Below are 57,671 nucleotides of genomic sequence, written 5' to 3'. Positions count from 1 at the left end.
CGCGACCCCACAGCATCGCCCCGCCCTCGTCCATGAGCCGGGTGAAGAAGGCATGAGTCTCGTCGTCGGCGATCCCCTCCTGGTGGTCGACGCAACCGTCCAGGGTGAGGTTGAGGCTGAAGATGAGCAGTCCCATGGCCGGCAAGTCTAACGACGAGCCGCTCTCGACGGGCCGCCCTTGAAGGCGTACAGAAACGCCGGCGTGCGTACCGTGCGGTCCCCAAACGGTCCCCGGGAACGAGCCTCTGTTCGGGTCGATGTGGATCACGAGACCGGCAGCCGGGAGCTGAGGAAGCGCAGGTACTCGTCGTAGTCCAGCGGATTTCCGTCGAGCCGCCGCCGTCGGACGGCGGCCCCGCGCAGCGGCCGGTCCTGACCCGGGCGGCTCCACAGGGCGCCCTCGCCACGGGTCAGGCCGGGCAGAGCGGCGGTGAGCTCGGGAACCAGCCGAACCGGCATGCGGCCCGTGACGGTACAGACCGCTCCATCCATGTCGGAGCCGGTGACGTCGGCGCCGAGTCCGGACAGCATGGCGAGAACCGCGCTGAGGGTGTCCGCCGGTGCCTCCAGATCGAACGCCGCGCAGGGTTCGCAGATCGTCGTGCCCGCCGCCCGCAGTGCGCGCATGAAGACCACGGGGGCGAGGCCGCGGAAGTCCGCCGCCGAGGAGGTCGGCGACCGGTAGCCGGTGCGGATGACCGTCACCGTGCAGTCGAGGATCTCCCAGCCGTGCAGGCCCTGCTCGGCGGTTCTGCGCACCGCCTCCTCGGTCGCCCGGTGGAACGCCGGCGGGATGGCGCCCCACTGCACGTCGCGGACGTACCGCAGGCCCGATCCGGGCGGGCCCGGCTCGACGCGCAGGCCGACGGTCGCCCAGAAGTCGTTGGGGCGGCGGGGGTCGAACGCGATCATGTGCTCGCCGGCGCCGGTCACCCGTTCGAAGTAGACGGGGCGGATCTCGCCGAAGACCGCCACCACCCCGAAGTCGCGGTCGAGGCGGTCGGCGAGCACCTCGCGCTGGACCGCCCCGTACAGCAGCACCGACGTGCCGCCGCCCGGCACCGCGCGGGTACGGATGAGCGGGTCCTCGTCCGCGAGGATGTTCAGCGCCGCGTGCAGGCGCGCCTGGTCGTCCGGCCGTGCCGCCCGGACCAGGGACTCGATGCCGGGCGGGGAGAACTGCGGGGTCATTGCCGCGGCGGTCGCGCCGAGGCGGTCGCCGACCCGGATGCCGGGCAGGCCGCGCACCCGGCCGATGCTGCCGGCCGTGAGATCCCCGCGCCCGCCGCCGACGACCTCGACGCCCGAGAGGCGGCCGGAGACCTCCTCGGTGCCGGCGCCGGCCGCGCGGCGGAAGACGACGCGCTGCCGTTCGCGCAGCATGCCGGAGAACAGGCGCAGGTAGGCGACCTTCTCGCCGCCCGCGCCGCGCTCGATCGCGAAGACCAGCCCGGTGGTGCCGCCGCCGGTGGCCTCCCGCGGGCGCAGCAGCGAGACGATGCCGCCGGTCAGGTCGCCGGTGCCCGCGCCGGTCGTCGCCGAGCCGAAGAACACCGGATGCACCAGCCCGGCGGCGGTCTGCTCCGCGAGCAGCCCTCGCACCTCGGCCGGCGGCGGCTCGGCGCCGTCGACCAGGCGGGCCAGCAGGTCGTCGTCGTGGTCGGCGAGGGTCTCCGCCGCCCGTGGCTCCCACCGCCGGGGCACGACGCGGGCCGCGGCGGTGCCCGCGTCGCGTACGGCGTTCATCGCGACGACGGCGGCGCCGAGCCGGGTCCGGACCTCGGGGAGCAGGGAGTCCGTCCGGGCACCGGCCCGGTCGATCTTGTTGATGAAGATCAGGGTGGGGATGCGCAGGCGGCGCAGCGATCGAAGGAGCACCCGGGTCTGCGCCTGGACGCCCTCGACGGCGGAGAGCACCAGCACCGCGCCGTCGAGGACGGCGAGTGCCCGCTCCACCTCGGCGATGAAGTCCGGGTGGCCGGGCGTGTCGATGAGATTGAGCCGCAGGTCACCGACGGTCAGCGACGCCACCGCGGCGCGGATGGTGATTCCCCGCTCGCGTTCCAGCGCGCCGCTGTCGGTGGCGGTGTTGCCGGCATCGACGCTGCCGAGCTCGGCAACGGCGCCGTGCGTGAAGAGCAGGCGCTCGGTGAGGCTGGTCTTACCGGCGTCGACGTGCGCCAGGATGCCGAGATTGAGAGTACGGACGGTCAAGGGAGTCCTCGGAGATCAGGGAACGGATGGTCGGCCTGAACACACCGAGGTTTCGCATGTCCGTCCTTTCCCTGGTCCGAGCAGTCACCGCCACCGTAGGACGTGGCCCTCCGGCCCGCGACCGAATTACCGCGACCGACGTCACCCGTCCGCCGACGCTAAACCGCTTCGCCGCACGTCGGCGGCCCTGAGAGAATTCCGGCGTGCAGATCCTGGACAACCCGGCGTGGGCCGCGCTCACCGGCCCGCAGGCGGCCTTCGCCGACCGGTACGGCCGCAGCGCCCGCTTTCCCGCCGACGTGAGCATGTTCGCCGCGCTGGACGATCCGGCGGACCCCGCCGCGTGGCACGACCTGGGCGCGCTGGCCGGCAGCGGCGGCGAGGTGCTGGTGGCGGCGCCGACGCAGACGCCGCCGGCCGGCTGGACCTGGACCGGCGGAGTGCCCGGCGTGCAGCTGGTCGCGGCGTCCGTCGCGGCGGCGCCGGACCCGGAGGCGGTCGTGCTGACCGGCGCCGACGTGCCGGAGATCCTCGACCTGGTCGAGCGCACCCAGCCCGGCCCGTTCCGCAAGCGGACCATCGACCTCGGCACCTACCTCGGCATCCGCCGCGACGGCGCGCTGATCGCGATGGCCGGCGAGCGGATGCGCCTGCCCGGCTACACGGAGATCTCCGCGGTCTGCACCGATCCGGCCTTCCGCGGCGCCGGCCTGGCCTCGCGGCTGATCCGGGCCGTGTCGGCCGGCATCCAGGAGAGCGGCGCGGTCCCCTTCCTGCACACGGCCGCGACCAACACCGGCGCTATCCGCCTCTACGAGCAGCTGGGCTTCGTGCTCCGCACCGACATGGAGTTCGCCGCCTACCGCGTGCCCTAGAGCTGGCCGTGGTTGGGTGGCTGGACGCCGGCCAGTTCCCAGGCCGCCAGGTGGTGGTATTTCCAGTCCGCCGGGTCGTGCACGCTGTGTGTGCGGGCGTTGCGCCAGTGCCGGTCCAGGTCGTATTTCGACGCCGTCGAGCTGGTGCCGCACATCGCGAACAGCTCCGACGCGGTCTCGACCGCGACCTCGCCGGCGAAGGCCTTGGCGCCGGCCACCGCCAGGGAGCCGCGCGCGGCGGCCGCGGCGTCGGCGGGCACCAGGCCCACCTCGTCGAGGACGCCGGCCGCCTCGCGGAGCAGCGCGGCGGCGGCGCGGACGCGGGTCGCCACCCGGCCGTAGCGGTGCAGGACGTGCGGGTCGTCGGGCGCGGCGGCCGCGCCCGCCCGGACCGCCTCCGTCGATGGTCGGGCCTTCTCGCGCAGGTAGTCGCGGGCGTCGCGCAGCGCGCCCTCGGCGATGCCGACCTCGATGGCCGCGTGCACGAGCTGGGCGCGCGCGCCGAGCTGCTGCGGCACCTCGAACGCGCCCGCGTAGTCGATGACCAGCTCGGCGGGGACGTCGGCGAAGGTGGTGGTGCCGCTGATCGTGGCGCGCTGGCCCATCACGTCCCAGTCGGTGTCGACCGTCACCCCGGGCGCGTCGCGCGGCACGAACGCCAGCACCAGCCGCCCGGCGCCGTCGAGGGCACTGGCCGCGATCCAGGCGGAGGTCAGCGCGCCGGTGCAGTAGTACTTCCGGCCGGTCAGCCGGCCGTCGTCGAGCCGGGTGGTGAGGTCCTGCGCGTGCTTGCCGCCGCGCTCGGCGAGCGCGTTGCCGATCCGGCGGCCGGCGAGGACGTCGGCGAACAGCCGGCGGCGGACCTCGGAGGCGCCGTGCAGGGTCAGCACGTCGACGAGCAGGTAGTGCGCCTGCGGCACCTGGGCGATGGCCGGGTCGACCGCGGCGATGGTCCGGGTGACCTCGGCCAGCGTCAGCGGGCCGAGGCCGGGGCCGCCGTCGGCGACGGGCACGGTGAGCGACAGCAGGCCGGAGCCGTCCAGCTCGGCGAGGGCCTCGGACGGTACGGCGGCGGCGCCGTCCCGGTCGCGCTGGACGACGCCGGGTGCGAGCGCCGCGGCGACCCGCACGGCGGCGGCGAGGGCGGCTTCATGCGAGACGATGGCGGTCACGTGCAGATATTAGGTCAGGCCGCCGACACTCATCATCAGATGTGCATATGTGCAGCTCACCATGGATGAATCACCCGTTGGCGCAGCGGCGTGACGGCGGCCATACCCGGTAGGGTTGGCCGCGCCCGCCGACCGAGACCCGGAGTGACACCCTTGACCGCAACCGACGGCTTGACCGACCTCGGCACCCGGTCGCAGGAGAGCGCCGAGCCCGCCGCGCCGCGGGGCCGCCGGTTCGGCTCCGTTGAGCTGCTCGCCGTCCTGCTGGTGCTGCTCGTCGTCTTCCGTGACCCGCTCGCCGCGCTGATCTCCGACCCGCGGCTGCAGACCTGGACGACGGTCTTCGTCTCGGTGCTGGTGCAGGCGGTGCCGTTCCTGGTCTTCGGCGTCGTGCTCTCCGCGGTCATCGCCGTCTTCGTGCCGCGCTCGTTCTGGGCCCGTGCCCTGCCGAGACACCCCGCCCTCGCGGTGCCCGCCGCGGGGCTGGCCGGGGTGGTGCTGCCCGGCTGCGAGTGCGGCAGCGTGCCCATCGCCGGGTCGCTGATCCGCCGCGGGGTCACCCCGGCGGCCGCGCTCGCGTTCCTGCTGTCGGCGCCCGCCATCAACCCGATCGTGCTGACCGCCACCGCGGTCGCCTTCCCGGGCAATCCCGAGATGGTCGTCGCCCGCGGCGTCGCCAGCCTGATCGTCGCCGTGGCCATGGGCTGGCTCTGGCTGCGGCTGGGCCGGGCCGAGTGGATCAAGCTGCCGCCCCGGCCGCACGAGGACGGCTCGCGGCTGAAGGCGTTCGTCGCCGCCTGCCGGCACGACGTGATGCACGCCGGCGGCTTCCTGGTGCTCGGCGCCGCGGCCGCCGCCACGATCAACGTCGTCGTCCCCGAGGCCTGGCTGCAACGCGTGGCCGACAACCCGGTCCTGTCGGTCATCGCGCTGGCGGTGCTCGCCGTGCTGCTGTCGATCTGCAGCGAGGCGGACGCGTTCGTCGCCGCGTCGCTGTCGCAGTTCTCGCTGACCTCGCGGCTGGTCTTCCTGGTGGTCGGGCCGATGGTCGACCTCAAGCTGATCGCCATGCAGACCGGCGTCTTCGGCCGCCGGTTCGCGGTCCGCTTCGCGCCCGCGACGTTCGTGGCGGCGATCCTGGTCGGCGCCGGCATCGGGGCGGTGCTGCTGTGAACCGGCAGGCCCAGGCCGTGATCATGCTGCTCTTCGGCGGCGCCATCCTCAAGGCGAGCCTGTCCGACCTCTACCTGCGCTACGTCAAGGAGGGCCTACGGCCCTTCCTCATCGGCGCCGGGATCCTGCTGGTCGCGGCCGCGGTCCTGACACTCTGGTACGAGCTGAGGGGCCGGACGGACCGGCACGACGACGGGCACGGGCACCACCACGAGCCCCGGGTCGGCTGGCTGTTGCTGCTGCCGGTGCTCGGCCTGCTGCTGGTGGCGCCGCCCGCGCTCGGCTCGTACGCGGCGGGGCAGTCGGGCACGGTGCTCACCGCGCCCGGCGACTCGGACTATCCCGCACTGCCGGCCGGCGACCCGGTCGACGTCGGGCTGCTCGACTACGCGTCCCGGGCGGTCTTCGACGGCGGCCGCAGCCTGACCGGCCGCACCGTGCGGCTGACCGGCTTCGTCACCCCGGGCCCGGACGGCGAGCCGATGCTGGCCCGCATGGTGGTGTCCTGCTGCGCCGCCGACGGCCGGCCGATCAAGGTGGGCCTGGACGGCGACACCCGGGTCACCGCCGCTCCGGACACCTGGGTGCAGGTCGTCGGCGTCTGGACGAACCGGGTCGCCAAGGACCCGGTCAACCAGGCCGAGGTCCCGTACCTCCAGGTCACCGGCTGGCAGGAGATCACCGCACCGAAGCAGCAGTACGAGTGAGGGCCGCCCGCGGAGTCGCCGCCACCGCGGTCGCGCTCGCCGCCGGCGCCGCGCTGCTCGCGTTCTCGCCGGACGACGACCGGCCGGCCGCGCCGCCGGGCGGTCCCGTTCCGCTCGCCACGGCCTGGCCGGGTGCGCAGCGCGCCGACATCGCCGCGAACCTGGGTGACGGGCCGCTGTTCCAACCGGGGGTGTTCCTCGACGCCCGCACCGCCGCCGGGACCGCGCCGACCCCGGACGGGACGGCGGTGCGCCTGCTGGTGCGCGGGCCGGACGGCTCCGTGCGCGAGCTGCGCCGCCGGCCGCTGGAGTCGAACCCGGAGTTCGGCAACCTCACGGCCGGCGGCGACGACCTGGTCTGGACCGAGTCCGCGGACGGCGTGCCCCTGCAGATCTGGACGGCAAGGACCGCCGGCGGCCCGGCGCGGCGCCTGACCACGGACACCGGCAACGCCCTGTTCTTCGGCTCCCAGTGGGACCTGGTGATCGATGGCGGCGAGGTGCACTGGGCCGCGGCCGCGCCCGGTGGCGAGGAAGTCACGGAGATTCGTTCCGTCGCGCTGGGCGGCGGCGCGGTCGAGCGGCGCGAGGAACCGGGCATCTGGGCGCTGTCGGCCTGGCCGTGGCTGGCCGAGAACGGCGGCGAGGACCGCTCCGGCACGACCCGGCTGCGCAACCTGGCGGCCAACCGCGAGACCCGGGTGGAGACGGGCGGTGCCGAGCTGGCGACGTGCGGCCCGGTCTGGTGCCGCGTGCTGGTGATGGCCGGCGACGGGCCGGCCCGCATCGACGTGATGCACCCGGACGGTTCGGCCCGGCGGCGCATCGCGGGCGGCGGGGCGACCGCGGCGATCGCCGACGTGGCGGTGCTGGACCGTTTCGAGATCCTCTCCGAGCCCGTCCCGGACTCGGACCTGACCGGCGACGCGGCGCTGCTGATCTACGACATCGCGGCGGGGCGCACGATCGGCGTCGGCGCGGCGGTCAACGGCGCGTTCTGCCGCAACGGCGTGCTGTGGTGGGCCACCGGCGACCAGGACGACCTGGTCTGGCACACGGTGGACCTGCGCACGGTCTAGCGGTACCTCCCGGCGCCGCGCGTTGCGGCGCCGGGAGCCCGGCTCAGCTGCCGATCGGCCCGCCGTCGAGGCGCCAGGTGACCACGACCGCCGGCTTGGCGAAATCGCCGTCCGGCCAGGTCGAGGCCGGATCGTCGAGCGTCGCCCCGGTGATCTCGCCGGGGTGCTGCACGGCGACGAAGACCGAGCGGTCGTCGCCGGTGACGAACGGCCCGCAGGTCTCCGCGCCCGGCGGCACGGTCAGGAACTGCTTGAGGTGGCCGCGTTCCGAGCCCTCGATCGCGGTGGCGAACAGGCCGTCGTTGCTGTCCAGCTGGTTGCCGTCGGTGGAGATCCACAGGTTGCCCGCGCTGTCGAACGCCACGTTGTCCGGGCACGAGATCGGCGAGACCGCCGACTTGTCGTAGCCGGCGAAGTACGTCGACGGGTCAGCCGGGTCGCCGCAGACGATCGGCAGCGACCAGGTGAACGACTCGGCGGTGTTGTCGCCGCGGTCCTCGACCAGCTCGAAGATGTGCCCGTGCTTGTTGGCGTTGCGCGGGTTGGCCTCATCCGCGGCGGCGAAGGTGCCGACGCCGCGGTTGGTGTTGTTGGTCATCGCGGCGTAGACCTTGCCGGTGAGCAGGCTGGGCTGCACGTCCTCCGGGCGGTCCATCTTGGTGGCACCGACGGCGTCGCCGGCCAGCCGCGTGAACGTCAGCACCTCCACCGCCGACATGCCGGGCACGTACGAGCGCTCCCCCGACACCAGCTTGATCCAGCGCCCGGTGCCGTCGAAGGCGCCGTCGGACGGCAGCTTGCCGGATCCGTCGATCTCGGCCGCCGGGCTGTCGCCGGTGACCTTGGCGACGTACAGGGTGCCGGACTCCAGCAGCGTCAGGTTGTGGCGGCGGGCCGCGGCCGAGTCGCCGGGCCGGAACTCCCGGTCCGAGACGAACTTGTAGAGGTAGTCGAAGCGCTCGTCGTCGCCCATGTACGCGACCACCCGGCCGTTACGCGCCACGATGACGTTGGCGCCCTCATGCTTGAAGCGGCCCATCGCCGTGTGCTTGCGCGGCCGCGACCCGGGCTCGTACGGGTCGACCTCGACGATCCAGCCGAAGCGGTGCGCCTCGTTCGGGTGCAGGGCCAGGTCGAAGCGCTCCTGCGCCCGTTCCCAGCGCCGCGAACCGGCCGGCACCCGGACGGTGGTGGAGATCCCGTACCGGGCCAGCCTGGGCTTGAGCTCGGCCGGCGCCGCGTCGCCGCCGACGAAGTACTGATTGAAGTTCTCCTCGCCGGACAGCACCGTGCCCCAGGGCGTGACCCCGCCCGAGCAGTTGTTCAGCGTACCGATGGGAGTGGTGCCCTTCGGGTCCGCCGCGGTCCGCAGCCAGGCCGAGCCGGCCGCCGGCCCGGTGAACCGGAACGGCGTCTCCAGCATGGTGATCCGCCGGTTGTACGGCCGGAGCCGCCCGCCGACCGGCCGCCACTGCCCGGTGCCGCCGACCCGCTCCAGCTCCACCACCGACATGCCGTGCGCGGCCATCGCGACCTTGACCTGCTCGACGGTGAGCGCCTCCTGGCTGGTGAAGCCCGGGAACATCAGCTCCTCGTTGGTGTACTCGTGGTTCGCCACCAGCAGCGCCCGTCGCCCGTCGCGGCCCAGCGGCAGCACGCCGAGGAAGTCGTTGTTGTAGCCGAACTGCGCCGACTGGCGCTGCGCCGTCTGGTGGCGCACGTCGAGGCCGGGCACGCCGGGCAGGATCGGGTCGCCCCAGCGGATCACCACGGCCGAGTCGTAGCCGTTGGGCACGATCAGGCTGTCGAGCTCGTTCGGCGGAATCGGCTTGAACGTCAGCGCGCCCGCGCGGTCGGCGGCGGGTTCGCGCAGCACGGCCTGCGCGGTGGACCCGGCCGCGGGTTCGGCGGCCGCCGGAGCGGACGCGGTAGCGGTAGCGGTAGCGCCGAAGCCGAGCACGAGCGCGCCGACGGCCCCGGCGCGGACCACGCCGCGCCGCGTCAGCGCGGTGTTGATCACATCGCCGAGGTACGGGTTGGCGGACTCGTTGGGCGCGGGATGGTCGCAGGCGTTGCCGCAGCGGTACAGGCAGGTCTTCGCGTCGCGGCCACGGTGTCCCAGGATGGCGAGCAGGCGGGGTTCTTCGGTCACCGGACTGATCTCCTCACACGGCGTCGTTGCTACGTGATGGATCGATGACCCTGACGTTAACGGACGGTCAACGACTCGTCACACACAAGCGACGCGACTTCGTCGGCGGTGCCCCAGCAGAGCGTCATTCCGGCGCCGCCGTGCCCGTACGCGTGCACGACCGTCCCGGCGGGCCACTTCTCGGCCTCGACGCGCGGCCCGCCGCGGCGTGCCGGGCGCAGCCCGGCCTCCTCACCCACGATCGGCGCACCGGCCAGCTCCGGCACCAGCGCGACGCACCGCTCCAGGATCGCGTCACGGGTCGCGGGGTCCGGCGCGGTGTTCCAGTTGTTCGCCTGCCAGGTGCCGCCGAGGACGACGTCCCGGCTGCGCGGGTGCACGTAGGTGCCCGGGTCGCCCTGGTCGCGCACCGAGACGATGATGCCGGGGTTGGCGACGCGCACGATCTGCCCGCGTACCGGAAAGACGTCGGGGTCGCCGCAGAGGGTGCCGGCGGCGAGGCCGGTGGCGTTGACCACCACCGGGGCCTCGACCAGGGCCTCCTCCAGCCGGTCGACGCGGCGGCGCACCACCCGGGCGCCGGCGGCGACCAGCCGCTCCCGCAGCCACGGCAGGTAGGTACCCATCTCGACCAGCGGCGCCTGGAAGCGGATCTCGCGGGTCCACGGCGGGTCGATCGGCAGGTACCGCACGCCGCGGGCGGCGGGCGCCCACCAGGGCTCGCCGGCGGCGCCGTCGCGTTCGAGGTTGCGGGTCTCGCGGACCAGCACACCGGGCACCCGGGCGAACGCGTGCCGGCGGAACTGGTCGTAGGTCGCCGCGGCCCAGGCCAGGACGCGGGGCTCGAAGAGTGTCCGGGTCGGGTACCAGACCGCCGCGGCGACCGCCGAGACGGTCTGCTCCGGCCCGGACGGCGCCCAGACGGTCACCTCCGCGCCGCGCTCGCGCAGCCGCATCGCCGCCGTCAGCCCGATGATCCCGCCGCCCACCACGATCACGTCCACCATGTCGTAATCCTGACGTATCCCGCACCGCGGTACCCGGACTCAGTCGGACGTACGACCGGCCGGGCCGGCCACCGGCCGGCCGGTGCGAAACGCCGGCCTCGTATCCTTACTTGTCGTTGATGCCGGACACCACCGTGACCGGCGCACCAAGGATCCGGAGCGGTGAAAATGAGCGAGCACCTGTTCGCGGACGCGACAGGCTTCGCCGGTCTGGCGCTCCGCCCCGAGTTGCTGAAGGCCCTGACCAGCCTGGGCTACGAGGAGCCGACGCCGATCCAGCGTGAGGCGATCCCGCCGCTGCTGGCCGGCAACGACCTGCTCGGGCAGGCCGCGACCGGCACCGGCAAGACCGCGGCGTTCGCGCTGCCCCTGCTGCACCGGCTCGAGCCGGACGCCAAGGGCGGCCCGGCCGCCCTGGTGCTGGTGCCGACCCGCGAGCTCGCCGAGCAGGTGTCGCAGGCGGTGCACCGTTACGGCCGTGACCTGGGCGTACGCGTCCTGCCGGTCTACGGCGGCCAGCCGATCGGGCGGCAGTTGCAGGCGCTGCAACGCGGCGTCGACGTCGTCGTCGGCACGCCGGGCCGGGTGCTGGACCACATCAGCCGCGAGACGCTGGACCTGAGCGACGTGCGCACTGTCGTGCTCGACGAGGCCGACGAGATGCTCGACATGGGCTTCGCGGAGGACATCGAGGCGATCCTGGCCGAGACGCCGCAGAACCGGCAGACCGTGCTCTTCTCGGCGACGATGCCGCCGCGCATCGACGGCATCGCCCGCCGGCACCTGAAGGACCCGGTCCGGATCCAGATGGGCCGCGAGGAGTCGGCGCCGGGTGAGATCCCCCTGGTACGGCAGAGCGCGTACGTCGTGGCCCGCGCGCACAAGTCGGCCGCGCTCGGCCGGGTGCTCGACGTCGAGGCGCCCACCGCGGCGATCGTCTTCTGCCGCACCCGCGAGGAGGTCGACCAGGTCACCGAGACCCTCAACGGGCGCGGCTACCGGGCCGAGGCGCTGCACGGCGGCATGAGCCAGGACCAGCGGGACCGGGTCATGGGCCGGCTGCGGGCCGGCAGCACCGAGCTGCTGGTGGCGACCGACGTCGCCGCCCGCGGCCTGGACGTCGAGCAGCTGACGCACGTCGTCAACTACAACGTCCCGTCCGCGCCGGAGGCCTACGTGCACCGCATCGGCCGGGTCGGCCGGGCGGGCCGGGAGGGCGCCGCGATCACCCTGGTCGAGCCGCGCGAGCAGCGCATGCTCAAGGCGATCGAGCGGCTGACCCGCCAGCGGATCACGGTGGAGAAGGTGCCGACGGTCACCGACCTGCGGGCCCGCCGCCTCGAGCTGACCCGCTCGGCGCTGGAGAGCAGCCTCCAGGCAGACGACCTGGACCGCTTCCGGGTCGTGATCGAGTCGCTGACCAGCGAGTTCGACATCGAGACCGTGGCGCTGGCCGCGGTGAAGCTGGCGCACGAGGCGGCCGGCGGCGACGTCGACGAGGAGGAGATCCCGTCGGTGGCGCGGCCGCCGCGCGAGCCGGACCGCGAGGGCAGGCGCGGCCCCGAGCGCCGCGGCGGCGCCCCTTCCGGCGCCCCCGTGGCACGGCTGTTCTTCGGCATCGGCCGGCGGGCCGGGCTGCGCCCGCAGGACCTGGTCGGCGCGATCGCCGGCGAGTCGGGGCTCAGCGCCCGCGACATCGGCGCGATCCAGATCACCGACCGCTTCTCGCTTGTCGAGGTGCCGGAGGCGGCCGCCGACATGGTGATCGCCGCCCTCCAGCGCAGCACGATCCGCGGCCGCAAGCCGGGCGTACGCCGGGAGCGTTACCAGCGCTGAGGCCCGCTCAGTAGCGGCAGCGCAGCATGAGCATCGTGTGCGGGGGGACGTCCAGCCTGCCGCCGGCCTTGGTGACCCGCTTGCGGGCCAGCAGCAGCGGGTCGCCGGTGTGCAGGACCGTCTCCCAGGTGCGCCCGTACGCGCGCGGCGGCACGGTGAAGGTCACCGGCTCCGCGAGGGGGTTGAACAGCACCAGGAAGCAGTCGTCGGAGATCGGCTCGCCCAGCTCGTCGCGTTCCGGTATGCCGTGGCCGTTGAGGAACACGGTCATCGTCATGCCGGACCGGGCGGTCCAGTCCTCGCCGGTCATCGGCTCGCCGTCGCGGCGCAGCCAGGCGATGTCCGGGACCTTCGCGTCGCCGACCGGATCGCCGGTGAAGAAGCGCCGGCGGCGGAAGATCGGGTGTTCGGCGCGCAGCCGGGTCAGCCGGGCGGTGAACAGGGTCAGCACGTCGTGGTGGCGGGCGTCCGCCCAGTCGATCCAGCTCAGCTCGCTGTCGTGGGCGTACACGTTGTTGTTGCCCCGCTGGGTGCGGCTCAGCTCGTCGCCGTGCGAGATCATCGGCACGCCCTGCGACAGCAGGAGCGTGGCGAGGAAGTTGCGCTTCTGCCGCTCGCGCAGCGCGGTCACCTCCGAGTCCTCGGTGGGTCCCTCCACGCCGCCGTTCCAGGACCGGTTGTGGCTCTCGCCGTCCCGGTTCTCCTCGCCGTTGGCCTCGTTGTGCTTCTCGTTGTACGAGACCAGGTCGTTGAGCGTGAACCCGTCGTGCGCGGTCACGAAGTTGATCGAGGCGATCGGGCGGCGGCCGTCGATCTCGTACAGGTCGGATGAGCCGGTGAAGCGGGAGGCGAACTCGCCGAGGCTGGCCGGCTCGCCGCGCCAGAAGTCGCGCACGGTGTCGCGGTACTTGCCGTTCCACTCCGTCCACAGCGGCGGGAAGCCGCCGACCTGGTAGCCGCCGTCGCCGACGTCCCACGGCTCGGCGATCAGCTTGACCTGCGACACGATCGGATCCTGGTTGACCAGGTCGAAGAACGCGGCCAGCCGGTTCACCTCGTGGAACTCCCGCGCCAGCGCGGAGGCGAGGTCGAAGCGGAAGCCGTCGACGTGCATGTCGGTGACCCAGTACCGCAGCGAGTCCATGATCAGCCGCAGCGACTCGTGGTGGCGCACGTTGAGGCTGTTACCGGTGCCGGTGGTGTCGTAGTAGTACTGCTTGTCGCCGTCGACGAGCCGGTAGTAGGCGGGATTGTCGATGCCGCGGAACGACAGGGTCGGGCCCAGGTGGTTGCCCTCGGCGGTGTGGTTGTAGACGACGTCGAGGATGACCTCGATGCCGGCCGCGTGCAGCGCCTTCACCATCGACCGGAACTCCTGCACCTGGCCGCCGCGGCCGCCGAACGACGCGTAGTCGTTGTGCGGCGCGAAGAAGCCGATGGTGTTGTAGCCCCAGTAGTTCGACAGCCCGCGCTCGATCAGGCCGCTGTCGTGCACGAACTGGTGCACCGGCATCAGCTCGACCGCGGTCACCCCGAGGCCCTGGAGATACTTGATCATCACCGGGTGCGCCAGGCCGGAGTAGGTGCCGCGCACGTCCTCGGGAATGCCGGGGTGCCGTGCGGTCATGCCCTTCACGTGCGCCTCGTAGATCACCGTCTGGTGGAACGGTATGCGCAACGGCCGATCGTTGGCCCAGTCGAAGAACGGGTTGATCACCACCGAGCGCATCGCGTACGGCGCCGAGTCGGCGGTGTTCAGGCTGCCCGGATCGCCGAAGTTGTACGAGTAGAGGGCGTTGTTCCACTCGTTGTGGCCCTCGATCGCCTTCGCGTACGGGTCGAGCAGCAGCTTGGCCGGGTTGCACCGCAGCCCCGCCGCGGGGTCGTACGGGCCGTGCACGCGGTAGCCGTACCGCTGGCCGGGCACGACGCGCGGCAGGTAGCCGTGCCAGACCAGGGCCTCGCGCTCCGGCAGGTCGATCCGGGTCTCGACGCCGTCGTCGTCGAACAGGCACAGCTCGACGCGCTCGGCGACCTCGGAGAACAGCGCGAAGTTGGTCCCGCCGCCGTCGTAGGTGGCGCCGAGCGGATACGGATTCCCCGGCCAGATATTCATGTCGACCATCGAACCAGGGGGTTGACATTCCCGCACCAGGGCGTAGTGTCCAACCCATCGGTTGGTAAACCAATCGGTTTATAATCCAGGTGGTTGAGCATGACGACGACGGACCAGATCAGCGGCGTCTTCGCCGCCCTCGCCGACCCGACCCGCAGGGCGATCCTCGCCCGGCTGGCGCGGGGCGAGGCAACGGTCAACGAACTCGCGGCGCCGTTCCCGATCAGCGCGCAGGCGGTCTCGAAGCACCTCAACGTGCTGGAGAAGGCGGGCCTGATCGTCCGCACCCGCGAGGCGCAGTGGCGGCGCTGCCGGATCGAGCCGGCGCCGCTGCGCGACGTCGCGAGCTGGGTCGCGCAGTACCGGCTCCTCTGGGAGGAGCGCTACGACACGCTCGGCACCTACCTGGACGACCTGCAGAAGGAGCAGCCGTGAACACCATCGCCATCAGCACCCCCAGCCCGACCGAGCTCGTCATGAGCCGCACGTTCGACGCGCCGAAGGCCCTGGTCTGGGCCGCGCACACCCAGGCCGAGCACCTGCGCCACTGGTGGGGCCGGGGAAACCCGCTCGACGTGACGATCGACTTCCGGGTCGGCGGCACCTGGCGCTTCGTCGAGACCGCGGACGGGCAGGAGCATCCGTTCCGGGGCGAGTTCCTCGAGATCTCGGCGCCGGACACGTTCACCTGGACGTTCGAGTACGAGCCGATGGCCGGCCACGTCGCGGTGGACACCTACGTCTTCACCGAGGAGGCGGGCCGGACCACGGTGACCAGCACGACGCGCTTCGACACGCAGGCGGATCGCGACGGCATGATGCAGTCGGGCATGGAGCAGGGCGCCAACCAGAGCTACGCGGCCCTGGACGCCTACCTCATCAAGATCGGTTGAGCTCAGGCGAGCAGCGTCGGGATCTTCTCGAACAGCTGCGTCGTGTACGTCATCATCTCGTGCAACATCCAGTTGCCGGAGAACAGGATCGCCGCCCCGACACCCACCGCCTTCGGCACGAACGACAGCGTCGCCTCCTGGATCTGCGTGACCGACTGGAACAACGAGATCGCGAAACCGATGAGCAACGCGGTCACCAGCACCGGCGCACACATCTTCGCCGCGATGGTCATCGCCTGGAGGCCCAGCTCAACGATCTGCGTGTCGGTCATGCAATCCCCATCGGCGCCCCGCCGACACCCGGGGAGTTCAAAACGGGCGCACGACGGTTGCCAACCGGTTCGCACCGCCGAAAGGCTCAAGTCAGCGAGCCGGCGATCCGCCGGGCCTCCTCCGGCGTCCGCACCCCCTCGAGGCGATAGGTGACGCCGGCGTCGGCCCAGATCAGGGTCGGCGCCGCCAGCCGGGCCGTCTCGACGCGCTCGGCGCCGTCGCGGCCGACGTAGGTGACCGGGTGCGGCCCCGGCAGCCAGATGCCGCCCGTGCCCACCTCCACCCACTCGGCGTCGGCGGCGATCTTGAAGAAGCCCGGCGACAGGGCACCGTCGAACTGGTCGAACCGGACGGCGCCGCCGCGGAAGGACATCGAGACCACCCGCGGCGCGCCGCCGGAGTCGGGGTCGGCGAGCGTGACCCGCTCGGGCGCACCCAGCTCGGCCGGCACCCGCACCGGGAACAGCGCGACCCGCCGGGCCTCGGCCAGGTCCGCGTCGCGCAGCGACGGCAGCGGGACGGGCGTGGCCGGCAGGCCGCCGGTGCGGGGCTCGCCGCGTACCTCGATCCCGGCGATGCGCAGCAGCCCGCCGACCGCGTCGACCACCGCCGCGCGCGCCGGCGCGACCACCGCGACCGCGCCGACCAGCGCCGCGGCGCCGGCCAGCAGCCACCGCCGCAGGCGGCGCCGGGCCGGCGCGGGCCGGGTGAGGCGGGCCCGGACCGCGGCCCGCTGGTCCGCCGCCCGCCCCACGTCCAGTGCGTCGCCGAGCGCGCGGAGCTCCGCGACCAGGGCGTCCTCCTGCTCAGGCACCGCGCACCTCCCCCACGACCAGCCGGCCGCGCAGCCTGGCCAGCGCCCGCGAGGTCCGCGACTTCACGGTCCCCTTCGGCAGTCCCAGCGTCTCCGCGGTCTCCGCCTCCGACAGGTCCAGCAGGAACCGCAGCACCAGCACCTCCCGATCCCGGTGATCGAGGAGCCGGATCTGCTCGACCAGGCGGTTCCGGCGCTCGTCCGCCAGCACGGTCTCGGCCGGATCGGGCACGAGCCGCTCCGGCTGCTCGTGCGCGGCGGCGCGCAGCACCAGGCCGTCGCGGCGGCGCCGGGAACGGTGCAGGTTGCGGGTCTCGTTGGCGACGATCGCGAGCAGCCAGGGCCGGAATCCCGACTCGCCGCGATACCGCGAGAGCTGCCGGTACGCCTTCACGAACGCCTCCTGCACCACGTCGTCGGCGTCCGCGCCGGCACCGAGCAGCACCGCGGCCCGGTGCGCGGGCACGGTGTACCGGGCGACCAGGACGTCGTACGCGGAAAGGTCGCCGGCGCGGGCACGGGTCACGGCCGCCGCGTCGTCCAGTTCGGTGACCATGTGCGGCCTCGACACCTCCACGCGGTTGAATCTGACGCCGACACCCCCATGACACCGCGTACCGCGATGAGGTTCCCGGGGAACCGCCGCCGGGCGCGCGGTGTCGACAGGGCATGACGACCAGGCGGAATCTTTTCATCATCGCGGGCGGCGCCGCCCTGACGGCCGCGTGCCGCGAGCCGGCGCGCGCGACCGTGTCCGTGCCGGACCTCGTGGTGGCCGAGGGCCGGCGCGGCCTGGTCGTGCTCGGCGGCGCGCGGCCCCGCGACCTCGGCGACCAGGCCGTGCTGAGCCCGGACGGCGCGCTGGCCTGCGCGGTGTCCCGCGACGACGCCGGTGCCCCGCTCCTGCTCCGGCTCGACCCGGCGAAGGGCGAGCCGGACGGGCGTACCCCGATCGCCGCCGGCTGGGTGCCCCGGGTGATCTCCGCCGACGGCGCCAACAGCGCGCTGACCCGTATGCCCGCGCCGGACCGGCCGGCGGCAAGGCCGCGGACCGCCCTGCTTGTCGTTGCCGGCGGCCGGCAGCGCGAGTACGACCTGGGCGGCGTCGTCGAGCCCGACGCGTTCACCACCGACGGTACCGGCCTGTTCGTGCTGGAGTGGCTGCCGCGCGAGGCGCCGGAGCGGTACCGGGTGCGGCTGCTCGACCTGGGCTCGGGCGTGCTGAATCCGCTTTACACCCGCGACAAGGTGCCGGTGCCGCCCGGCGCCGAGGAGGAGATGCGCGGCGACGGGCGCCAGGCGGTCCTCTCACCCGGCCGCGACGTGCTCTACACGCTCTACACCCATCAGCCCGGTCACCGGCACACCCGCGACCTGATCGCGGGCCGCCCGGGCGGCGCGCACGCGTTCGTGCACGTGCTGCACCTGGCGCAGGGCTGGGCGTACTGCCTGGACCTGCCGCACCCGTTCGGCGAGGGCCCGGCCGCCGGGCACGCCCTCGCGGTGAGCGCGGACGGACGGCGGCTCGCCGTCGCCGACGTGACGTCGGGCTCGCTGGCCTACGCGGACACCGAGACCTTGAAGATCGAGCGGGTGGTCGCCGCCGCGAAGGGCGGCGACGCGGCGAGCCTCGCGTTCACCCCGGACGGCGGCCGGGTGCTGCTCGGCGCGGGCCCGGCCGTGACCGCGTACGACCCGGGCACCGGCGCGGTGGCCGCCCGCTGGTCCGTGCCGACGGCGGTACGCGGGCTGGGGCTCAACCGCGACGGCAGCCGGGTCTACGCGGGCGGCGCCGACGAGATCGTCTGGCTCGACGCCGCCACCGGCGCCCTGCGCGGCCGGGCCCCGGTCGAGGGCCTGACCGCGCTGCGGCACGTCAGGTGAGCGCGCAGGTGATCACGGGCGTCGCCGCCGGGCCCGAGCCGACGAAGCCGAAGCTGGTGCTCGCCCCCGCGGCCAGGGTGCCGTTGTGCGCGGCGTTGCGCACGGTCACGGCCGTGCCGGCCGTGCTCAGCACGCCGTTCCACAGCGACGCCACCGTCGTACCGGACGGATAGGTCCAGGTCGCGGTCCAGGCGCGGCCCGCGGTCGTGCCCGTGTTCCGGATCGTGACCTCGCCCTGGAAGCCGCCGGACCACGCGCTGGTCTGCGTGTACGTGGCGCCGCAGGCACCGGCGGGCGGGTTGGGCGTCGACGACGACGACGGCACCGGGGTGGACGGCTCGACGCCGCCGCCGTAGCGGGCCGCCAGGCTGATCCCGGTCGAGCTGCCCGCGCCGCCCAGCGGCACCTGGTGGTCGAGGCTGACGAACTTGCCGCCGTACTGCCACAGGGCGGGCTTGAGCATGGCGTACTTCTGCTCGTCCCAGGTCTTCCAGTCGTCGAGCAGCAGGCCGCCGGTGTCGCCCGAGTTCGGGTTGAGCACCCAGAACGTCTGGTGCAGCCGCTTCTCCACGATCAGGTCCCGCAGCGCGGTCATCCAGCGGTCCTGCCGGGCGTCCTGGCCGAGCCGGCCGCCCCACTCGCCGACCAGCAGCGGCGCGATGTTCGAGTCGTGCACGTAGAGCCAGTTGGGCGTCCACACGTCGGCGGTCAGCGAGGCCTTGTCGAACGGCTTGGCGAACCACGGCTGCTCGTACACCAGCGGCCCGTAGTCGTGCGGCGAGTAGACGAGCTGGTCCTGGTTGGCACCCAGGTCGACCGGGTGGTCCCGGACGCCGCGCAGGTTGGCGCCCCACCAGACGTTGTCGTAGGTCTTGCCGTCGGTGGACGACCAGCTCACGCCGTCCTTCGGGTACACCTCGATCCCCTCGCAGAGGATCAGCACGTCCGGGTTGATCGCCAGGATCCGCCGGCCGGCGGTCTGGCAGGTGTTCTTGAAGTTGTCCACGTCGGACGACGAGTCCCACTTGGCCCGCGGGCTCTCGTTGGGCCGGCCGTGCGGCTCGTTCTTGACGTCCATCGCGACGAGCGTGTCGTTGGTCCGGTAGCGCTGCGCGACCCACTCCCAGGCCTGGTAGAACAGCTCCGGCGTGACGGCGCCCTTGTACCAGACCGGGTAGACGTGCCCGGAGTTGTCGGCCTCCGCGCTGTGCACGTCGAGCAGGACCTTCATGCCGTACCGCTCGCACAGGGCCAGGAACGCGTCGAAGACCTCCAGTGTGGTCTTCCCGGCGAGCTCCGGGTTCGCGTACGTGTTGACCCCGGACGACACGGCGGCCTGCCCGGCCTTCCACTCCAGCAGGAGCTGGGTCGAGATGGGCACCCGGACCAGGTTGATGCCGCGGTCGGCCATCGACTTGGTCACCTCGGTGAGGTTCGCCGACCAGAGGCCGTGGAAGACCCGCTCGCCGGCGTTGAACCCGAACCAGTTGGCGCCGGTCAGCCAGACCGGGTTGCCGGCCTGGTCGAGGATCTGGTTGCCCTGCACGTGCAGCCAGTCCTTGGCCGGCACGGCGGCCGCCGCCTGCGAGGAGCCGGACGTGGCGAACCACAGCAGCGGCGCGGCGAGGACCGCCGCTGCCGCCGCGGCGAGCCGCCGCTTGCTTCGAGTCGAGAACATGCGCGAATTCCTCCGATGGGGTGTGGGAGCGCTCCCACACCACAGCATGTGACATCGACGAAACCAAATCCAGTGTTTCGAAAAACCTTGCTAGTAGAGCGCGAGGGTGTGCTCCACCTGGGAGTGCAGCGGCGCCGGCAACGCGTCGCGGTCGAACCAGCCCAGCTCGTCGAACTTGTCCGGCTCCCCGATCCTCACCGCGGCCGGATCCACCCGTACGGCGAAGACGAGCGCGACCCAGTGCGACGGCGGCTCGGCCCGCACCACGTTGCGCACGCCGAGCAGCGTGATCTCCCGAGGGACGGCCCCGTACTCCTCGGCGACCTCCCGCGCGACGGCGGCGTCGAACGTCTCACCGAACTCCAGCGCCCCGGCGCCGGTGTCCCAGGTCCCGGGCTCGTCCCGCGCACCGGCGGAGCGGCGGGCCAGCAGGATCTTGTCGCCACCGTCGTGGCAGATGAAGACGCAGGAGACGCGCGGTTCCGAGGTCACCCGGCGAATTCTGCCGGACGGATCCACGGGTCGAGGATCAGGTGGTCGAGGCCGATCGCGGCGAACCTGTCGTACAGCGGCTGCGTCAGCTGGACCATCATCACCCGTATCCTGCCGTCCTCCGAGGTGGCCTCGTAGATGCCCGACGCGGGGTCGTTCATCAGCGCCCCGACCGCCTCGCCGATGGTGGCTTGCAGCCTGGTCTCGGCGGCGATGCTGTGCCCGCCGGGCGCGGCGACCACGCAGAGGTTGTCGGTGTAGATCGCGGTCAGCGCCGCCCTGGCCTGGTCCACGTCGCCGCTCACCACCTCGACCACCAGGATGCGGGCGTTCCCGACGTGCGTCGCGAACGGCTCCGCGAACCGGTCGGCATGTGCCCGCAGATACTCGTGGACCTGGTCGTCGACCCAGTCCTCGCCGTCTCGCCAGCCACCGGCCGGCGCCGGGCACGGCGGGGTGTCCGGCAGATCGGCATCCCCGAGCGCGCCGGCCGACGTGGGCGCGTACGGCAGCCACCGGATGTCGGACAGCCGGCCCGAATGCCACCGCCCGCGCAGCGTCGCTCCGGCCGTCGGCCTGACGCCCGGCACCCGGATGCCATGCGGGCAGGTATCGCCGACGACCGGAAGCGGGACCGGGGCCGGCGAGCACAGCTCCGCATCCTCGACCGGACCGCTCGCCTCGACGAGATCCCCGTCCCGGACGATCAGCTCGGCCCGCCCCGCGGGAACGATCACCGGCACCGGCACCGACGCGGGCACCGGTGGTGGCGATACCCGCTGAGGTGCGGACCCCAGCCCTCCCACGGCCAGGATCGTGGCCGCCGCCACAGCGACCGGCACCCGCCGATCCCGCCGCTTCGGGGTCACCGACCGGCTCGTCCCGCCGCCATCTCCCAAGTCGCGCACCGTCCAGACGGTAGGCGCTGATCATTCCCTTGGCGTCCGCCGAGCCAGCCAACCGCACCACCGAACGGAGGAGGGCCGTCCGCCAGGCCGCGCGGTGAGGCCGGTGGACGCACTCACAGGCCGCGATCCGCCCTCCCGCTGCCGCAGATGTTGTCAGATCATGGTCGTTGGGGTCGACCAGATCGGTGTCGGTCGTATCGTGCTCGCCGGTTGTGAAGGGCTTCCGGCCGCTGGGCGAGGGTGACTTGGTGCCGGAGATCGCGGAAGCGGGCAGGGACGGTGCCGGGTTGACAGATGGCCCAGGCTCGGCCGCCGACAGTGGGCGGGCCGGGAGTCGGGAACCGTCGGTTCGCGGCAGCTCGGCAGTCACGGTCGTCCAATGGGTGGAGGTGCACCGGCTGGCGGTCGCCGGCCGGGAGCCCGCGATCGCCCAGGATGTCGGGGACCGGGTGGCAAGGGTGTGGTTGCCCAGGTCCCGGTTCGCGGACGTGGCGGCCCTGGCGGCCGCGACCCTGACGCTCGGCCCGGACGCCGGCTCCTTCTACGACCTGGGCTGGGCCCAGTCCTCCACCGGGCACCCCCGACAGGCGTTGGCCAACTACGAGCAGGCCCTGCACCGGTATCGCGAAGCCGGCGACCGCGGGAACGAGGCCGCCACCCTCTCCAACATCGGCCACGTGCACAACGGGCTCGGGGAGCAGCAACAGGCCTTGGACTACTACCGGCAGGCCCTGCCCACCCTGCGGGAGGTCGGCGCCCGCGCCGGCGAAGCCACCATTCTCAACAACATCGGCTCCGTGCACGACAGGCTCGGGGACCGGCTTCAGGCCCTGGACTACTACCAGCAGGCCCTGCCCATCATGCGGGAGGTCGGCGCCCGCGGCGGCGAAGCCGCCACCCTCAACAACATCGGCCACGTGTACGACGGGCTCGGGGACTTTGAGCAGGCCCTGACCTACTACCGGCAGGCCCTGCCCATCCGGCGGGAGAACGGCGACCGCGGCGGCGAAGCCACGACCCTCAACAACATCGGCGCCGCGCACAACGGGCTCGGGGACCGGCAACAGGCCCTGGCCTACTACCGGCAGGCCCTGCCCATCCTGCGGGAGGTCGGCGACCGCGCCGGCGAAGCCACCACCCTCACCAACGTCGGCCATGTGTACGACGGGCTCGGGGACCGGCAACAGGCCCTGGACTACTACCGGCAGGCCCTGCCCATCCGGCAGGGGGTCGGTGACCGCGCCGGCGAAGCCGTCACGCGATTCAACATCGCGATGGTCCACTGGGCGGAGCGGAATCTCGACCTGGCAATCGGCGAGCTTGAAATCGTCGTCGACCTCGATCGCCAAATCGGCTACCCGGACCTCGAATCCGACATCTTCGCGCTCGAACGGGTACGCCAAGAACGAGCAAGAAGCCGACAGGCGACCTGATCACTCAATCAATCGGCGTGTCTGAGCACGCTGCCGCCTACACTGCCCACCGTGATCGATCTTGATGCCGTCGAGGAACAGCAGCCGCCGCGGCGCTCCCGGGTCCGGGTATACATCGCCGCGGCCGTGGCCGTCCTGCTCGTGGCCGGTGGTGCCACCGCGTTCCTGATCCACCGGTACAGCGGGACGCAGGTCAGGTTCGAGGTGGAGACGACGAGCGGCACCGCCATCATGGTGCAGTGGAACGTCGGCATCAGCGCCATCGGCAGTGAGCACGCCAGGAGGCCCGACAAGTACATCGTGACCCCGTGGTCGACCACCGTGACGGTGGACGACTACCAGGATGCCGCGACCCTCCTGGTCATGTCCTCGGACACCGACGAGGTGACCTGCCGGATCATCGTCGAGGGCGAGACCGTCTCCGAGCTCACCCACACGCGCGGCGCGGCCTGCCTCCTGGGCCTCGATCGGCTCAAGGAGCTCGCGGGCCTGGATCCCTCCGAGGAGAGCGTCCCCTAGCCTCACGCGCGCCGTCCGATGTCGGTGGGTACCGGTAACCTCCGGCGATGATCACGAATGATGTGGAACGGGTGCCGACCTCGGCCGAGGCGGCCCGCCTCTGGGCGCTGGTGGAGTCGGCGTGGGCCGCGTGCGGTCCGGAGGCGGCCACCGTCCGCCGGGCGCTCGTCGACCGCGATCCGGCGACCGATGACGACAACGACGACATCTACCTGCTCGATGCCTGGTTGGAACGGTTCCTGACGCAGCTGCAGCGACTGAGCGCCGACCTGTCGAGGGCGGAACTGACGGACCTGGACCGGGTGGTCGAGCGCAAGCTCTACGACATCGATCGGCGGGAGATCCAGGAGCAGACCGACGGCTCGGACGACGGCTTCCTGTACGCCCGCGGCTTCATCGTCGCGGCGGGCCAGGAGTTCTACGACGCGGTGAACGCCGACCCCGCGATGGCGGTGATGGAGGCGGAGTGCGAGACGATGTGCTACCTCTTCGCTCACCTGCACGAGGAGCGTTTCGGCGGCTTCCCGGACACCGGCTCGGGCATCTCCCGCGAGTCGTGCCGCAACCCCGGCGGCTGGTGACCGGGCCGCCCGCTACCGCGGATCGACGGGAGGGCCGGCGGCGACCCAGGCGCCCGCCCCCGGGTCGTAGCGCAGCGTGACCGCCTCGGCGGCCATCAGCGCGCCCAACTGCTCGTAGGCGGCCGGCGGCAGGTCGGCGGTGAGCTCGACGTCCATGCCGTGCACGCCGTCCCGGAGCACGATGCTGCGTCCGGCGCCGCCTCCGCGCACCCGGGCGAACGCGGCGTTGAAGAGCTTCGCGATCCCGGCTCCGGTTGTCTCGCCCAGCATCTCGCCGAGCTTCTTCAGGAAGCCGTGCACGGGCAGCGCGAGGAGAACCAGCAGCGCCAGGTCGGCGGCGACGGCCCGGGTGCGCTGGGCCTCGACGACCGGCGCCGAGGCGCCCGGCCCGCCGAGTCCGGCGGCGAGGACCTCGGCGGCCTCGGGCTCGCCGAAGTGGACGACGGAGACGGTGTCAGCCATGGCGCTCCTCTGCGGTACCGAACAGGCTCGAGCGGGTGGAGCGCATGAAGAGCGTCGGGGTGCTCCACTCGAGGGAGCCCCGCCCGTCGCGTTTGACCGCCAGGCGGGCGAGCATTGCCGCGACGTCCATCGGGGCGGAGACGGCGACGGCCTCGTAGAAGACGGTCGCGAACGTGCGGGCGGCCGGGTCGGAGACGACGTCGCGCATCGACAGCACCGTCCCGACGCCCCGGCGGACCAGCGCCTCGGCGGTGCTGGAATAGCCGCGCCGGCCGTCGCCGCGTGCCGACTCGCAGGTGTTGAGGACCGCGAGCCGTAGCTGGCGCTGGCCGGCGAGGATCGCGCCGAGGTCACCGGCGGACACCGGGTCGGCCCAGCCCCGGTCGTCGGCGAAGGCCAGGAAGCCCTCGCCGAGTTCCGGATGGTAGCCGCCGTGCCCGACGATGTGCAGCATGTGGTACTGCCGCTTGTAGAGCTTGCGCTGGAGGTCCTTCCACGTCTGCCCGTTGACCCAGGTCAGCCGGACCAGTCCGTCGCGGGTGAGTTGGCCGAGCGCCGACTCGACCGCGTGCCGTTCCTCGTCGACCCCCAGCGGCGGCATGTCGCGGGGCGACACGGCCATACCCAGCACGTGCAGCGGCGGCCGGTCCACCGGAGGGGCCGTCGGCACCGGCAGCTCGACGTAGCGCACCAGCGGATGTTCGAGGGCCAGGTGCGCACCGGTGAGTTCGTCGAACATCAGCTCCCACGGCAGCGCGGCGTGCTCCGGCGCCCGGGGGCGCAGCACCAGCCGGAGCAGGCGGCCGTGCGGCGCGCGGGCGTCGCCGGCCCCCGCCGCGGCCTTGCAGCCGCGGTACAGAGCCCCGGCCTCGCCGTGCAACACCGCCGAGAACAGCATGCCGCCGAGGTCGCGGACCGCGGCCAGGTCGGCCGGCGAGGTCAGCGCCGGGCTCAGCCGCGCGGTGTCGACCGCGGCCGCCGCCCGCGCCACGGCCCGGTCGAGCCCGGCGGGCAGCCGCAGCGGTACCTCCACCTCCCCGGCCGAGCCACGAAGCTGCACGGTATGGCCGTCGTCGGCGCCGCCGGGCCGGCGCGAGACGGCGATCTCGAGGTCGGCGACCGCGGGCGGCCGCCAGCCGTGCACCACATCCTCGACGGCGGTGTGGCTCTGGCCGAGCCGTTCGAGGCGTTCGGCGACCCGCGCCCGCCACACCGTTACCGTGCTCGTCTCACCCAGGTGCGAGGCGAACGTCCAGTAGGAACCGGGCGGCCCCGCGCCCCGCGTCCACTGCTGCGGCAGGACGGGTGCCGCCGCGACCGACCCGTCCGCCGGCACGCGCAGCAGGTCGGCCCGGAACGCCTCGGCGCTCTGGTACCGGTCGAGTGGGCTCTTGTTCATCGCCGTCAGCACGACCGCGTCGACGTCGCCACGGACATCCGGGTTGAACCGGCTGGGTGGCACCGGATCCTCGCGGACGTGCTTGTAGGCGATCGAGATGGGGTCGTCGCCGAGAAACGGCGGTCGACCGGACAGCAGCGTGTACAGCAGACATCCGGCGGCGTAGACGTCCGTACGGGCGTCGACGGGGGCGCCCCGGGCCTGTTCCGGGGACAGATACAGGATGGTGCCGATGACCGCGTGAGACAACCGCACGGGCGAACTCCCCGAGGAGGAGGCCCGGGCGATGCCGAAGTCCATGACCTTGACCTGGCCGGCGTAGGTGAGCATCACGTTGCCCGGTTTGATGTCGCGGTGCACGAGGCCGTGGCGATGGCTGAACTCCAGCGCCGCGCAGACCTCCGCCGTGATCCACAGTGCCTGCCGCGGCTCCGGCCGGCCGGCCCGCAGGAAGTCGCGCAGCGAGCGGCCGTCGACGAGCTCCATGATCAGGTATGGCACGCTGTCGCCGTTCGGCATCGGCTCATCGCCGGCGTCGTAGACGGCCACGATCCCGGGGTGGCTCAGAGCGGCGGTGTTCTGCACCTCCCGGCGGAAACGACCCGTCTCGATCTCGTCCCCGCCCAGGCGCGGGTGCGGCATCTTGACGGCGACGTCCCGGCCGAGCCGCAGGTCGTGTCCCCTGTACACGACGCCCATCCCGCCGGCGCCGAGCAGCTCACCGACCTCGTACCGGCCACCGAGCCTGATCGACACCACCGCTCCATCCCGCCGATCACGGATCGTCCAGGGTAGGACACTAACGGCAACCGGCGGCGGCATTCAACGGTGTCGCTCGCACGTGCCGGCGTCCAGTCGGTCTCCAATCGAATTCCAGTCGGTGCTTGCAGCATCACCGTAAGACTGATCGCAATTCGAAGGAGCCCGATGAAACCGCGATCCCTACTGTCGCTTCGTCGTATCGCCGTCCTGCTCGCCGCCGCGCTGGCGGGCCTCACCCTCGTCGCGACGCCGGCCGGCGCGCAGGAGCGCGGCCCCCGCGCCGCATTCAGCGGTCCCTCCGCCAAGGGGACCACCGTCACCACGCAGGTGGCCGGCGCACCGATCCTCTGCGAGGTCAACTACGGCAACGACGTGACCCTGTCCGGAGGACTCCTCAACGTGACCTGGGCCGTCCTGTGCCGGTACACCGACGACGGTCAGTTCGCGAAGGAGGTCAAAGACATCACCATGTTGGTCACCATTTTCCAGAACAACCGGATTGTCGGTGAGAGCGGGTTCTGCCCGGCGTCTCCCGAGGCGTTCAAGGCCTGCATTCACAGGGTGCCCTTCCCCGGAGGCACCGGCCGCATCCACAGCGAGATGTACGCGAAGGTGACGTGGAACGACGGCTATCCGCCGATCGCGGGCGTATTCGCCTCCCCCGGCTTCACCATCACCTGAGCCACCGCTTCGCCGCCGAGCCCTCCCGCCGCCGGCGGGAGGGCTCCGGGCCTCACGTGCGCCGCAGCGAGCGGGACAGGCCGGCGGCGATCGTGGTGGCCAGGACCAGGCCGGCGGCGATGAAGACGTACGAGATCCATTGGTAGGCACCGCGGGGCACGAACGCGTTCTGCTGTCCGAAGTCGACGATCGGCAGCAGCAGGTCGAGCGTGTACACGAGCGCGTTGAACGGTGGCGCCTTGGGCGGCTCGGCCGCGGCGGGCGGGTGCAGCCCGAAGACGACCGTGCCGACCACCAGCAGGGCGGCGAAGAGCGCGGCGGCGCGCTGCGGGCGGTAGCCGTACCCGACGGTGGCGTCCTGAAGCAGGCCCCAGGCGCGGGTGAAGCCGGAGCCGCGGGCGGTGTCGCGGCGCTGGCGTGCCAGCAGCAGCAGCCGCGCCTGGTCGCCCCGGCCCTGCCCGCGCAGGACCGCGGCCAGCTGCTCGTACGGCTGGCGGTGATGGGAGTCCGGGTCCCGGGCCAGCCAGTCGACCCGCCGGGCGGCGCCGAGCTGCGGCTCGAGGATCTCGTAGGTGAGCCCGTTCAGGTCCAACCGCTCCGGCCAGGTGTCCGGGTCGTCGCGCAGCTCGCCGACCCGCGCGTGCCGCAGGTCCACCCGGCCGTCGGGCGGGCGCGCCCAGCGCAGCGTCAGCTCGGCCGCCTGCGCCCGCCAGCAGGTCAGCGCGGTGCCGCCGGCGGCGCTGAGCGCGGCGTCGTCGAAGCAGAGCTTGCTGGCGACGACGGCGTTGTCGAGCCGGACCGTGCCGCCGGCGTAGAAGCCGTCGCAGCAGTGGAACGTCGAGTCGGCGCGCACCCCGATGGCGTTGAGCGCGACGCCGTCCGGGTTGTACAGGTCGGCGCCGCGCAGCCGGATCGGGCCGTGCACGGTGGCGTCCTCCATCCGCAGCTCGCCGAGGACGCGCAGGCCCTCGCCGCCGTCGAGCACGCCGTCGACGACCACCGCGTCCAGGCGCAGCGCGACGGCGCCGGGCGCCTCGAACCCGGCGTCGGTCAGGCTCAGCGTCCGTCCGATCCGGGCGCTCACCGCGCGGACCTCGCCGTGCACGGACAGGCCGCGGCCCAGGAACAGGCCGCCGTCGATCGTGGCCCGGTCGAGCCGGACCGCCACGGCACCGGGATTGCGCAGCGTCGAACCGGTGAGCACCAGCGCGTTGCTGATCCGGGCGTGCCGCAGCCGGATCTCGCCCTCGACGTGGCAGCGGCGGGCGAAGAAGGCGCTGTCGACGAGCACGTTGTCCGCCGCGAGGGCGATCCGGCCGGGCGCGGTGATCCGGGCGTCGTCGAACTCGACGCCGCCGGCGCAGCGGGCGTGGTAGAGGTGCACGGGACCGTCGAATTCGCCGTCGTTGCCGGAGAAGTCACCGCCGACGGTGCTGTGATCGGCCATGACGGCGGGCCCGGCGGGGTTGTTGACCCGGATGCCCGCCATCCGGAGGCTGCCGGCGATCTTCGCCCCGTACAGCTTGATCTCGCCGTCGACCGCGCAGCCGCGCAGCGACAGGTCGCCGCCGACGACCGCGGCGGAGGCGTGCAGGCCGGGCAGGCGCGATCCGGTGAAGCTGACGAAGCGCAGGTTCGACCAGGACAGCTGGGGTGGCTGCTCGAAGTCGCAGCTCTCGAGCCGGATCGCGTGCGCGACCTCGGCGAACTCCAGGCCGAGCGTCCCGGTGACGGTGGCGCCGGTGACCCACAGGCCGCGGCTGCCGCCCGGCGCCTCGAGGAGCAGGGCGGCCAGCACCGAGCCACGTACCGGTTCCGCGGCCGTGAAGACCGTGTGCTCGCCGGACCCGAACGCCTCTCGGACCCGGCTCTCATGCTCCGTCAGGCTCAGGTCGTCGCCTCCGCCGGCGCTCCGGCGACGACCTGAGCTTTCAAACTGAGCTGATGATTCGCTCGCGGGCTCGCTCATGCGTCCATTGTGATCGGTCGAAAAGCGCCCCCGTCAGCCGCAGTCCCCGCCGAACACCGGACGGCGGCCGACCGTGTACTTGCAGCCGAAGTCCGGCGCGGCGACGGCACGCCGGTCGAGGATCGCGTCGCCGCCCGGCCGGTGCCCCGTGCGTACCCATCGGATCAGGTCGTCGAAGGCCTGGCGCAGCTCAGGCTGGGTGAAGTCGCAGTGGCCGACGCCGCGGATCGCCCGCGACACGAACAGCTTGGACCGCCCGTGCAGCGCGGCGCGCCGCGCGTAGACCTGCTCCATCGAGAACGGTACGAACAGGTCGCCGATGTCGTGCAGCGACAGCACCGGCACGGGCGGCCGGCCGTCGACCCGTGGAATCCCGTCCAGGCCGTTGCTGGCCCGGTCGGTCGGTGTCACCCGCAGCACCTGGGCGTTGAGCCGCCATTCGGCCGCCGTCGGCCACCGGTCGGTGCTCCGGTAGAACTCGTGGCGGTTGCCGGTGACGTTGCCCTCGGCGATGCCGATCGTGCCGCCGTTCAGCCCCGGGTAGACGCCGAACAGGAACGGCATCCGCAGCGCGGGGTCCGACGCCGTCGCGGTGTTCCAGTAGGCGAACGCGCCGGCGAAGCCGGGCCGCACCCCGCCGCTGCGCCGCTCGAGCACGGCCGACCAGGTGCGGCCGGCGTCGGTGAGCGTCGGCGGCCGGCCGACGGCCAGGCCGAGCGCGGGCAGGATCCGGTCGACCTGCGACTGCCACGGGCCGGGCTCGACCGGGAACGCGGTCTCGACGCCGGACAGCGCGGCCGCGGTGACCCCGGCGTCGAGGAAGTAGTCGAAGAGCTCGGTGTCGCCCAGCACGCCGCAGTAGGGCATCGCCGCGGAGAACGCCTTCGGGTACTCCTCGACGGCGACCGCGGTGATGTGACCGCCCATCGACTTGCCGGTCATCAGGACCGAGCGGGCACGCTTCGAGGTGACCTCCCGGAACAGCCCGATCAGCGCGTGCGAGTCGCGGACGCCCTGGCCGACGTCGTAGCCGTTGGTCTGGTAGCTGGAGGCCGCCCAGGCGAACCCGCCGGCGATGTAGTGTGCCCGCAGGTCCGGGCTGTCGACGTAGACGACCCGGCCGGTGCCGCGGTAGCCGTGCGCGAAGACGACGAGCTGACCGTTCCAGGACCGGGGCACCTCGATCCGGTACGCCGCGCCGTCGCGGATGCCGGCGTACACATCGGAGTCCGGCGTGCCGGCGAACGGCGTGCCGTCCGGGTCGCAGGCCGGGTCGGCGACGAGATAGCCGGGCTGGGTCGTGCTGGCGACGGGCGCGGCGCAGGCGGCGGGCGCCGCCGAGGCCGGCGACGCGAGCACGCCGAGGAGCAGGATCGGCGCGAGCATCTGTACGAAATGTTTCCGGTTGAGGTCCACGGCATTACCTCCCGGTAACACTCAATGGCCCGGACCCTTCCCTGTCAAGGCCGGTGGTTTCGCCGATGTGTCCGGACGACCTCCCGCCAAAGACTGACGTTCGTCGATCCCGCCCCACCTGAGGAGAGTCCGACGTGCAGTCACCGTCCATCCCCGCCCGCCACCGGGCCCGCCGGTTGTTCGTCACCGCGGCCGTCACCCTCACCCTGGTCGCCGGTTCCCTCACCGGCGCGAGCGCCGCACAGGCCGCCAACCCGTACGAGCGCGGGCCGGCGCCCACCGTCGCCGCCCTCGAGGCGAGCCGCGGCCCGTTCGCCACCGCGCAGCAGTCCGTCTCCTCGACCGTCTCCGGCTTCGGCGGCGGCATCATCTACTACCCGACCAGCACCAGCGAGGGCACGTTCGGCGCCGTCGCGATCTCGCCCGGCTACACCGCCTCTTGGTCGAGCATCAGCTGGCTCGGCCCCCGGATCGCGTCGCACGGCTTCGTGGTCATCGGCATCGAGACGAACTCGGTGCTGGACCAGCCCGGCTCCCGCGGCGACCAGTTGCTCGCGGCGCTGGACTACCTGACCAGAACCAGCTCGGTGCGTACCCGGATCGACGCCTCGCGGCTCGCGGTGGCCGGCCACTCGATGGGCGGCGGCGGCAGCCTCGAGGCCGCCCGGTCCCGGCCGTCCCTGCAGGCGGCGGTGCCGCTGGCGCCGTGGAACACGACCAAGTCCTGGTCGACGCTGCGGGTGCCGACGCTGATCATCGGCGGGGAGAGCGACAGCGTGGCGGCCGTCTCGTCGCACTCGATCCCGTTCTACAACAGCATCCCGGCGTCGGCGGAGAAGTCCTACCTGGAGCTCAACAACGCCAGCCACTTCTTCCCGCAGACCACCAACACGCCGACCGCCCGGCAGGCGGTCGCCTGGCTGAAGCGCTTCGTCGACGACGACACCCGCTACGACCAGTTCATCTGCCCGGGGCCGAGCGGCTCGGCCATCTCCGACTACCGCAGCACCTGTCCGCTGTCCTGAGCGCGTACACATATCGGGGTCGGCGGGATCGAATCCGCCGGCCCCGGCCGCGCGCGGGGGTAAGAATCCAGGGGAGGACGAACCCCGACGGAAGGCACCCGCGATGCCGGACTACCCCGGACTGATCACGCCGGTCGACCACATGGAGCCGGTGCCGCGCCGGGTCCGCGCCACGCTCGGCGGCCGCGTCGTGCTGGACACCACCCGCGCGGTGTACCTGTGGGAGATCGCGCCGTACCCGCAGTTCTACATTCCCGCGGCGGACATCGACCCGGACGTGCTCGTCGACGAGGACCACGTGGAGAAGCTGCGCCGCGGCACCGCCCGCCGGTTCGGGCTGCGGGCCGGCGAGATCAGCCGGGCCGCCGCCGGCCGGGTGTACACGCAGGACAGCCTGCCCGGCCTCGCCGGGCTCGCGCGGCTGGACTGGGCGGCGCTGGACTCCTGGTTCGAGGAGGACGAGGAGATCTTCGTGCATCCGCGCAACCCGTACGCGCGGGTCGACGCGCTGCGCTCCACCCGGCGGGTACGGGTCGAGCTGGAGGGCCTGCTGCTGGCCGAGTCGGCGTCGCCGGTGATGGTCTTCGAGACCGGGCTGCCGACCCGCTACTACCTGAACCGCGGGGAGGTCGACTTCACGCACCTGCGGCCGAGCGCGACGATCACCGCGTGCCCGTACAAGGGGCGGACCACCGGGTACTGGTCGGTCGAGGCCGGCGGCACCACCCACGCCGACCTGGCCTGGTCGTACGACTTCCCGACGCGCGACCTGTACCCGATCGCCGGGCTGATCAGCTTCTACAACGAGAAGGTCGACATCCGGCTCGACGGCGTACCGCTGGAGCGCCCCTCCACACCCTTCAGCTAACGCGGGCGCAGATAGCGGCGCAGGTCCCGGGTGTCGCCGGTGACCGGGCGGACCGCCAGGATGCAGGTGTCGTCGTCCGGGTTGGCCTGCCGCAGCCGGCTCAGCAGCTCTGCGAGGGGCTGGCGCGGCGCCACCGCGACCGACTCGTCGACGGTACGGATCACCGCCGCCAGTCCGTCGTCGAGGCCGCGGTGGCGGTGCTCGACCAGGCCGTCGGTGTAGAGCAGCAGCAGGTCGCCGAGCTCCAGCCGCAGGGTCGCGCACTCGTACCGGGCGTCCTCGACGACGCCGAGCATCGGGCCCGCGGGCCGGCGCAGCGGCGCCGTGCGGCCGCCCCGGCTCAGCAGCGGCGGCGGGTGCCCGGCCTGCGCCCAGGTCAGCCGGCGCTGCTCCGGGTCGTAGCGGGCCACGATCGCGGTCGCGGCGGTCTCCGGGCGCTCGCGGTCCAGCTCGCAGGTGAGCCGGTTCAGGTGGCCGAGCAGGAACGCGGGATCGGTGGTGGTCACCGCGAGCGCGCGCAGCGAGTAGCGCAGCTGCGCCATCGTCGTCGCCGCCTGGGTGCCGTGGCCGGCCACGTCGCCGACGGCCAGCAGCACCGAGCCGTCGCGCAGCGCCGCCGCGTGGAACCAGTCGCCGCCGACCAGGCACTCCTGGCCCGCCGGCAGGTAGCGGACCGCGACCTTGACGCCGGGAAGCTCGATCGGGCAGTCCGGGATCGGCAGGATGATCTCCTGTAGCCGGGCCGCCAGCTCGTGCTCGGCGTGCAGGCTGCGCCGCTGCTCGTCGAGCTGCTCCTCGACGTCGGCCAGCCGCCGCAGGCTCGTCTCCCGGACGGTGACGTCCTGCACGATGCCGAAGATCCGCAATGGCCGCCCGGCGCCGTCGCAGACCGCGTCGGCCACCGTACGCAGGTATTTGATCCGTCCGTTGATCCTGATCCGGTACGTGACGTCGACCCGCTCGGAGCGCCCGAACGCCGCCATCGCGGCGAGCCGCAGCGGCCGGTCCTCCGCGACCTCGAGCGCCTCGGACTCCGCGCGGGTCAGCGGGCCGAGCGCCGGGTCGCGCTCGTAGATCCGGTACAGCTGCGCCGACCAGCGCACCTCGTCGCTGACCAGGTCCCACTCGGCCCACCCGAGGTTGCCCAGCCGCTCGGTGACGGCGACCCGGTCGCCGCCGGCCGGCCCGCCGGGCGCGTCGGCAGGCTCCGCGACGTCCAGCATGCTCACCACGCCCGTGGCAACGTCGACGACGTCGCGGTTCTGCTCCGTGGCCATCCGCAGCAGGTGCCGGTGCGCCTCGGAGAGCCGGCAGCGGGTCCGGCCGGCGAGCAGCCCGACGGCCCGGTCCACGATGGCGCGGCCGTTCTCGGCGGAGGCCGGGCGCGTCGCGGTCCGCACGCTCCCCCTCGCCTCGAGGTAGGCCTGCTGCCCGCCGCCCATGCCGCTCCCGCCTGCTGAAATCCGCCGATCCGTATCCCTGCATACGCCAGTGCGACACGCGGCGTCATCCCCCGTTCACCTCCCCCTACATCCCACCTGCGGCGCACCGGGTACAGGTCACCCGGAAGGGCGACCGGGCCCGCCTGGCCGTCCGGCGGCGGCACCCGGCCGCCCGGCGCGCCGGGCTCGCCGAACGTACGAACGGGCCGCGCGGCGGCCGCGGTCACACGCCGGAAACAGCCGTGCCCGATCATGGACGGATGGACCTCGACGGCGCGCGGCGGATCGGCTACCGCGTCGAGCAGACCTTCCGGTACGCCTACGACGCACCGGTGACCGCCCTCGCCCAGCGCCTCGTCGTGGTGCCCCGGCGCCGCCACGGCGATCAGTACCGGCGCGCACACCGCCTGACGGTGACCGGCGCGGCGCACGCGCGACGGGACCGGCTGGACTCGGCGGGCAACACGGTGGTGCGGGTGGTCGCCGCCCGGGTCGAACGGGCCGTCGAGTTCCGGCTCACCGCGGACCTGGAGCGGGTGGCCGGCGACGGCCCGCCGACGCTGCCGCTCGCGGCGCTGCACGACCCCCGGCTGCTGCGCCCCACCCGGCTGACCGCGCCGGACGAGGCCGTGCGGGAACTCGCGGCCCGCTGCCGGGCCGCGGACGCCGAGGAGCGGGCCGGCCGGGCGTGCGAGGTCGCGCACGCGGCACTGGCCTACGGGTACGGCGCGACGACGGTCAGCACGACCGCCGCACAGGCGCTGGCCGGCGGCACCGGCGTCTGCCAGGACTCGGCGCACGTGATGCTCTCGATGTGCCGCGTGCTGGGCCTGCCCGCCCGGTACGTCTCGGGCCACCTGATCGGCCAGGGCGGCACGCACGCGTGGGTGGAGGTCCTGGTGCCGTGCGGCGACCGGGCGGTAGCGCTCGCCTTCGACCCGTGCCACGGCCGCCCGGCCGGCAACGGCTACGTGACGGTGGCGGTCGGCCGCGACTACGCGGACGTGGCACCGACCTCAGGCACCTACGTCGGCGCACCCGGCGGCACCCTCACCGGCACCCGCACCGTCACCGTGACCAGCGTCGACCGGGAGCCGGTGCGGGCGTCCTAAAGCTCGAAGAGTTCGCGCATCGCCTCGGCGAGGCGGGCCATGCTGGCGCCGGTGACCATGCCGATGCGCTCCGCGCCGACCGAGGCCGGTAGGCGGCGCATGCGGTTGACCACCACGACGCCGGTGATCGGGTCCTGTTCGGTGAGGGCGACCGCGTACGGCGGCAGCTCGGTCGCGCCGCGCTGCCGCACGATCGGGGCGCAGAACGGCGACGGGTTGGTGCGCTCGTTGTAGCTGTCGCTGGAAAGCACGAGGACCCGGTAGCGCAGGTCGGTGCGGCTGCCGATAGTCCAGATCTCGCCGCGTTTCACGCGCCGAGCGTACCGTCGGACCGATCTTCGGTGCCCGGCGCGTCGGGCGCGGCGTGTGCGTGTCGTCCGGCCGGCCGCGGCGTGCCGGATTTCGCCGGGGATCGAGACGTCCGGCGCACCCCTGAACCCCCGGCGTGGTGGACACGTAACAATGGGCGCGACGGCTTGCGACGCCGTGGGGTGCCCGACCCGGCGCACGCATGGAGGAAGGACGTTCATGACGGAAAAGGCCCAAATCGGGGTAACCGGCCTGGCGGTGATGGGCCGGAACCTGGCCCGCAACTTCGCCCGCCACGGCCACACGGTGGCCCTGCACAACCGCAGCTATTCCCGGACCAAGGAACTGGTCGAGGAGTACGGCCACGAGGGCGCGTTCATCCCCTCGGAGAGCGCACAGGACTTCGTCGCGAGCCTGGAGCGCCCGCGGCGCGTGGTGATCATGGTCAAGGCCGGCACGGCGACCGACGCGGTCATCGACGAGTTCGCGCCGCTGCTCGAGCCCGGTGACATGCTCATCGACGCCGGCAACGCGCACTTCGCGGACACCCGGCGGCGCGAGGCGGCGCTGCGGGAGATGGGGCTGCACTTCGTCGGCACCGGCGTGTCCGGCGGCGAGGAGGGTGCCCTGCACGGCCCGAGCATCATGCCCGGCGGCTCCAAGGAGTCCTACGAGTCGCTCGGCCCGCTGCTCGAGGACATCTCGGCGAAGGTCGACGGCGAGCCGTGCTGCGTGCACGTCGGCCCCGACGGCGCCGGCCACTTCGTCAAGATGGTGCACAACGGCATCGAGTACGCCGACATGCAGCTCATCGCGGAGGCGTACGACCTGCTCCGCGCCATCGGCGGGCACTCGCCGGCCGAGATCGCGGAGATCTTCAAGGGCTGGAACGAGGGCCGGCTTGGCTCGTACCTGATCGAGATCACCGCCGAGGTGCTCAAGCAGGTCGACGCCGAGACCGGTAAGCCGTTCGTCGACATCGTGGTCGACCGGGCCGAGCAGAAGGGCACCGGCCGCTGGACCGTGCAGGCCGCCCTCGACCTGGGCGTGCCGGTCTCCGGCATCGCCGAGTCGGTGTTCGCCCGTGCGCTCTCGGGCGACCCCGAGGTCCGCGCCGCGGCGGCCGGGCTGCCCGGCCCGTCGGCCGTGGCCGGCGCCGGCGGCGCCGACCTGCGCGCGGACGTCGAGCAGGCGCTGTTCGCGTCGAAGATCGTCGCGTACGCGCAGGGCTTCCAGCAGATCCAGGCGGCCAGCAAGGAGTACGGCTGGGACATCGACCCGGGCGCCATGGCCAAGATCTGGCGGGACGGCTGCATCATCCGGGCCAAGTTCCTCGACTTCATCAAGCAGGCCTACGACAAGAACCCGTCGCTGGCCACGCTGCTCGTCGACGACTACTTCCTGGACGCCGTCAGCGGCGCGCAGCAGGCGTGGCGGCGGGTCGTCGCGACGGCCGCGCAGCAGGGCATCCCCGCGCCGGGCTTCGCGTCGGCGCTGGCGTACTACGACGGCCTGCGTGCCGAGCGCCTGCCGGCCGCCCTGATCCAGGGGCAGCGCGACTTCTTCGGCGCGCACACGTACCACCGGATCGACAAGGAGGGCGCCTTCCACACCATGTGGGGCGCCGACCGCAACGAAGTACCCGCGTAGCGCCGCGGACCCGGCCCGGCCTCGCGCCGGGCCGGGCCGTCACGCGGCGGCGACCGCCCGGGCGGCCGCGGCCATCATGGCGGCCATCTCGTCCGGGAGCAGCGGCTCGGCCATGTGGTAACCCTGGCCCAGCCGGTAGCCCATCGTGCGCAGCTTCTCCATCTGCGCGGCCGTCTCGATGCCCTCGGCGACGGCGTACAGGTCCAGGTACTCGGCGAGCTGGGCTACGGCAGCGGCCACCGCGAGCCGGCCGCGGTCCTCGCCGTCGCAGATGCCGTCGACGAACGACTTGTCCAGCTTCAGCACGTCCACCGGGAAGGCCCGCAGCAGGCTCAGGCTGGACTGGCCGGTGCCGAAGTCGTCGAGCGCCAGGCGTACGCCCATCTCGTGCAGCGCCTGCAGGGTCTCGCGGACCTGCCGGCCGTCGAGCACCGAGGACTCGGTGACCTCGAGGACCAGGTTCGCCGGCATCAGCCGGGCGTCGCTGAGCACCGCCGCGACCTCGTCCACGAAGCCGGCCTCGCGCAGCTGGCGTGCGGCGACGTTCACGTTGATGGACTGGATCGAGGCGGAGCCGTACTCGGCCTGCCACGCGTTGAGCTGCTCACACGCCTCGCGCAGGACCCAGGAGCCGAGCGGAACGATAAGGCCGGAGCGCTCGGCGACGCCGATGAAGTCGCCCGGCGGCACGTTGCCGCGGACCGGGTGCCGCCAGCGGACCAGCGCCTCCGCGCCGGCGATCCGGCCGGTGACGATGTCGAAGACCGGCTGGTACCGCAGGTACAGCTCGTGCCGGATGATCGCGTTGTGCAGCTCGCTGCCGAGGCGGGCGTGGCTGACGACCTCGTTGCGCATCCGCGGCTCGAAGCGGGCCCAGGTCGCCTTGCCACCGGCCTTTGCCTCGTTCATCGCGATGTCGGCGTTGCGCAGCACCTCGTCGGCGCTGTCGCCCGGGCCGGCCAGGGCGACGCCCATGCTGGCGTGCGCGAGGAGCTGGTGCTCGCCGACCCGGAACGGCACGGCCAGCGCGGCCAGGACGCGGGCGGCGGCCTCCTCGGCCGCACCGGCCTCGTCGACGTCGAGCAGCACGGCGAACTCGTCGCCGCCGAGCCGCGACGGCAGGTGGCTGACCGCGCTGTGGTTGCGCAGCCGCTGGGCGATCTCGAAGAGCAGCTGGTCGCCGACGGCGTGGCCGATCGTGTCGTTGACCAGCTTGAAGTCGTCGATGTCGAGCACCAGCACGCTCGCGGGCAGGTGCGCGTCGAGGCGCTCGGCCAGCACCGTGTTGAACTGGGCCCGGTTGGCCAGGCCGGTGAGCCGGTCGTGCATCGCCTGGTGCTCCAGCTCGGCCTGCTGGCGGCGGATGCCGACCAGCAGCTGGTCGTGGTCGCGCAGGCCGAGCAGCTGGCGGGCGGCCACGAACGCCGCGATCAGCACGGCGCCGATGATGACGACCCGGTGATGCGGGTCGACCTGACGGGCCGCGACGGTGATCACCAGGGCCGCGGTGCCGACGACCGCGGCCAGCGGCAGCACGTCGTATACGCTGCGCGTCGTCCGCTCGGCGGCGGGGCGGTCCAGCGCGCGCTGCTGCCGGTACGCGGCAAGCGTCATCGCCGCGCCGACGACGGGTATGCCGAGCACTGAAATGATCACTCGCCCGGTGTGCCCGCCGGCGATCAGGAGTACCGAGGCGGCCACCGCGACGAGCGACGGCGCGGCCAGGATCCGGAGCGACAGCGAGTCGACGACGCTGGCCGGGCTCATCGCCGCCCGCCTGATCACGACAAGGGCGACCAGGGAACCGACGCCGAAGACGGTGGCACAGCTGCGGGCGGCCGCGGTGACCGACGGGTCGGCGAGGTCGAGAATGACGTACCAGTAGATCAGGCCGCCGCCCGCCGCGACGGTGGCGCCGTCGAGGACGAGCTGCGTCCAGCGCGACCAGGATCGCCGCTCGAGCGGCAGCCGCAGGAACGCGAGCACGAACATGGCGACACCGAGCAGGAGCGGCGCGGCCGCGTACAGCGACAGGCCGGGATCGCTCTCGACGAACGCGCCGACCGAGCCGATCCCGATGCAGATCGCCGCCCGGGACAGCAGCCGCCAGAAGGCGCGGATCGGGCGCGGCACGACGATCAGCGAGCCGATCCGCCGGCAGGCCACGTACGCCGCCAGCATGGCCACCGGCCCGCCGGCGTACCCGGGCAGCACGGAACCGCCGTCCCGCACCGCCAGCCAGCCGATCACCCCGGCCACCGCCGCCAGCGCCGCCGCGACGGGTAGCAGGCCCGGGCGGGCACGCCGAGGCGCACGCCTGCGTCCTACCCGTCTCTCGGCCGCCCTCATGGCTACGTTCGACTCCCCGTACTGTCGCTGGTCATGTCGGCTGGTACTGGCGCAATACCCAGTCGGCGAACCTGAGGAGAAGCTGAGTCTTCCGGCGCCCGGCGCGACGCGCTTCCCCCTTTGGATATAGGTGCGCGTCGGTCCGCGGGCCGACGCGGTGCCTGGCCACGGCCGTCTAGGGTCGATGTGTCATGAAGCGCTTCCGGGTCTGGCTCCTGCCGCTCGCCCTCGCCGCCGCGCAGCTCGCGATCTGGCCCGGCGCCGCCGATCCGCCCTCCGCCGCCGCCACGGTGACGGGCGCCGCGGTCACGCTCGTCGTCGCGGTCGCGCTGCTGTGGCGGCGCTCGGCGCCCCTGGCGGTGCTGGGGGTCGTGACGGTCGCCCTGACCGTCGGCGCGCTCGGCGTGCCAGCCGACGTGCTGGTGCTGATCGGCACCGCGGACGTGATCGTGCTCTACAACGTCGCGGTGCTGCGCCCGTGGCGGCTCACGCTGGCCGCCGCGGCCGGCACGATGGCGTGGCAGTGCGCCATGATCGCTATCGGCCCGCCGGACCCCGACCTCGGCTATCCGGTCGAGGTCGTGCTCACGCTCGCCGCGTACTCGATCGTGGTGGCCTTCGGCCGGGCCCGCCACCACTGGCACGCCGAGCGCGCGGGCGCGGCGGCCCGGCTGGCCGAGGCCGAACAGCGGCGGGCCCGGGCCGCCGACACCGAGCGGCACCGGCTGGCCCGCGAACTGCACGACGTCACCGCACACCACCTGACCTCGATCGTCGTCATCGCGTCGGCGGCGCAGCGCCTCGGCGGCACCCGGCCCGAGCTGGTCGCCGAGGCCCGCGACTTCGCGGCCCGGACCGGCCGCGACACCCTGGCGGCGCTGCACCGGCTGGTCGCCCTGCTGCGGCTGCCCGACGAGCGCCCCGGCCCGGCGGCGCGGCGCCTGGCCGAGCTGGCGGAGGGCTTCCGGCTGCTCGGCCAGCCGGTGACGGTGGAGGCCGGTCCCGGCGACCCACCCGGACCGGCGGCGGACGCGGCCGTCGGCATAGCCCGGGAGGCGTTGACAAACGCCCTGCGGTACGCGCCCGGCGGCGCCGTCCGGATCCGGCTCGCGACCGCGGACGGCCGCACCGAGCTGACCGTCGACGACGACGGCGCCCGGGGGCCGGGCGTGACCGGCGTGGGCTCCGGGCGCGGCATCGCAGGCATGCGGGAGCGGGCCGCGGCGCTCGGCGGCACCCTGACAGCCGGGCACCGCCCGGAGGGCGGGTGGCGGGTCCGGCTGGTCCTGCCGCCGGCGAGCGCCGCACCGCCGGCCCGGGCGCCCCGGTGGCGCCTCGGCGCCGAGCAGGTCATCGACGTGATGCTGCTCCTGCTGGCGATGATCCTGCCGTTGAGCGTGCTGCTCGCCGCGGACGACGATCCCGCGGTGACCCGGGCGCCGGTCGCGCTGCTGCTGATCGTCGTGCTCGCCAGTTCGGTCCCGATCGCCTTGCGCCGGAGCCGGCCCTGGGCCGTGCTGGCCGTCGTCACCGCGGCGTCGTGGGCCTGGCCGCTGCTGATCGTCGCCGGCCTGGTGCCGTATTCGCTCGGCTGGCTGATCGCCACCTGCCTGGTCGCCGAGGTCATCGCCGTGTACGCCGTGGCCCGCTACGCCCGCGGTCCCGGCCTGAGCGCGCTCTCGATACCGGCCGCGCTCACCGCGGCGGTGCTTGCCGCCGCCGCCGTGCTGGTCATGGAGCCGTCGATGGGCGACGGTGAGATACCGCCGGTGGTCGCGTTGCTGATCATGTCCGTGTTCCTGTGCGTCCCGATCGGCGCCGCGGCCGGCGGTGCCTGGCTGGCCGGGTTCCTGGTCCGCCGCCGGCACGGCCGGATCCTCGCCGGTGAGCACGACGCGGTGGCCGCCGCGACCGCGCAGGCGATCGCCGCGGCCGCCGCCGAACGGGCCCGGGTGGCCGCCGGGCTGCGCGCCGCCGTCCTGCGCGACACCGCCCGGGTGGCGACCGCCGCCGACGAGGGCGACCTGGATCAGGTGCTGGACTCGGCCCGGGCCGCGCTGGACGCGATGCGCGGGCTGCTCGACGGCCTGCGCGCCGACCCGGGCCGCGACCCGGTCGAACGCGACCCGCAGCCGACCGTCGCGGCCCTGCCCGGCCTGGTCGAGCGGTGGCGCGCGGGCGGCCGGGAGGTGGGGCTGGAGCTGCGCGAGCCGGGCCGCCCGCTGCCCGCGGACGTGGACCTGTCCGCGTTCCGGGTGGTGGAGCTGCTGCTCGCCGGCGACACCGGCCCGGTGAGCGTGCGGGCCGACCTCGCCGGTGATCCGCTGCGCATCGCCGTACGGCCGATGCCCGCGGATCCCGGCGGCGAGGTCGCCGCGGGGCTGCGCGCCCGGCTGGCCGCCGTCGGTGGAACGATGATCACCGGCGCGGACGGCGGGCCGGAGTTCCTGCTGCCGGCGCCGCCGAATCCGGGCGGGAACCGCCCGGATGAGCAACGGAGTGCGGAGGTGGCGTCATCGCCGTCCGGGTGATGGTCGTGGACGACCAGCTGATGATCCGCGCCGGGATCTCCGCGATCGTCGGCGCGGAGGACGACCTCGAGGTCGTCGGCGAGGCCGGCGACGGGCAGGCCGCGCTCGATCTCGCGGCCCGGTTACGACCCGACGTGGTGCTGATGGACGTCCGCATGCCCGGCATGGACGGCCTCACCGCCACCGCGCTGCTGACGGCCGCCGATCCCCGCACGAAGGTCCTGGTCCTGACGACGTTCCACCAGGACCGGTACGTCTACGAGGCGCTGAAGGCCGGCGCCGCCGGCTTCGTGCTCAAGGACGTGCTCCCCGCCGACCTGCTCGCCGCCATCCGGGTCGTCGCCGACGGCGAGGCCATGCTCAGCCCCGCGGTGACCCGCCGGCTCATCGACGCGTTCGCCGACGGCGGGCTGACCGGGCCGGTCGAGCCCGGCCCGCGCCTGGCCGGGCTGACCCCGCGCGAGCGCGAGGTGCTGCTCGGCATCGCCTCCGGGCAGTCCAACGCCGAGATCGGCGCCGCGCTCGGCATCACCACCGGCACGGTGAAGGTGCACGTCAACGCACTGCTCGCCAAGCTCGGCGTCCGCGACCGGGTGCAGGCGACGATCGCCGCCTACGACCTCGGCCTGGTCCGCCCTCGGACCTAGCCGGTGAGCGCCGCCGAGACGACCGCCCGGGCCTCCTCCTGGATCCGGGCCAGGTGCTCCGGGCCCTTGAACGACTCCGCGTAGATCTTGTAGACGTCCTCGGTGCCGGACGGGCGGGCCGCGAACCAGCCCGACTCGGTCGTCACCTTGAGGCCGCCGATCGGCGCGTCGTTGCCCGGCGCGCTGGTCAGCACGGCGGTGATCGGCTCGCCGTCCAGCTCCTTCGCGGTCACCTGCGACGGCGAGAGCCGGGCCAGGATCGCCTTCTCCTCGCGCGTCGCCGGCGCGTCGATGCGGGCGTACGCGGGATCGCCGAACTTCTCCGTCAGGTCCCGGTAGTGCTCGCTCGGGGTGTGCCCGGTGGTGGCCAGGATCTCCGAGGCGAGCAGGTCCAGCAGGATGCCGTCCTTGTCGGTGCTCCACACGCTGCCGTCGCGGCGCAGGAACGACGCGCCCGCGCTCTCCTCGCCGCCGAAGCCGATCGAGCCGTCGAGCAGCCCCGGCACGAACCACTTGAAGCCGACCGGCACCTCGTCGAGCGCGCGGCCCAGGTCGGCGGCGACCCGGTCGATCATCGAGGAGGAGACCAGCGTCTTGCCGATGGCCGCGCGCGCCGGCCAGTCGGTGCGCACCTGGAAGAGGTAGGAGATCGCCACCGCCAGGTAGTGGTTCGGGTTCATCAGGCCGCCGTCGGGGGTGACGATGCCGTGCCGGTCGGCGTCGGCGTCGTTGCCGGTGGCGAGCTGGAACTGGTCCCTGCGCGAGATCAACGACGCCATCGCGTACGGCGACGAGCAGTCCATCCGGATCTTGCCGTCCCAGTCCAGCGTCATGAAGCCGAACGTCGGGTCAACGTCCGGGTTGACCACCGTCAGGTCCAGGCCGTACCGGGAGCCGATCTCGCCCCAGTAGGCGACGCTGGCGCCGCCGAGGGGGTCGGCGCCGATCCGGATCCCGGCGTCGCGGATGGCCTGCATGTCGATGACCGAGCCCAGGTCACCCACGTAGGCGTCGAGGTAGTCGTAGCCGTCGACGAGCGCCGAGGCGCGGGCCCGCGCGATCGGCACCCGGCGCACGTCCTTGAGGCCGCTCGCGATCAGCACGTTCGCCCGGTCCTGGATCCACTTGGTGGCGTCGGTGTCGGCGGGGCCGCCGTGCGGCGGGTTGTACTTGAAGCCGCCGTCGTCCGGCGGGTTGTGCGACGGGGTGACCACGACGCCGTCCGCGACGCCGCTGGTCCGGCCCCGGTTGTGGCTCAGGATCGCGTGCGACAGCGCCGGCGTCGGTGTGTAGCCGTCGCGGCTGTCGATCAGCACCGTCACGTCGTTCGCGGCGAAGACCTCGAGGGCGGAGATCATCGCGGGCTCGCTCAGCGCGTGGGTGTCGCGGCCGAGGAAGAGCGGGCCGTCGGTGCCCTGATCCCGGCGGTACTCGACGATGGCCTGGCTGGTGGCGACGATGTGGTCCTCGTTGAACGCCGTGCGCAGGCTGGAGCCGCGGTGCCCGGAGGTGCCGAAGGCCACCCGCTGCTCGGCGACCGCGGGGTCCGGGTGCCCGGTGTAGTAGCTGAGGACCACCCGCGGGACGTCGATGGTGTCGCGCGAATCGGCGGGCGTGCCGGCGCGGGGATGCACGGACATCGAGGGCCTCCTTGAGGGGCGGGATCCTGCCCCGGGATCGTATCGTCGTGGCGTACCCGGTGCCGGGGACCCGTAAGCCGCCACGCGCGGATTGAACTTTTCCGGGCGGAGATCCGAACTAATGACCGTGACAGGGGCGGTGGCGGCCGGGGGGCCGCGGATGGTGCGCGTACTGATCATGCTCGTGATCGGTCTCGGCGTGCTGCTCGTCCCCGCCTCGCCCGCCGCCGCGCACGCGGCGATGCTGACCGCCACGCCCGAGCCCGGCAGCGTCGTGGCCACCGCGCCGAGCGAGATCACCATCACCTTCACCGAGGGCATCACCCCGGTCACCAGCCGCACCCAGGTGCTGGCGCCGGACGGCAAGCGGATCACCGGCGAGGTCACCGCGGACGGGCCGACGCTGCGGATCAAGATCCGCCGCGCGGACCGGCCGCTCGGCACCTACCTGGTCAGCTACCGGATCGTCTCGGCCGACAGCCACCCGATCGGCGGCGCGCTGACCTTCTCCGTCGGCGCGCCCTCGGCGCGACCGCCGGAGAGCGACCCGGACCGGGTGCACGGCACGGTCACGGCCGCGGTTCCCACCCTCAAATTCCTCGGGTACGCCGGACTGACACTGATCATCGGCCCCGCCCTGCTGCTGGCGCTGCTCTGGCCACGGCGGGTGTCCCGGCGCGGGCCGATCCTGCTGGTCCGCGCCGGCCTGGCCGCCACCACGGCGGCGACGCTCGGCGCGCTCTGGACGCAGGCGCCGTACGCCAGCGGCGCGCCGCTGTGGGACGTCTCCGTCACCGAACTCGCCGACGTGCTGGCGAGCCCGTTCGGCCTCACGCTGCTCGGCCGCCTCGCGGCGCTGGCCGTGGTCGCCGCCCTGCTGCCGCCGGTGCTGCGCGGCAGCGGCGCCCGGTGGCGCCGCCTGGCCCTGCTCGGCGCCGGCGTGGCCGGGCTCGTCACGTGGCCGCTGACCGGGCACGCCGCCGAGGCGCCGCTGACCGGCGCGATCGTCGCCGCCGACGTGGTGCACCTGGCCGCGATGGCGACCTGGCTCGGCGGGCTGGTCACGCTCAGCGTGTTCCTGCTGCGCCGGGCACACCCGCGGGTGCTCGGGGTGATCCTGCCGGCCTGGTCGCGCTGGGCGGCGATCGCCGTGGTGTGGCTGGTCGGCGCGGGCGTGGTGCAGGCGGTGGTCCAGGTCGGCTCGGCGAGCGCCCTGCTGGGCACGGCGTACGGGCGCCTGGTGCTCGCCAAGATCGCGATCCTGGCCGCGGCGCTGACCGCGGCCGCGTTCGCCCGGCGGCTGGTGCGCAGCGTGCAGGCCGGACCGGCCCGGCTGCGCCGCACGGTCGGGATCGAGGTCGCCGCGACCGTTGTCGTGCTCGGGCTCAGCGCGGTGCTGGTGCAGGTCACGCCGGGCCGCGGCGCCGCGACCGAGCGGGGCGCGAGCACCGAGAAGGGCGTCTCGCAGACGCTGACCTCGGACCTGTTCACGCTGCAGTTCTACGTGTACCCGGTCGAGCTCGGCGAGAACAACACGGTGCACGGCTTCACCTACACGCCGGAGGGCAAGCCGCTGCCGGCCGCGGAGTGGACCGTCACGAACCGGCTGACCGGCAACGACCTCGAGCCGGTCTCGGCGCCGATGCTGCCGCTGACGCCCCGCAACGACGCCGTCGGCGCGCTCACCTTCCCGCTGCCGGGCACCTACGAGCTGAGCTTCACCGTACGGGTGAGCGAGATCGACCAGGCGACCGTCCGGACGACGATCACGGTGCCGCAGGTTCGGACGGTGCCCTGACGGGGCAGAGAGAGTGCTTGTCGCGCGTCACAGGAGGCCGCCATGCACGTGTCCGTGATCGGCAATCCCGGCGACGCCGTGGTGGTGACCGTCCGCGGCGACCTCGACCTGGACTCCGCCACCGTCCTGGGCACCACGCTCGACCGCGTGCTCGACCAGCCGGCGCCGCGGGTCGTCGTCGACGTGTCCGGCATCGCCTTCTGCGACTCCACCGGGCTGGGCTCGTTCGTGCTCGGACACCACCGTGCGCGGGCCGCCGGCGGGTGGCTGCGGGTGGCCGCGCCCAGCGCCTGGCTGCTCGCCCTGCTGGAGACGGTCGGCCTCACGCCACAGGTCGAGATCTATCCCACCGTGGCCGACGCGCTCGCCACCGACCGGGACTTGTAACCTCGCGGCGTGCTCATCCTGCTGCCGCCGTCCGAGGGAAAGACCGCGCCCGCCGCCGGGGAACCGGCCGACCCCGCCGGCCTCTGGCTGCCCGGGCTCGCGGGCGCCCGGCGCCGGATCCTCGGCCGGCTCGTCACGGTCACCCGGCGCACCAGCGCGCGCGGCGTCGCCGACTCGCTCGCGATCCTCGGGCTCAGCGCCGGGCAGCACGGCGAGATCGCCCGCAACGCCGCGCTGGTCACCGCGCCCGCGGCGCCGGCGGCCGAGGTGTACACCGGCGTGCTCTACGAGGCGCTCGGGACCACCGGCCTCTCACCCGGCGCGCGCGCCTGGGTCGATGAGCGGGCCGTCGTGTTCTCCGGGCTGTGGGGTGTGCTGCGGCTGTCCGACCGGATACCCGCGTACCGCTGCTCCGTCGGGGTCACGCTGCCGGTGGTCGGCGGGCTCACCGCGTACTGGAAGAAGGCTCTGAGCCCGGCGCTGGACCGCGCGGCCGGGGACGGTCCGGTCCTCGACCTGCGCTCGGGCGCATATGCGGCGATGTGGGCGCCCTCGGGCGAGCTCGCCGGGCGCACGATGGCCCTGCGGGTGCTGCACGAGCGGGTCGTGGACGGCGAGCCGCGGCGCTCGGTGGTCAGCCACTTCAACAAGGCGACGAAGGGCCGGCTGGTGCGTGCCCTCGCCGAGGCGGGCGCGGCGCCCGCCTCGGTCGAGGAGCTGCTGAGCGTGCTGCGCGACCTGAAGTACACCGTCGAGGAGCGGCCCGTCGCGGCGGGCCGTCCCCGGCAGGTGGATGTGATCGTGCGCGAGCTCTGAGCGGCGCCTACTGCGCCGCGAGGATGTCGATGACGAAGCGGAGGTCGCCGCTCGGCCGGCCGCCCTCGGCCTTCTCGCCGTAGGCCAGGTCGGCCGGGATGTCGAGCTGGACCCGGCTGCCGACGGGTACCCCGACGAGGCCCTGGTCCCAGCCCTTGATGAGCTGGCCGACGCCGACCGGGAACTGGACCGGCTGGCCGTTCTGCCAGGACGAGTCGAACTCCTTGCCGTCGACGTAGGTGACGCCCGTGTAGTTGACCGTGACGGTCTGGCCGGCGACCAGCTTCGGGCCCTTGCCCTCGATCAGCGTGGTGACCTTGAGCTCCTTCACGTCGCCCTTGCCGGCCTCGACCACCGGCGGCTTCTGCAGCGCCGGGTCCAGCGCCGCCGGCGCGGCCTGGCTCGGCGGGGCCTCGGCGGGCGCCTGCGCCGCCGGCTGGGTGGCCGCGGGGGTGGGTGCCGCGGCCGGCTTGTCGTCGTCCGCCGCCTGGATGACGATATAGACGACGACCAGTATGACAATCACTGCCACGCCCGCGAGGGCGCCAATGATGGCCTGACCGCGGCGGCTGATGCCGGTCTTGTCCTGGACGCTCATCTGATCTCGACTCTCCTGTCGAACGGGGCTGTTGGGGAAGACTTCGGACACCGTACTCGCCGTTGACCTCCCGGCCGGGGCGAACCTCGGCCGAACCGCCGAGCCAGGTGATCAACCGGTCGGCCGGTAACTGATTTCGCTCTTCTCCGTCACTCAGGGAAAGTGAGACGGTATAGCTCCCCACAGGCACCAGGGCGGATGCTCGCCGCCGACACGACTCACACCAGCACAGCACTCGGGACACCCGCCCGGCCGCCACCGGCGGTTCGGCGCGCGCCCCGCGAACGACCGGGGAGGGTCGGTTGCCGGACGACGGCCGTACGACAGGTCGCCAGCCAGGGTCCGAGGGTCGCCCGCTGGGAGCGGGCCAGCAACGGCCCCACCCGGCGACCCCACGCTCCGGATACGGTTACCGCACCACGGGCCGCCGTGGCGCGTTCGTGCCACCGCAGCTGCTGGACGACCGGCAGCGCCGGCTCAGCGAGTTCCTCATGCCCGCCTCGGTGATCCTCGCCGGGGTGCTCATCGTGGTCGCCTTCGGCTTCGTCATCAGCGGAGCGGTCCGCAAGAACGAGCCCTCGGCGATTCCGCCGGTGCAGCCGCCGGCCCTGGGCGACGTGCCGCTCAACCCGGACAACCAGTTCCCGATCCCGCTGCCCAGCGCCTCCGACCTGCCCAGCCCGACGGACACGCCAACGACGACGCCGCCGACCACGCCGCCGACGACGCGCTCCAAGGTCCCCCCGCCGGACCAGGGCACGGTCAAGGTGGCCCGCCAGGACGTGCCGTCCCGGGTCGACCTCTCCGCCGAGGGCACCCGCGACTGGGTGCACTGGGGCGAGCAGAGCACGTTCTCGCTCGAGCGCCGCTCCGACGGCGACTTCGCCATCCTCGAGGGCCCGCCGACCGCGCCGCGCTTCCGGCACGGCTTCAGCCGGCAGCTGTTCAGCTGGCGCGGCGGCTCGCCGGTCGACAGCTCGGACGGCACCCCGACCGGCGTCCGCACCTGCGGCAAGGGCAACGGCTACACCATCTCGGCGCCGGCCACGACGTCGAACCGCACCCTGAAGCTCTACGTCGGCGCGCTGGCCGGCCGCGGCAAGCTGACCGCGCGCCTGTCGACCGGGAACGCCTCGGCGACCGGCACGTTCGAGGCGCGCGGCAACGGGCTGGACACCGCGGTCTTCGTGATCACGTACCGGGCGCCGAAGAACGGCAAGCTCAACCTGACCTGGACCACCGAGGCGGCCTTCAACGACGACTGCGGCGGCGTGTCCCTCGAAGCGGCCACCCTGCGCTGAGCGGCCCGGTGGCCGTTATGGCCTTCTTGCGGCTATCGTGGCCAACCGGGCAGCACGGATCCGTCGTGCGCCCAGCGCAGTCAGTACAGTGCCCCCGGGAAGAGTTGGGGTTCTACCGGGACGGGATGAGCATGACCGCGACAATTGACGAGTGCGCCGCGCCCGACGGCCACGCCGAGGCCGCGCCGCCGGACGTGAACCACGCCACGAGCATCGATCCCGAGCGCCTCGCCCTGTGCCTCGCCATCATCGCCGAGGCCGAGGAGCTCGACCCCGAACATCCGGACGCGGTCGCACTGCGGCGGGCGACAGCCGGCCTCTTCAAGTCGGTGAAGCTGCGCCGCCGCAAGGACCGTCGCGACGCGATCCTCGCCAACGACCGCGCGGTGACCGCCGCGACCGCGACCGGCGCGCCCAGCCGGATCGACGACGAGACCGCGGGCGTCCCGCTCTCCACCGCGACGACGGCACCGACCGCCGGCATCCTCAAGCAGCCGCGCGGCTGCTACATCTGTAAGCAGCGCTACGTGCAGGTCGACGCGTTCTACCACCAGCTCTGCCCCTCCTGCGCGGCGAAGAACCACAGCCACCGCGACGCCAGGACGGACCTGACCGGCCGGCACGCGCTGCTCACCGGCGGCCGCGCGAAGATCGGCATGTACATCGCGCTGCGCCTGCTGCGCGACGGCGCGCACACCACCATCACCACGCGGTTCCCGAACGACGCCGTGCGACGCTTCGCCGCGATGCCCGACAGCGCGGACTGGCTGCACCGGCTGCGGGTCGTCGGCATCGACCTGCGCGACCCCGCCCAGGTGGTCGCCCTGGCCGACTCGGTCGCGGCCCGCGGCCCGCTGGACATCCTGATCAACAACGCGGCCCAGACGGTACGGCGCTCGCCCGGCTCCTACTCGGCGCTGGTGTCGGCGGAGTCGGCGCCGCTGCCGGACGGCCCGCTTCCGGAGCTGGAGTACCTCGGCGGCCACGCCTCCCCCGCACACCCGGCGGCCCTGACCGACGGCTCGAGCTTCAGCCCGCACGCGCTGACGGCGCTGGCGCTGACCGGCGGCTCGGCCACCCCGGAACGGATCGCCGCCCTGACGGCGATCGACGCGGGCGGTCTGGTCCCGGACCTGGCACCGACGAACAGCTGGAGCGACCGCGTCCACGAGGTCGACGCCCTGGAACTGCTCGAGGTGCAACTCTGCAACGTGACGGCCCCGTTCGTCCTGGTCAGCCGCCTCCGCGCGGCGATGACGGCGTCGCCGCACCCGCGCCGCTACGTGGTGAACGTGTCCGCCATGGAGGGCGTGTTCGCCCGCGGCTACAAGGGCGCCGGCCACCCGCACACCAACATGGCGAAGGCCGCCCTGAACATGCTGACCCGCACCAGCGCCGACGACATGTTCGCCGACGGCATCCTGATGACCAGCGTGGACACCGGCTGGATCACCGACGAACGCCCCCACCCGACAAAGATGCGCCTGGCCGAAGAGGGCTTCCACGCCCCGCTGGACCTGGTCGACGGCGCGGCCCGCGTCTACGACCCGATCGTCCGCGGCGAACAGGGCGAGGACCTGTACGGCATCTTCCTGAAGGACTACGCCCCGATCGCCTGGTGAACCCCCGCCCGCCCCACCCCACTCATGGCCGAGGGCGGGATGCGGCCGATTGCCGTGATGAAGGTGAATCCGGCCAGGAACGGGCCGGCGGTCAGCCCGGACAGCCAGGCTCGGGCCCTGTCCTCGTCGAGGTGACCGGCCCGCCAGGCCCGCTCGGCGACCGCAGACATGCGCAGAATGGCCTCGGCGCTGCGATAGTCGCGGAACAGGGCGACGGTGGCGTCGACGGACTCCACGATGAACCCGGCGTCGTGCAGCAGCCGGCCCAAGCTGCGGCCGATGCCGGCGTTGCGAACCACGTGGCCGGTGACGAAGCGGGTGAAGGCCCGGCTGGTCGCGACGTCGGTGGCGTCGATGGCCAGGGTGTCCCAGTCCGGCTCGGCCAGCGCGACGCGACCTCCGCGTCGAAGCACCCGCCGCAGCTCGGCCACGGCCGCCGCCGGATCGTCCACGTGTTGCAACACCCGGTCGACGCGGGCCCGGTCGACGCTCGCCGGCCCGAGCGGCAGTGCGTGCGCGTCACCGGCCAGAATCTCGACGCCCGGCTCCGCGCGGGTTCGCCGCCGGGCCACTTCACGCATCCCGGCGTCCCGGTCCACGCCGATCACTCTGCCGTCCGGCCCGGCCGCCGCGACCATGGCGGAAAGGTCGGTGCCGGGCCCGCAGCCCACATCGAGCACGACGTGCCCCGACCCGATCCGCAACTCCCCCAGCAGCCGCCCCTTGTACCGCCGCCCGACATCACTCGCGGCGGCCTCGTCAAGGTAGGAGATCTGGCGCGCCACAGCTCTCGACCGACTCATCGCCGCAGCCAACCACAGCCGGTCGCGGCGATGGTGTGGCTCCTGTGCAGGTTCGGTGAAGATCGATCCCAACCCCACTCATGAGGAAGCGGACCGTCGTGCGGCACGTCCGTGGTCGTCCACCACTCGTTCCTGCCGCGGCCGGAGATCCGCCAGCGCCTCGACATCGACCACCAGCCGGCCGGCGAAGTCCCGCGACGAGGACAAGCCTGCGGGCGCCCCGCGGTGACAGCCGGGCGAGCACGCGCGCGAAGTCAGGGCCATGAGCTGGCTGCTTTTATGCTCGCTTAGTTGCGGACCGATTTAGATAGGCAAGCATTTCCGTCGTCAGCGTCAGGCCTCGATAAATTGGCATGATCTACATTGGTCGGGGAGGGAAAACTGTCAGCCGGCCCGAGATAATGAATACATGCAGCGGCAGCTTCAATTCTTCAGTCGCGGCGAATTGGCCGCCATGCGCGACCGCACCGCATCCCGCAACTACTCCCCCGAACGCGACCAGTTCCGCCGCGACCACGAACGACACCGCACCTGGGGCCTGACACAACGCCACGCCCGCCGCCTACGCCAACTACGCCACCGACCCGGCGAACACCCCACGCCAAACCCTGCCACGCCACGCACCACAACCCCGCCGTCGGCCCGGCCCCTCCACACCGAACAGACACCACACCCGACGCCGAACCACACCATCTCGACCCACCACGATCCGCCGCCGCTGCGACGCCGCCAGCAGCGCACCACACCCACAGACCAGGCCGAACCCGCCACGGCACACCACCCAGACACCGTCACCGACCAGACCGAACCGGCCGAGACCCACCGGCCGGACGAAGCCACCGAGCACACGGAACAAGCCGAGACACACCCGCCAGGCACGGCCGCTGGCCAGATGAAACCTGCCAAGACACACCAGCCAGAGAAGTCCGCTGACCAGCCGAAACCCGCCACAGCACAACAACCAAACAAGACCCCTGACCAGCCGAACCCGGCCGAGACACACCCGCCAGAGAAGTCCACTGACCAGCCGAAACCCGCCACAACACAACAACCAAACAAGACCCCTGACCAGCCGAACCCGGCCGAGACACACCCGCCAGAGAAGTCCACTGACCAGCCGAAACCCGCCACAACACACCAGCCAGACAAGACCCCTGACCCGATGAAGCCCGCCACAGCACATCGGCAATGCGAGACGGACGGCCAGGAGGAGCCCGCCCAGACGCCGTCGCCAGACGAAACCACAAGCCAGGCCGGACCCGCCGACAGACCCCGGCCACGGCTCCTGCACCTACCTGAGCCACGCCCGACCGGCACCCGCAGCCCTACCCGCGAGCGGTGTGCCCCTGCGAAGCGCGCCAGCCGACAACCTCGTACCACCGAAGGGGCCTGTCGGAACCGCACCGGCAACCGGGCGCGGGCGGATCGACCCGCGCCGTGTCGGGATCCGTCCCTCGCCGGCGTCGGCCGTGCCGGCCCTGCGGCTGCGCCGGCCCTGCTGCCGTGCCGGCCCTACTGCCGTGCCGGCCCTACTGCCGTGCCGGCCCTACTGCCGTGCCGGCCCTACTGCCCTGCTGGCCCTTCCGCCGCGCGACCTGGATAACGAGGCCGGCGAGCACGTGGTCGCGGCGGGAACCTGGTCGGCGACGCGCCGGCATCGAGGATGGGTGGGCACGCGCGCGGTTCGGCGTGTGGTGCGGAACCGATGGCAGCATGTTCCGATGGATGCTCCGCTCGTCGCCGCCCTTTCCTCCGTCGGTGTCGCCGCGCTTACCGTCGGAGTAAACGCATTGACCACCATTACCTCACTTAAGACACAACGCGAAAACACGAGGGCGACCTTGGATTCGCAGCTTGCGCTCGTCCATCAACAGGAACAGGCTTTACGAGAACGGTCTCACGGGCAGGAATTGCGCGAGCGACGCGCGCCGATTTATGGCGCCATCGTCGAATGGACCTATGCGTTGCTCGCTGCTCTCGCCGACATGACGCCGGAGCGCCCGCAGCTCGAACGGGACAGGTGGCACATCGAGCGTGCCGTGGAGGAGGAGATCGACCTGTACGTGTCGGATCTGGTGCACATCCGGTTCACCGCGCTACGCGCGCTCCTGATCGGAGTCACGCAAGGATCGACCTCCGCGGACTCGCCGCTGCTGAGCTGGACCGAGCGCGACGGCACGATCATCGACACCCGCGAGGGGCGCACAGAGCGACTCGACGACTGGCCGGCGCGGGACCGTCTCCGACAACTCGCCACGAGCCGGGCGATCGGCCTGGTCGCCGCCATCCGCGCCGAAATGCAAGGTGTCGGGTCCAGCGGCTACTTCTACACCTACCGCCTGGACCGGGAGTAGGACCGCACTGCGCGGCGGCCGTCACCGACAAGATCAGCCGGACAGCCCGCGTGGCGGTTGGGCAGGAGGTGGATGGCCTAGTGGTCGTTCACGATGCGATTTCCACCCGGCCTCGGACCACGGGCATCCGGGCCGTTGATCCCCCGCCGTCCACACCGTCGGAGTGCGACACCGCTGCTCTGGCATTGCCGCGAGGATCGAGAGACCCCCGGACCTGCCGGGAGGATCGAGAGACCCGCCCAGCCCCGCCGGAACGATCGACAGAACCACCCAGCCCCGCCGAGACGATCGACAGAACCACCCAGCCCCGCCGAGACGATCGACAGAACCGCTCGGACCTGCCGGGATGATCGAGAACCGCGACTCATGGCCAGACTTTGCCTAGGTATCTCCGCTCTGACACGCCCGGTCGACGCCGCCTCAATTTGCCAAGGTCCTGGTCCGAGACGGCGGCGGCCCTCGGGAGAGTCCCGCGCCGCGAACGCGTGGGGCATCCCATCGGCGACAGGGAGTCGCACCACACGAGCTCAGACGTGCGGAAGAGGAGCGCGATGGACGGGCGGAGAGGTTCGATCAGCGGAACCCCGCCCACTCGCAGCAGCAGCAGCAGCAGCAGCAGCAGCAGCAGATCGAACTGATCAAGCAGAAAGTCTGGGCCCAGCGTCGACCGACGGCGCGACTACTTCCACCCATCCAAGGCTCCCGCGGCCCCACCGCGTGGGGCAATCCCGTAGATGACAGGGGCGCGTCCCCCGGGCTCAGACCTGCGGAGGAAGAGCGCGATAGGCCGGGCGCAGGGCCTCGATCAGCGGAACCCCGCCCGCTCGCAGCGGCGGCGGATCGAACTGATCAAGCAGAAGATCCGCACGCCCGACGTCGGGCGGCGGTGTGGCTACCTCCACCCATCCGAGGGTTCCCACGGCCCTCGGGCCCGCCTCGGCAGCGGAACGGGCGACAGCACCCCCGACGCCCGGCCCACCAACAGCTCCCACGCTCGCCGCCTCGGCGACAGAGCCAGCGGCAGCTCCTGCGGTCGCCGGGATCGGGGCGGTGGCTGGGTGGGTGGTGGGTGGGTTGCCCCAGAAGGTGGTGAGGTCGCCGAGGTCGTCGTCCGGGGGTTGTCGCGAGGGTGGTGGTGGGGCGTGTGCTGTGGCGCCGCGGAGTTGGCTGAGGCGGGTCAGTAGTTCGTCGCGGGAGCGGCCGCGCCAGGCGAAGGCGCCGAACGGGTCTGTCTCGAAGGAGGTGGCCAGGGCGTAGCAGGTTGCGGCGAGGTGGGCGCAGGGCATCGGCCAGCGTTCGCAGGTGCAGTCCAGTGCCACCTCGTCCAGTGACAGCGGCAGCAGTGTCAACCCGGCCCGGGCGAACACCTGCTCGATGTCCGCCGGCATGCGGCCCGCCAGCAGGTCGGCCGCGTAGCGGGCCTGGGCCGCCAGGTCGTCCTCGACGCGGGACCATTCGGCGGCGCCGAACGCGCGGACCGCGATGCGGGAGCGGAACGCCGTCGGGTCGTCCGGGCCCCTGACCTGGGCCGTCACCAGGCTGCCGGAGATGGTCAGGTGGCGCACGTGGCCGGCCCGGGCGTCGCGGCGGCCGCGGGCGAAGGTCGGTGCCATGCGCAGGGATTCGAACATGGCGATGAACGGGGCCGAGAGTCTGTCAGTCAACTACGGCCTCCGGTTCCAGGGCCAGCAGGGCGCGCAGGTCGTCGGTGCTCAGGGCGGTCAGCCAGCCCTCGCCGTTGCCGACGACGCGTTCCGCCAGTACGCCCTTGTCCGTGATCAGGCGGTCGATGCGTTCCTCGAGGGTGCCGAGGCAGACGAGGGTGTGCACCTGGACGTCGCGGTCCTGGCCGATGCGGAACGCCCGGTCGGTCGCCTGGGTCTCGGTCGCCGGGTTCCACCAGCGGTCGACGTGCACGACGTGGTTGGCGGCGGTCAGGTTGAGGCCGGTGCCGCCGGCCTTGAGCGACAGCACGAAGATGCCCGGCCGGCGGTCGGCCTGGAACGCGGCGACCATCTCGTCGCGCGCCCGGCGCGGGGTGCCGCCGTGCAGGTAGCGGACCTCGACGCCGAAGCGGGCCGCGAGGTGCGGCACCAGCATGGCGCCGAAGCGGGCGAACTGGGTGAAGCACAGCACGCTCTCGCCGTCGGCGAGCGCGGCGTCGAGGATCTGCTCCAGGCGTTCGAGCTTGCCGGAGCGGCCGGGCAGCGGCGAGCCGTCGCCGAGCAGCTGGGCCGGGTGGTTGCAGACCTGTTTGAGCTTGGTCATCGCGGACAGCACGATGCCTTTGCGGCGGATCTCGGTCTCGTCGGTGAGCCGGTCGGTCATCTCGTTGAGCACGGCCTGGTAGAGGGTGGCCTGCTCGACGGTGAGGCCGCACAGGTGCCGGGTGTGCCGCTTGTCGGGCAGGTCGTCGATCACCGCGGGGTCGGCCTTGACCCGGCGCAGCATGAACGGGCGGGTGGCGCGGCGCAGGCGGGCGGCGGCGTCCTCGTCCGCGTAGCGCTCGATGGGCACCGCGTAGCGGGCGCGGAACGAGTGGGCGCTGCCGAGCAGGCCGGGGTTGAGGAAGTCCAGGATGGACCAGAGCTCGGCCAGGCGGTTCTCGACCGGGGTGCCGGTGAGGGCGACGCGGTGCCGGGCGTCGAGGCGACGCACGGCCCGGGCGGCGGCGCTCGCGCCGTTCTTGATGTGCTGCGCCTCGTCGAGGACGACCCGGTCCCAGGGCACGGCGGCCAGCGCGTCGACGTCGCGGGTGGCCGTCGCATAGGTGGTCAGCAGCACGTCGGCGCCGTCGAGCAGGTGGGTGGGGTCGGGGCGGTCGCTGCCGTGCAGGACGCGCACCCGCAGGTCGGGCGCGAACCGGGCCGCCTCGCGCACCCAGTTGCCCAGCACCGACAGCGGGCAGATCAGCAGGGTGGGCCCGCTGTTGCGGTGCAGGAGCAGCGCGAGCAGCTGGACGGTCTTGCCCAGGCCCATGTCGTCGGCCAGGCAGGCGCCGACGCCGAGGTCGTCGAGGAAGGCCAGCCAGGAGAAACCCCTTCGCTGGTACGGCCGCAGCTCCCCGACCAGGCCACCGGGCGCGTCGAGCAGCTCGAGCCGCTCGCCGAGGCGCCCGGCGAGCAGGTCGGCGAGCCAGCCCTTGCCGTCGACGGCCGTCACCGGCAGCGGCAGCTCCTCGGGCGGCAGCAGCCGGATCATCCGCAGCGCGTCCCCGGCGGTCATGGTGCCGCCGCCGCGCCGCAGGAACTCGAGCCCGGCGCGCAGGCGGCCCGCGTCGAGGTAGACCCACCGGCCGCGGAGCCGCACCAGCGGCACCTTCGCCCGCGCCAGCTCGGCCAGCTCGGCCTCGGTCAGGGCGCGGCCGCCCAGCGCGAGGCCCCAGTTGTAGCCGACGATGCTCGCCAGGTCGGCCGCCTCGTCGCGCAGCACCGGCGCGACCTCCTCGCGGCCGCGGACCTCCAGGGACAGGCCGAGGCGCTGCGGCTCGCGCCACCAGGCCGGCAGCAGGACGCCGTAGCCGGCCTGCTCGAGCAGGGTCGCGTGGCTCAGGAAGCGGTAGGCGCCCTCGGTGTCCAGGACCAGCTCGGCGGGGCGGGCGGTGCGCAGGGCCGCGTCGAGGTCGCCGAAGAGCCGGGCCGCCCGGCCGAGCCCGGCGATGAGCCGCTCCTGCGGATGGTGGGTCCAGCGCCGCAGCGGTGCGCTGCGGTCGCGCCACACGTCGGCGGCAGTGACCAGCAGGCTGGGCTCGTCGACCGGTTGCAGCAGGAACTCGAGCAGCCACGCGTCGCCGTCGGCGGCCGGCTCGGGCACGCCGGTGGCGTCGGGCTCGTCGGGCTCGAGCTCGGGCAGGAAGGTGAGCCGGAAGCAGACGCGCACGGCGGCGCCGCGGGTGGCCTCGGCGTGCCAGGCGTCCAGGGCGTC

48 protein-coding genes (2 of these 48 cut by a window edge) are annotated in these 57,671 nt (G+C 73.0%); 24 read left to right on the top strand and 24 right to left on the bottom strand.

Going from position 1 to position 57,671, the window contains the following annotated elements; all coding sequences use genetic code 11:
• Positions 1-136: the 5' portion of a dihydrofolate reductase family protein gene (locus BJ971_RS15760; protein WP_184993816.1), read on the bottom strand. 422 nt of this gene lie to the left of the window's left edge; the window shows 136 of its 558 coding nt (coding positions 1-136); its start codon is at positions 134-136; its stop codon lies beyond the left edge, outside the window.
• A 128-nt stretch (positions 137-264) separates the two neighbouring features.
• Positions 265-2,214 (bottom strand): elongation factor G, encoded by a 1,950-nt coding sequence (locus BJ971_RS15755; protein ID WP_184993814.1) that lies wholly within the window; start codon positions 2,212-2,214, stop codon positions 265-267.
• Between the two features lie 203 nt (positions 2,215-2,417).
• Here BJ971_RS15755 and BJ971_RS15750 point away from each other — a divergent pair, with 203 nt between their 5' ends.
• Complete coding sequence (locus BJ971_RS15750) at positions 2,418-3,089, top strand: GNAT family N-acetyltransferase (protein ID WP_184993812.1); 672 nt, start codon at positions 2,418-2,420, stop codon at positions 3,087-3,089.
• Here BJ971_RS15750 and BJ971_RS15745 read toward each other — a convergent pair.
• Positions 3,086-4,261, bottom strand: a complete 1,176-nt coding sequence (locus BJ971_RS15745; RefSeq protein WP_239087217.1) for an acyl-CoA dehydrogenase family protein — start codon at positions 4,259-4,261, stop codon at positions 3,086-3,088. The genes BJ971_RS15750 and BJ971_RS15745 overlap by 4 nt on opposite strands.
• Before the next feature lie 171 nt (positions 4,262-4,432).
• Here BJ971_RS15745 and BJ971_RS15740 point away from each other — a divergent pair, with 171 nt between their 5' ends.
• The 3 genes from BJ971_RS15740 to BJ971_RS15730 are packed head-to-tail and all read left to right on the top strand — an operon-like array spanning position 4,433 to position 7,220.
• Positions 4,433-5,434, top strand: coding sequence for a permease (locus BJ971_RS15740; protein WP_184998887.1), 1,002 nt, complete (start codon positions 4,433-4,435; stop codon positions 5,432-5,434).
• On the top strand, positions 5,431-6,141 hold the full coding sequence (locus BJ971_RS15735) for a TIGR03943 family putative permease subunit (RefSeq protein ID WP_184993810.1): 711 nt from the start codon (positions 5,431-5,433) through the stop codon (positions 6,139-6,141). The genes BJ971_RS15740 and BJ971_RS15735 overlap by 4 nt, the downstream gene beginning before the upstream one ends.
• Entirely contained in the window at positions 6,138-7,220 is a 1,083-nt protein-coding gene (locus tag BJ971_RS15730; RefSeq protein ID WP_184993808.1) for a hypothetical protein, read from the top strand. Before BJ971_RS15735 ends, BJ971_RS15730 begins: the two co-directional genes overlap by 4 nt.
• 43 nt (positions 7,221-7,263) lie before the next feature.
• Here BJ971_RS15730 and BJ971_RS15725 read toward each other — a convergent pair whose 3' ends face one another.
• Entirely contained in the window at positions 7,264-9,372 is a 2,109-nt protein-coding gene (locus BJ971_RS15725) for a PhoX family protein (RefSeq protein WP_184993806.1), read from the bottom strand.
• Positions 9,373-9,428: 56 nt separating this feature from the next.
• The gene (locus tag BJ971_RS15720; RefSeq protein ID WP_184993804.1) at positions 9,429-10,379 is read right to left on the bottom strand and encodes an FAD-dependent oxidoreductase; all 951 of its coding nucleotides are present in this window, start codon (positions 10,377-10,379) and stop codon (positions 9,429-9,431) included.
• Between the two features lie 168 nt (positions 10,380-10,547).
• Between BJ971_RS15720 and BJ971_RS15715 the strand changes: the two genes are divergently transcribed.
• Entirely contained in the window at positions 10,548-12,215 is a 1,668-nt protein-coding gene (locus BJ971_RS15715; RefSeq protein WP_184993802.1) for a DEAD/DEAH box helicase, read from the top strand.
• Between the two features lie 7 nt (positions 12,216-12,222).
• Here BJ971_RS15715 and glgX read toward each other — a convergent pair whose 3' ends face one another.
• Complete coding sequence (glgX, locus tag BJ971_RS15710; protein ID WP_184993800.1) at positions 12,223-14,331, bottom strand: glycogen debranching protein GlgX; 2,109 nt, start codon at positions 14,329-14,331, stop codon at positions 12,223-12,225.
• 99 nt (positions 14,332-14,430) lie between these two features.
• Between glgX and BJ971_RS15705 the strand changes: the two genes are divergently transcribed.
• Positions 14,431-14,766 (top strand): ArsR/SmtB family transcription factor, encoded by a 336-nt coding sequence (locus BJ971_RS15705; protein WP_184993798.1) that lies wholly within the window; start codon positions 14,431-14,433, stop codon positions 14,764-14,766.
• Positions 14,763-15,224: an SRPBCC family protein gene (locus BJ971_RS15700; protein WP_239087219.1), complete on the top strand. Its 462-nt coding sequence runs from the start codon at positions 14,763-14,765 to the stop codon at positions 15,222-15,224. Before BJ971_RS15705 ends, BJ971_RS15700 begins: the two co-directional genes overlap by 4 nt.
• 2 nt (positions 15,225-15,226) lie before the next feature.
• On the opposite strand, the gene fliQ is transcribed toward BJ971_RS15700, so the two are convergent.
• From fliQ to BJ971_RS15685, 3 genes are all read right to left on the bottom strand, one after another.
• On the bottom strand, positions 15,227-15,496 hold the full coding sequence (fliQ, locus tag BJ971_RS15695) for a flagellar biosynthesis protein FliQ (RefSeq protein WP_184993796.1): 270 nt from the start codon (positions 15,494-15,496) through the stop codon (positions 15,227-15,229).
• 86 nt (positions 15,497-15,582) lie between these two features.
• Positions 15,583-16,311 (bottom strand): hypothetical protein, encoded by a 729-nt coding sequence (locus BJ971_RS15690; RefSeq protein WP_184993794.1) that lies wholly within the window; start codon positions 16,309-16,311, stop codon positions 15,583-15,585.
• Positions 16,304-16,867: an RNA polymerase sigma factor gene (locus tag BJ971_RS15685; protein WP_184998885.1), complete on the bottom strand. Its 564-nt coding sequence runs from the start codon at positions 16,865-16,867 to the stop codon at positions 16,304-16,306. Before BJ971_RS15685 ends, BJ971_RS15690 begins: the two co-directional genes overlap by 8 nt.
• A 113-nt stretch (positions 16,868-16,980) precedes the next feature.
• Here BJ971_RS15685 and BJ971_RS15680 point away from each other — a divergent pair, with 113 nt between their 5' ends.
• Positions 16,981-18,195 carry a YncE family protein gene (locus BJ971_RS15680; protein ID WP_184993792.1) on the top strand — a complete coding sequence of 405 codons (1,215 nt, stop codon included), beginning with the start codon at positions 16,981-16,983 and terminating at the stop codon, positions 18,193-18,195.
• On the opposite strand, the gene BJ971_RS15675 is transcribed toward BJ971_RS15680, so the two are convergent.
• The 3 genes from BJ971_RS15675 to BJ971_RS42140 form a co-directional block, all read right to left on the bottom strand.
• The gene (locus BJ971_RS15675; protein ID WP_184993790.1) at positions 18,188-19,873 is read right to left on the bottom strand and encodes a cellulase family glycosylhydrolase; all 1,686 of its coding nucleotides are present in this window, start codon (positions 19,871-19,873) and stop codon (positions 18,188-18,190) included. The genes BJ971_RS15680 and BJ971_RS15675 overlap by 8 nt on opposite strands.
• A gap of 90 nt (positions 19,874-19,963) precedes the next feature.
• Positions 19,964-20,365, bottom strand: coding sequence for an NUDIX domain-containing protein (locus BJ971_RS42145; RefSeq protein WP_239087220.1), 402 nt, complete (start codon positions 20,363-20,365; stop codon positions 19,964-19,966).
• On the bottom strand, positions 20,362-21,126 hold the full coding sequence (locus BJ971_RS42140) for a hypothetical protein (protein ID WP_239087221.1): 765 nt from the start codon (positions 21,124-21,126) through the stop codon (positions 20,362-20,364). Before BJ971_RS42140 ends, BJ971_RS42145 begins: the two co-directional genes overlap by 4 nt.
• 530 nt (positions 21,127-21,656) lie before the next feature.
• Between BJ971_RS42140 and BJ971_RS15665 the strand changes: the two genes are divergently transcribed.
• From BJ971_RS15665 to BJ971_RS15655, 3 genes are read left to right on the top strand one after another with little or no spacing between them, the layout of a single operon-like run.
• Positions 21,657-22,706, top strand: a complete 1,050-nt coding sequence (locus tag BJ971_RS15665) for a tetratricopeptide repeat protein (RefSeq protein WP_311772759.1) — start codon at positions 21,657-21,659, stop codon at positions 22,704-22,706.
• Positions 22,707-22,757: 51 nt separating this feature from the next.
• Positions 22,758-23,225, top strand: coding sequence for an MmpS family transport accessory protein (locus BJ971_RS42135; RefSeq protein ID WP_184993786.1), 468 nt, complete (start codon positions 22,758-22,760; stop codon positions 23,223-23,225).
• Positions 23,226-23,272: 47 nt separating this feature from the next.
• Positions 23,273-23,806, top strand: a complete 534-nt coding sequence (locus BJ971_RS15655; RefSeq protein WP_184993784.1) for a DUF4240 domain-containing protein — start codon at positions 23,273-23,275, stop codon at positions 23,804-23,806.
• A 12-nt stretch (positions 23,807-23,818) separates the two neighbouring features.
• Here the strand turns inward: BJ971_RS15655 and BJ971_RS15650 are convergent, their stop codons facing one another.
• Positions 23,819-24,268 (bottom strand): hypothetical protein, encoded by a 450-nt coding sequence (locus BJ971_RS15650; protein WP_184993782.1) that lies wholly within the window; start codon positions 24,266-24,268, stop codon positions 23,819-23,821.
• On the bottom strand, positions 24,261-26,423 hold the full coding sequence (locus BJ971_RS15645) for a protein kinase domain-containing protein (RefSeq protein ID WP_275411352.1): 2,163 nt from the start codon (positions 26,421-26,423) through the stop codon (positions 24,261-24,263). Before BJ971_RS15645 ends, BJ971_RS15650 begins: the two co-directional genes overlap by 8 nt.
• A gap of 72 nt (positions 26,424-26,495) precedes the next feature.
• On the opposite strand from BJ971_RS15645, the gene BJ971_RS15640 reads away from it, so the two are divergent.
• A complete protein-coding gene (locus tag BJ971_RS15640; RefSeq protein ID WP_184993778.1) occupies positions 26,496-27,110 on the top strand; it encodes a hypothetical protein in 615 nt (204 codons plus the stop codon).
• Between the two features lie 52 nt (positions 27,111-27,162).
• Here BJ971_RS15640 and BJ971_RS15635 read toward each other — a convergent pair whose 3' ends face one another.
• Together BJ971_RS15635 and BJ971_RS15630 are read right to left on the bottom strand one after the other, a co-directional pair.
• Complete coding sequence (locus BJ971_RS15635) at positions 27,163-29,079, bottom strand: oxidoreductase (RefSeq protein ID WP_184993776.1); 1,917 nt, start codon at positions 29,077-29,079, stop codon at positions 27,163-27,165.
• A 33-nt stretch (positions 29,080-29,112) separates the two neighbouring features.
• Positions 29,113-30,465: an alpha/beta hydrolase family protein gene (locus BJ971_RS15630; RefSeq protein ID WP_184993774.1), complete on the bottom strand. Its 1,353-nt coding sequence runs from the start codon at positions 30,463-30,465 to the stop codon at positions 29,113-29,115.
• 206 nt (positions 30,466-30,671) lie between these two features.
• Here BJ971_RS15630 and BJ971_RS15625 point away from each other — a divergent pair, with 206 nt between their 5' ends.
• A complete protein-coding gene (locus tag BJ971_RS15625; protein WP_221479409.1) occupies positions 30,672-31,520 on the top strand; it encodes an alpha/beta hydrolase family protein in 849 nt (282 codons plus the stop codon).
• A gap of 103 nt (positions 31,521-31,623) precedes the next feature.
• Positions 31,624-32,388: a DUF427 domain-containing protein gene (locus BJ971_RS15620; protein ID WP_184993772.1), complete on the top strand. Its 765-nt coding sequence runs from the start codon at positions 31,624-31,626 to the stop codon at positions 32,386-32,388.
• Here the strand turns inward: BJ971_RS15620 and BJ971_RS15615 are convergent.
• Positions 32,385-33,788, bottom strand: coding sequence for a PP2C family protein-serine/threonine phosphatase (locus tag BJ971_RS15615; protein WP_239087224.1), 1,404 nt, complete (start codon positions 33,786-33,788; stop codon positions 32,385-32,387). The two genes, BJ971_RS15620 and BJ971_RS15615, sit on opposite strands and share 4 nt — an antisense overlap.
• A gap of 302 nt (positions 33,789-34,090) precedes the next feature.
• Here BJ971_RS15615 and BJ971_RS15610 point away from each other — a divergent pair, with 302 nt between their 5' ends.
• Entirely contained in the window at positions 34,091-34,942 is an 852-nt protein-coding gene (locus BJ971_RS15610; RefSeq protein WP_184993768.1) for a transglutaminase family protein, read from the top strand.
• Here BJ971_RS15610 and BJ971_RS42130 read toward each other — a convergent pair.
• Complete coding sequence (locus tag BJ971_RS42130) at positions 34,939-35,253, bottom strand: type II toxin-antitoxin system PemK/MazF family toxin (protein WP_184993766.1); 315 nt, start codon at positions 35,251-35,253, stop codon at positions 34,939-34,941. The genes BJ971_RS15610 and BJ971_RS42130 overlap by 4 nt on opposite strands.
• A gap of 217 nt (positions 35,254-35,470) precedes the next feature.
• Between BJ971_RS42130 and gnd the strand changes: the two genes are divergently transcribed.
• Entirely contained in the window at positions 35,471-36,901 is a 1,431-nt protein-coding gene (gnd, locus tag BJ971_RS15600; protein ID WP_184993764.1) for an NADP-dependent phosphogluconate dehydrogenase, read from the top strand.
• 39 nt (positions 36,902-36,940) lie between these two features.
• Here gnd and BJ971_RS15595 read toward each other — a convergent pair whose 3' ends face one another.
• Positions 36,941-39,250 carry a putative bifunctional diguanylate cyclase/phosphodiesterase gene (locus BJ971_RS15595; protein WP_184993762.1) on the bottom strand — a complete coding sequence of 770 codons (2,310 nt, stop codon included), beginning with the start codon at positions 39,248-39,250 and terminating at the stop codon, positions 36,941-36,943.
• Positions 39,251-39,441: 191 nt separating this feature from the next.
• Between BJ971_RS15595 and BJ971_RS15590 the strand changes: the two genes are divergently transcribed.
• Both BJ971_RS15590 and BJ971_RS15585 read left to right on the top strand, forming a co-directional pair.
• The gene (locus BJ971_RS15590) at positions 39,442-41,781 is read left to right on the top strand and encodes an ATP-binding protein (protein WP_184993760.1); all 2,340 of its coding nucleotides are present in this window, start codon (positions 39,442-39,444) and stop codon (positions 41,779-41,781) included.
• Positions 41,781-42,428 carry a response regulator gene (locus tag BJ971_RS15585; RefSeq protein ID WP_221478787.1) on the top strand — a complete coding sequence of 216 codons (648 nt, stop codon included), beginning with the start codon at positions 41,781-41,783 and terminating at the stop codon, positions 42,426-42,428. The genes BJ971_RS15590 and BJ971_RS15585 overlap by 1 nt, the downstream gene beginning before the upstream one ends.
• On the opposite strand, the gene pgm is transcribed toward BJ971_RS15585, so the two are convergent.
• A complete protein-coding gene (gene pgm / locus BJ971_RS15580; RefSeq protein WP_184993758.1) occupies positions 42,425-44,068 on the bottom strand; it encodes a phosphoglucomutase (alpha-D-glucose-1,6-bisphosphate-dependent) in 1,644 nt (547 codons plus the stop codon). The two genes, BJ971_RS15585 and pgm, sit on opposite strands and share 4 nt — an antisense overlap.
• 160 nt (positions 44,069-44,228) lie before the next feature.
• Between pgm and BJ971_RS15575 the strand changes: the two genes are divergently transcribed.
• From BJ971_RS15575 to yaaA, 3 genes are read left to right on the top strand one after another with little or no spacing between them, the layout of a single operon-like run.
• Complete coding sequence (locus BJ971_RS15575; RefSeq protein ID WP_184993756.1) at positions 44,229-45,866, top strand: copper resistance CopC/CopD family protein; 1,638 nt, start codon at positions 44,229-44,231, stop codon at positions 45,864-45,866.
• Positions 45,867-45,908: 42 nt separating this feature from the next.
• Positions 45,909-46,253 carry an STAS domain-containing protein gene (locus BJ971_RS15570; RefSeq protein ID WP_184993754.1) on the top strand — a complete coding sequence of 115 codons (345 nt, stop codon included), beginning with the start codon at positions 45,909-45,911 and terminating at the stop codon, positions 46,251-46,253.
• A 9-nt stretch (positions 46,254-46,262) separates the two neighbouring features.
• A complete protein-coding gene (yaaA, locus tag BJ971_RS15565) occupies positions 46,263-47,069 on the top strand; it encodes a peroxide stress protein YaaA (protein WP_184993752.1) in 807 nt (268 codons plus the stop codon).
• A 7-nt stretch (positions 47,070-47,076) separates the two neighbouring features.
• Here the strand turns inward: yaaA and BJ971_RS15560 are convergent, their stop codons facing one another.
• Positions 47,077-47,667, bottom strand: coding sequence for an FKBP-type peptidyl-prolyl cis-trans isomerase (locus BJ971_RS15560; RefSeq protein ID WP_184993750.1), 591 nt, complete (start codon positions 47,665-47,667; stop codon positions 47,077-47,079).
• A 440-nt stretch (positions 47,668-48,107) separates the two neighbouring features.
• Here BJ971_RS15560 and BJ971_RS15555 point away from each other — a divergent pair, with 440 nt between their 5' ends.
• Positions 48,108-48,968: a hypothetical protein gene (locus tag BJ971_RS15555; protein ID WP_239087225.1), complete on the top strand. Its 861-nt coding sequence runs from the start codon at positions 48,108-48,110 to the stop codon at positions 48,966-48,968.
• Positions 48,969-49,099: 131 nt separating this feature from the next.
• On the top strand, positions 49,100-50,590 hold the full coding sequence (locus BJ971_RS15550; RefSeq protein ID WP_184993746.1) for an SDR family NAD(P)-dependent oxidoreductase: 1,491 nt from the start codon (positions 49,100-49,102) through the stop codon (positions 50,588-50,590).
• On the opposite strand, the gene BJ971_RS15545 is transcribed toward BJ971_RS15550, so the two are convergent.
• A complete protein-coding gene (locus BJ971_RS15545; protein ID WP_184993744.1) occupies positions 50,569-51,393 on the bottom strand; it encodes a methyltransferase domain-containing protein in 825 nt (274 codons plus the stop codon). The genes BJ971_RS15550 and BJ971_RS15545 overlap by 22 nt on opposite strands.
• 1,721 nt (positions 51,394-53,114) lie before the next feature.
• Between BJ971_RS15545 and BJ971_RS15540 the strand changes: the two genes are divergently transcribed.
• On the top strand, positions 53,115-53,747 hold the full coding sequence (locus tag BJ971_RS15540) for a hypothetical protein (RefSeq protein WP_184993742.1): 633 nt from the start codon (positions 53,115-53,117) through the stop codon (positions 53,745-53,747).
• A 758-nt stretch (positions 53,748-54,505) separates the two neighbouring features.
• On the opposite strand, the gene BJ971_RS15535 is transcribed toward BJ971_RS15540, so the two are convergent.
• Both BJ971_RS15535 and BJ971_RS15530 read right to left on the bottom strand, forming a co-directional pair.
• Positions 54,506-55,411 (bottom strand): SWIM zinc finger family protein, encoded by a 906-nt coding sequence (locus BJ971_RS15535; RefSeq protein WP_239087268.1) that lies wholly within the window; start codon positions 55,409-55,411, stop codon positions 54,506-54,508.
• Positions 55,404-57,671, bottom strand: partial view of a DEAD/DEAH box helicase gene (locus tag BJ971_RS15530; RefSeq protein WP_239087269.1) — the 3' portion only. The gene runs 696 nt beyond the window's last position; the window shows 2,268 of its 2,964 coding nt (coding positions 697-2,964); its start codon lies off the right edge, out of view; it ends in the stop codon at positions 55,404-55,406. The genes BJ971_RS15535 and BJ971_RS15530 overlap by 8 nt, the downstream gene beginning before the upstream one ends.

This window comes from Amorphoplanes digitatis (assembly GCF_014205335.1).
GTDB classification, from domain to species: Bacteria; Actinomycetota; Actinomycetes; order Mycobacteriales; family Micromonosporaceae; genus Actinoplanes; species Actinoplanes digitatus.
Note: the sequence above shows the minus strand (reverse complement) of the source record. Positions and strands in the feature narration are given on the sequence as shown.

Bases quoted from the DNA above. Each gene is read 5' to 3' on its own strand.
- BJ971_RS15720 (WP_184993804.1), bottom strand. From the start codon at position 10,379: ATGGTGGACGTGATCGTGGTGGGCGGCGGGATCATCGGGCTGACGGCG.
- BJ971_RS15715 (WP_184993802.1), top strand. From the start codon at position 10,548: ATGAGCGAGCACCTGTTCGCGGACGCGACAGGCTTCGCCGGTCTGGCG.
- glgX (WP_184993800.1), bottom strand. From the start codon at position 14,331: ATGAATATCTGGCCGGGGAATCCGTATCCGCTCGGCGCCACCTACGAC.
- BJ971_RS15705 (WP_184993798.1), top strand. From the start codon at position 14,431: ATGACGACGACGGACCAGATCAGCGGCGTCTTCGCCGCCCTCGCCGAC.
- fliQ (WP_184993796.1), bottom strand. From the start codon at position 15,496: ATGACCGACACGCAGATCGTTGAGCTGGGCCTCCAGGCGATGACCATC.
- BJ971_RS15685 (WP_184998885.1), bottom strand. From the start codon at position 16,867: ATGGTCACCGAACTGGACGACGCGGCGGCCGTGACCCGTGCCCGCGCC.
- BJ971_RS15680 (WP_184993792.1), top strand. From the start codon at position 16,981: ATGACGACCAGGCGGAATCTTTTCATCATCGCGGGCGGCGCCGCCCTG.
- BJ971_RS15675 (WP_184993790.1), bottom strand. From the start codon at position 19,873: ATGTTCTCGACTCGAAGCAAGCGGCGGCTCGCCGCGGCGGCAGCGGCG.
- BJ971_RS15655 (WP_184993784.1), top strand. From the start codon at position 23,273: ATGATCACGAATGATGTGGAACGGGTGCCGACCTCGGCCGAGGCGGCC.
- BJ971_RS15650 (WP_184993782.1), bottom strand. From the start codon at position 24,268: ATGGCTGACACCGTCTCCGTCGTCCACTTCGGCGAGCCCGAGGCCGCC.
- BJ971_RS15635 (WP_184993776.1), bottom strand. From the start codon at position 29,079: ATGAGCGAGCCCGCGAGCGAATCATCAGCTCAGTTTGAAAGCTCAGGT.
- BJ971_RS15630 (WP_184993774.1), bottom strand. From the start codon at position 30,465: ATGCTCGCGCCGATCCTGCTCCTCGGCGTGCTCGCGTCGCCGGCCTCG.
- BJ971_RS15620 (WP_184993772.1), top strand. From the start codon at position 31,624: ATGCCGGACTACCCCGGACTGATCACGCCGGTCGACCACATGGAGCCG.
- BJ971_RS15610 (WP_184993768.1), top strand. From the start codon at position 34,091: ATGGACCTCGACGGCGCGCGGCGGATCGGCTACCGCGTCGAGCAGACC.
- gnd (WP_184993764.1), top strand. From the start codon at position 35,471: ATGACGGAAAAGGCCCAAATCGGGGTAACCGGCCTGGCGGTGATGGGC.
- BJ971_RS15595 (WP_184993762.1), bottom strand. From the start codon at position 39,250: ATGAGGGCGGCCGAGAGACGGGTAGGACGCAGGCGTGCGCCTCGGCGT.
- BJ971_RS15590 (WP_184993760.1), top strand. From the start codon at position 39,442: ATGAAGCGCTTCCGGGTCTGGCTCCTGCCGCTCGCCCTCGCCGCCGCG.
- BJ971_RS15585 (WP_221478787.1), top strand. From the start codon at position 41,781: ATGGTCGTGGACGACCAGCTGATGATCCGCGCCGGGATCTCCGCGATC.
- pgm (WP_184993758.1), bottom strand. From the start codon at position 44,068: ATGTCCGTGCATCCCCGCGCCGGCACGCCCGCCGATTCGCGCGACACC.
- BJ971_RS15575 (WP_184993756.1), top strand. From the start codon at position 44,229: ATGGTGCGCGTACTGATCATGCTCGTGATCGGTCTCGGCGTGCTGCTC.
- BJ971_RS15570 (WP_184993754.1), top strand. From the start codon at position 45,909: ATGCACGTGTCCGTGATCGGCAATCCCGGCGACGCCGTGGTGGTGACC.
- BJ971_RS15560 (WP_184993750.1), bottom strand. From the start codon at position 47,667: ATGAGCGTCCAGGACAAGACCGGCATCAGCCGCCGCGGTCAGGCCATC.
- BJ971_RS15550 (WP_184993746.1), top strand. From the start codon at position 49,100: ATGACCGCGACAATTGACGAGTGCGCCGCGCCCGACGGCCACGCCGAG.
- BJ971_RS15545 (WP_184993744.1), bottom strand. From the start codon at position 51,393: ATGAGTCGGTCGAGAGCTGTGGCGCGCCAGATCTCCTACCTTGACGAG.
- BJ971_RS15540 (WP_184993742.1), top strand. From the start codon at position 53,115: ATGGATGCTCCGCTCGTCGCCGCCCTTTCCTCCGTCGGTGTCGCCGCG.